Consider the following 57,671-nt stretch of genomic DNA (forward strand, 5'->3'; position numbering starts at 1 on the left):
CAATGCTTTCCTGTGTAGGATAGCCATAGCCCTTATAAAACGCTACGCCACCCGCAGCAGCTACCAACAGCAGCAAGATGAACAGGGTAATAAAAATCTTACGACCAATATGGCGATGTTTGCGACGAACCTTACGATTGCCCTTCTCAGCTTCAATAAGATCAGACTCACTCACCGAGAAGAAACCGGTGTCTTCAGGAGAAGGCATCATTTCGCCAGATTTACCCAAGGGATCCAAGGGATCATAGGAGCCAGTGCCTGCATAGCCAGCAGCCTCCAAAAATGCATCGGTCTCTGAAGGTTGGGTGCCAGTAAGCGCACTCAAGGCTTTTTGCGCTGCAGCATATGCTGCCTGTTGCTCGCCAGTCAGCTCGTAGCTACCATCTGCCAGTGCATGACCAAAGGCATCAAGGGCTTCCGACATGCGATTTGCAGCAACATATGCATCGCCCAGCTGGGCATAAATAGCATTTTGATTAGCAGCAGGAGTTGAAAAGTCCAATGCCGTACGATAAGCCTCCACTGCATCAATGGGACGACCAAGCTGCATAAAGCAGCCACCCAAACTGGTAAGAGCACTTGCTGGATTGGGATTTGTTTCATCAATTGCAGCATTACGATATGCAATACCAGCATCACGAACATTACCCATTGCAAGTTGGGCTGCACCTAGAGCTACCTGTGCCTTGTAAGGAGTTGTGTACTCAGAATCTTGCAAAGCAGCATTGAGAACATCCACAGCCTCCTGACTACGGCCTGCGGCTAATAACGCACGACCTTGGTTGCACAGCAAAGCACCACGCTTGCCGTACGCCTCATCACGCAAGGCATCAGAATAAGCTTGAGCAGCTTCGTCAAAACGACCAAGCTTCATTAAAGAATTACCCTTGAGATGATCGGCTGCGCCAAACAACTCGCCCGGATCCTTAACAGCTGCCATTGCAAATACAACAGACGACCAATCCCCACGCTGATAGGCAGTACGAGCGGCTTCGAATGCTTGCTGATCCATATTGCTCCTTCGATTATGCTACAAAAACAAGAACAAAGAGCTATGCCTTGTCGTGCTCAATACGAACAGATTCAATTACATCTCCCGCACGCAAAGATGCAATCACATCAAATCCGTCAATTGTCTGACCAAAAACAGTGTACCCACTATCCAAATTATGCTGTGGACCTAAACAGAAATAAAACTGAGAGCCCGCAGAGTCTGGCATCATGGAGCGAGCCATAGCCAAAGCACCATCTTCATGGCTGTTATGAGGGTTTGTATCATACTCGTGCTTAATACAATAACCAGGACCACCAGTACCAGGCATACCAAACTCACCAGACTTACCAGCTGCAACTTCTTCACTGGTAAGATCACGCGTGTTAGGACAACCTCCCTGGATAACAAAACCGGGAACATAGCGATGGAACTTAAGGTCATCATAAAACCCAGATTCTGCCAACTCGCACAAGTTACCAACATGAATGGGAGCGCCTGCTCCATCTAATTTAACGCGAATAGTACCCTTGCTGGTGGTAAACACAGCTATCTCGTCACCAACAACCTTGTACTCAGGCGTATGCAGTGGATCTCCAAACAAACTCATTTGGGCAACACTCCTTCACTATAGGTATCCGAATTAGTTTACCAGCACATAAAGCTGTTCACACTTTGTGCAGAACGTCTCGCACGGACAAAATAAGCTCATTACACAAGTCTGTGCAATACCAGAGTTAAAATGCAAGATAAACCTACGATTCCGGATTCCAACTTTCATAGTTCTGTTCAAAGAGCGATTTATAAGCCTCTTGGCTCGAACCATTTTGGGACGAACGAAGAATTGACATAATATTAGTTTTATCGGCAGACGGATTTTCCGACGATAAAACCTCCTGCCATGCCTTATTAACAATATCGAGGCGGTTACGCAGATAATTACCAAGGGTTCCCATGTTGTTAATCTGAGTCACATAGGTACCTGTAGTAGTATCAAGTGCCTGAATCTCCGAAATAAGATTGCTTGTTTGATATGAAAGAGATTTGGCCTCATCCGCTGCTTTTTTAATAGCATCCGTATCGGAGCTAAATGCTATCGAACTGAATGAATCCACATTCTTATTAGTTTTCTGAGCGAGCTCACCTAGTTTTTTATAATCTTCAACAAGTTTTTTGTACGTTTGCTCGTCAGCAGACTCTACGTGAGTGGTGGCAGCTGTAGTATCTGAATCTTGACCAGCAAGTTTTTCCTTTACACCAGGAAAACCAGCTTTTGACGTGTCTGCCTCTGTAGATTTTTGTGTGGTATAGCCATTGGGTGCCCAAGGATGAGTGAAATACAAAACAGCACAACCTACCAGTAATAACGATGCAACAGCGGCTGTTGCTACCGTACGTAAACTCGGAAGATTTTCAAATGCATACCCATTACTAGAATTTGCAGGAAGCGCGCTCGCAATGCGTGGGATGGCATTGGTTTGTTCTGATTCAGATGGTTGAGGCTCATCATCTTGGCTGGTTGAAGCATCCAAATGAGTCAGACTGTCAAGATCATCAAGGTCATCCAGCTCATCTAAAGAAGAGTTGCTATCAGAACTTGAATTAACAATCGCAGCCTTTGCTACAGTTTCTGCCTCAGACATGTTAGATGGTTCGAGTGAAGGCAGATCCCCCAATAAAGTGGAGCGAGTAAGTTGCTCTGGCGTGTTAGCACTTAGTGCATCTGCAGGGGTATTGTCGGATACAGAAACTGTTTGGGATGAGATACCTGATGCAGATTCACTGCTCTTCTTGTCCTCAAGCACGGAATCTGCAGTAGATTTGATAGACATTACAGACTGTTTGTTTGTAACAGGCATGCCGCAAGAAGGACACGAACTCATGTCATTGGGAATCAAAGCTCCACAGGTTTTGCAATAGGTACCATCCAACTTGGGCAGCCGCATAGTGAGTTCCAAAGTTGAATGGCAGGCCGGACAGACCGATAAATCGTCTGCAATATGTGTGCCGCAGTAGGGGCAAATCACGTGAGTCCTCCAGCAAACAAGCAGGTGGTGCCCTCAGTGGGGATCGAACCCACGACCTTTCGCTCCGGAGGCGAACGCTCTAATCCACTGAGCTATGAGGGCATGTAGGAGTTAAGTATAACCCGAGAAATGTTACACCAACGTTTACGATACCAAGCTCAGAACATTTGAGCATGAAATACGTAGTATTATCTGATAAATACATAGAATATTTTTACGATTTTTGCAGATAGAGAGCACAATGACAGATAGTTCTGGGGCACACACGGTAGGTATTTTAAGTCTAGGCTTAATTGGTGGTTCATTTGCAAAGGCCTTTGTTCGTGGTGGTTATACCGTATATGCCTACGATGTGGTTCGTTCGGTTATGTGTGAGGCACTGGCAGATGGTATTGCCGGTGAACTTAACGAGAAAACCATCGGAGCTTGCGAACTTATTGTACTAGCAGGCTATCCTGAAGTATGTGTTCGATGGCTTGAAGCACATGCACACAACATTGCATCCCACACCCTAGTTATAGACACAGCTGGTGTTAAACGCAGTTTATGTACTGCCTGTAACCGCATTGCAGCTGGTCACAGCTGGACCTTTATTGGATGCCATCCCATGGCTGGTACTCAATTTTCTGGTTATGGCAAAGCTCGTGCCAATATGTTTGTAAACGCTCCACTCGTAGTATGTTTGCCGCAAAACATTACGCCTAACCCTACAGATACAAGCAACAAGAGCATTTGTGCACGTCTACGTGAATTGCTCGAACCCTGTGGTTTTGCGTCCTTCACCAGTGCAACTCCAGATTTTCATGATGAGCAAATTGCCTATACCAGCCAACTTGCACATGTGGTTTCCAATGCTTATGTAAAAAGTCCTGCCGCTCAAGCTCACAAAGGCTTCTCGGCAGGGTCATACAAAGATCTCACACGTGTAGCGCGCTTAAACGCAACCATGTGGACTGAGCTTTTTTTGGACAACGCAGATAACTTATCTTCCGAGATAGAAACCCTTATTCAGAATCTACAAGCATACAAAGATGCGCTCGATACAGCCGATGCCAATGCCCTTCATGCCCTACTCGAAGAAGGCGATCGCCTGAAGAGAGAAGCTGAAGCACGATGAATACTACGATTACTGTTACTACCCCCTCAGTCAGCTATAACGTACATGTAGGTACTAAACTGCTGGAACAAGTGGGTAGTATTGCACATACGGTTAATGCCGGCACGCGCGCATTTATTATCACGGACAGCAATGTAGGACCTCTTTATGTGGATTGTGTTGCACACTCTCTGAATACTGCAGGCTACACGGTTTTCTCGGCAGTATTTGATGCTGGCGAGAAATCCAAGCATTTTGGTACATTATCTGAACTGTTAGAACGCATTGCCGCAGCAGAACTTTCCCGTAAAGACCTTATTGTTGCCTTGGGCGGTGGCGTATGTGGAGACATGGCTGGTTTATGCGCAGCCTTATATCTGCGTGGTATAGATGTGGTGCAAGTTCCCACCTCTTTGCTTGCCATGGTTGATTCCTCCGTTGGTGGAAAAACAGCCATTGACTTGCAGGCGGGTAAAAATCTTGTAGGCGCTTTTTTACAACCCAAGGCCGTCATAGCAGATGTAGACACTCTAACAACCATCTCTTCAGAGCTGTTCCGCGATAGCTGTGGTGAGGTTATTAAACATGCCGTTATTGCAGATAAGTCTTTGTTTGACCAGCTTATAGTCCATCCCCTCACATCTGCAAACTACAGTACGCAAGAGCTTGTGAATATCATCGCTCGAAATGTGCAAATAAAAAGCAAGGTAATTCAGGCTGATGAAAAAGAACAAGGTATGCGCCAAATTCTTAACCTTGGCCACACGCTTGGACATGCTATTGAGGCTGCAAGTAACTTTAGTCTTGGACACGGTAGCAGTGTAGCAGCTGGCTTGTGTTGCGTGGTTCGTGGTGCCAGCAAGTTTGGCTGGTGTGATCCCCAACTAGTAAAATCCATTGAATGCATTACACAAGCGCATGGCTTACCAAGTAACACAGATATTGACCATAACAGCTTGTTTAAATTTGCTACACACGACAAAAAACGCGCCTCTCAAAGCGTTAATCTTATAGTTCCTACCGCAATCGGAAATGTAGAAATTAAAACAATTTCCTTAGCTCAGCTACGCAAACTCATAGATGCTGGCTGTGGTAAATAGAAGGAGCATGATGGACATTCTTATTACGCCACATGAGCTCACCGGTTCCGTTGATGCCATTTCTTCCAAATCGGTTGCTCATCGTTTACTTATTTGTGCATCTCTCGCCAATAAACCCTGCAATATAGTGTGCAACACCACAAGCGCAGATATTATGGCAACTGTGGAATGTCTTCGTGAGCTTGGCGCTCGTATTACACGCACGCAAACAGGTTTCAGGGTTGTGCCTATTAAACAGCGCGGCCGTCATTTTTGGAGACCTCGCACCAAGTTAGATTGTCGTGAATCTGGCTCTACCCTACGTTTTTTACTACCCGTCATTTGTGCGCTCGGCAACAATGTAGCCATCTCTATGGGCGGAAAATTGCCTCAACGTCCACTTACACCTCTTTATGAACAACTCATTGCCGCCGGTGCTCAAATGAGTCCTCAAGGCACCGTCCCCTTTATGGTTTCTGGCTCAATGCGAGCAGGTATTTTTAGAATGCCTGGTAATATTTCTTCTCAATATGTAAGTGGCTTGCTTATGGTAGCGCCTCTTTTGGCAGAAACCTTGCAGGTAGTAGTAACTGAGCCTGTAGAATCTCGTCCTTACATCCAGCTCACTATTAATGCCATGCAGCAATTTGGTGTGCCCGTATCTACCGAACGCACAGTAGAGTTTGACCAAAAAGTTACGATATATACCGTAGATGGCTCTGCGCAGTATAGTTCTCCCGAGACAACCTTTGTAGAAGGCGACTGGTCAAACTCTGCTTTTTGGTTATGTGCAGCAGCTCTAGGTGGTACAGGAATCTGCGTCAATCAACTTAATCTTTCTAGCTGTCAAGGCGACCGCTCTATCATGGCTGCGCTTGCTCGTTTTGGTGCACGTATTTCTCGCAAAGGCAAATCTGCCGTTGCACTAGCAGATCATATTGATGGCTGTACCTTAGATGTAGCAGACTTTCCAGATTTAGTCCCTCCCCTTGCTGTTGTTGCAGCTTTGGGTCGTGGAACTACACACCTCACTGGTGCTGGACGCCTGCGTCTTAAAGAATCTGACCGCTTGCAAACAGTATGTAATGGTCTTTGTGCCCTTGGCGCAAACATCCGTATTCAAGATGACGGTCTTATCATTACAGGCGTGGATCAACTTACCGGTGGAGTGGTAGATGCTGCAAATGATCACCGCATAGCCATGATGGCTGCTATTGCTGCAATACGCTGCACCAACAACGTTATTATTCGTAAAGCACACTGTGTCAATAAATCTTATCCACACTTCTTTGAAGATTATGCCCAACTTGGAGGCCTTGTTGAGAAGCTTGAGGATGTAGAGGACTAATCATGGCATCACAGTTTGGTACAAGTGTACAGGTTAACATTTTTGGACAATCCCACTCAGATGCAATAGGCGTGTGCATAGAAGGACTGCCTGCGGGCTTTTATGTGGATCAACAAACACTGACCAGCTTCATGGCTCGTCGTGCTCCCGGCCAAAGTGCTTGGTCTACCCCTCGAAAAGAAGCAGACGCTGTGCACTTTGTGTCTGGTCTTAACCCACAAGGCTATACCTGTGGAGCTCCTCTTTGTGCAGTTATTAATAACACCAATACACACTCTGCAGATTATGACGAACTTACACGTATACCACGCCCCGGTCACGCGGATTTTCCCGCACAGCAAAAATGGCTTGGCTTTCAAGATGTGGCAGGTGGCGGACATTTTTCGGGTAGGCTTACAGCACCACTTTGTATTGCTGGCGGTATTGCCATACAAATGCTCGAATCAATGGACATAACAATTGCAGCTCATCTTTGTGAAATAGCTGGTATTGCGGACGATAACTTTGCTGCATATGTCAATAACTCAAGTTTTCAGCAAAAACTCCGCGACCAAATGAATGCCCTTCACGATGGTCGTAGCTTCCCCGTACTTAACCAAGACATTAGCGTACGTATGCAAGAGGCTATTACACAGGCACGTCATGACCATGATTCTGTTGGTGGCATTGTTGAATGCGTTGCGACTGGACTACCTGCGGGCATAGGTGGACCTTTATTTGATGGCATTGAATCTGCTATTGCACGTATTGTTTTTGGTATTGGTGGTGTAAAAGGTCTGGAATTTGGTCGTGGTTTTGAGGCTTCGCGCATGCGTGGTTCTAAACATAATGATGGCTATCGTATGCACCAGGACGCTATCATTCCAACAACTAATAGCGCTGGCGGGAATCTTGGTGGTCTTACCACAGGCGCTCCCCTTCTCTTTAGGATGGCTATTAAACCCACATCTTCCATTGGTCTTGAACAAGACTCTGTAGATATGCAAAAAAAGACCAACGCCACACTTGCTGTAAAAGGCCGACACGATCCCTGCATTGCTCCTCGTGCCGTTCCCGTTGCAGAAGCTATCATGGGTATTGCCCTTCTCGATCAACTTGTGTCATATCCATCACAGCACACATTTGACGCAGTTGTAAAGTCCGTTACCGCACAACAAATCTAAGGTATCGCATGAATGATCTTTCCAACATCCGCGCACGCATAGACGAAATTGACGACCACATTATTGATTTATTCATGCAGCGTATGCAGTGCGTTTCTGAAGTTTCTCAATACAAGGCTGCACACCATATGCCTGTGTTGGATCCTGGTCGTGAGCGTGCCAAGCTTGACTATGTTGCTTCTCAGGTACCCGATGCATTAAAAAGCTATAGTCAGGTACTTTTCTCGCTTCTTATGGAAACTGCTCGCGCTTCCGAGCATGCCCAGTTGGACAGTTCAAATGGTCACATACTTTTGGGCGATAAAATCTTGGCATCCCAGACAAACACACCCAACCTATTCCCACAAACAGCCCATGTTGCCTGTCAAGGTGTTGAAGGCGCGTATTCCCAAGTGGCTACAGACAAATTATTTAGACATCCCACCATTTCATTCTTCAATACATTTGAAGGTGTGTTTAACGCTGTGGAGCAGGGTTTTAGCCGTTATGGTGTTATACCTTTAGAAAACTCTACAGCGGGTTCGGTTACGCAAGTCTACGACCTTATGATGAAGTATGACTTTTATATTGCACGTACACTACGTCTCAAGGTTGACCACTGCGTTTTAACAAAGCCTGGCACCTGCATGGAAGATATTACTGACATTTACAGTCATCCTCAGGCTATTGCTCAGTCTTCAGGGTTTTTGGATGCCCATAAAAATATAACTGTCCACGTTGTAGAGAATACCGCTGTAGCCGCAAAGCTTGTTGCACAATCCAAAGGCACCACCAGCGCTGCTCTTTCGAGCCGTTGGTGTGCAGCGTTATATGGTTTGTCCATCCTTGCCCAAAACGTGCAGGACAAAGGAAACAACTACACGCGCTTTGCTTGCATTAGTAAGGGTCTTGAAGTGTATCCTGGCGCCGATCGCAGTTCTCTTATGCTTGTTGTTGGACATGAGCCGGGCACACTGTATAAAGTGCTTTCTCGCTTTTTTGCTCTTGACATCAATATCTGTAAGCTAGAAAGTCGTCCTATTCCAGATCGTGACTTTGAATTTATGTTCTACTTTGATATTGAATGTCCTGTTGCGGCCCCTCAATTTGCCACACTTATGAACACCCTCAGTGATGTATGCGAGGAATTCCGTTACTTAGGTAGCTATTCGGAGCTAGTGTAATGGGCTTGCAACAACCTAGACAACCAGCTTTACAGATGCCCCACACACCTTTTGGCCTTCTTGGACGCAACCTTACTCACAGCTGGTCTTCTCAAATCCACACACAGCTTGGTAGTGCTCCGTATGCTCTCTATGAGATTGAATCAAACCAACTAAAGGATTTTATTACATCTTGTGGTTGGCAAGGCCTTAACGTAACCATCCCTTATAAAAAGGATGTTGTTCAACTGGCCGATAAAAGATCAAATGCTGTCCAAGTGCTCGGTGCAGCAAACACGCTTACACGTCTTCCTGATGGTAGTATTTTTGCCGAGAATACCGATGTGTTGGGTTTTTCTTGGATGCTAAAACGCTTTTGCAAAACCCAGCTCAAAGCCGCCAACGCCACAGAAGTATGTGCTCATAGTAAAGTGCTGGTGTTGGGAAACGGTGGAGCGTCACGTGCTGTTTGTTATGTGCTTAACCAAATGCAAGCGCACACTGTTGTAGTTTCTCGTTCAGGGGCTACAAACTATAACAATATTCTGCCACAGCATCAAGATACTGTTCTTATAGTAAATACCACGCCCGTTGGCATGTATCCTCACGACAATGCTTCACCTTTGAGCTTTCAAACTATACAGACGCTTCCACAGCTCAAAGGCGTTCTTGACATTGTGTACAACCCTCAAAATACACAGCTTTGCCAATATGCACGCAAGCTTACTATTCCTGCACAGACAGGACTCAGCATGCTCGTAGCACAAGCATGGGCGTCTTCTAAATTATGGCAGCACAAAAATCTCTCCGAAGCTCTTATCGAGAGGATTGAAAAGGACCTCAAGAAGCAGATTTCCAATATTGCTTTTATCGGTATGCCTGGATCAGGAAAAACGTCTACTGGCAAAAGACTTGCACGCATGCTTCAGCGACCTTTTGTTGATCTTGATGATGTAGTAGCACTTGCTTGTGGTATGCCCGTAGCAACATACATTCAACGCTATGGTGAAGATGCATTTAGACAGCAAGAAACGCAAGCATTGGCTCAATACAGCCATGAGTCTGGTCTGATTATTTCTTGTGGTGGCGGCATAGTTACCCGCTCAGAAAACTACGATTTACTTCATCGTAACTCTGTTGTTGTCATGGTTGATCGGCCACTCAATGAGCTTTCTGATGAAGGCAGACCACTATCCCAAGCACAAGGAATTAAAGCGCTGGCAAAACAGCGTATGAATTTATATTATGGCTGGTCAAACCATGTATTACACACTACTGGCTCCTCTCAAACAGACGCAGAAGCTGTTATGGAGATGCTTAATCTCTAGTATGTGAAAGCCGCCATAAAATCCTCATCACATGTGCCGCTTACGGATAGCTGAATACAGTTCATAGATGAGCTAGACCTCAAAAAATATAAGCATGCAATACTTATTAGTTAACAGACCGCAACTAAAGAGTAAGGATGCAACGGGGCTCCCCCGAGAATAGCTATGAACTACGCAAATGTCGCATCGCATATTTTGGACAATGTTGGTGGAAAACAAAACGTACTCACCAGCACCATTTGCATGACACGTTTGCGCGTAAGTCTTACAAACGTTGCGCTTGTCAATGAAAGCGAAATCACAGCCTTAGACAGTGTCTTGGGCATTGTTCCCCGTGGTGAACACGGTATAGAAATTGTATTTGGCCCTGCGGTTGTCGAGAAGGTCTATCAAAATTTTTCACTACTTGTTGGCTCAAAAAACAATGAAGCAGTTCCACCCGAGCGACCTCACGGTGCAATGCGCGTTCACATTAGTCCTGCTCGTAGACAATCCTTCGCTGCACAGGCACAGGCTTTAATGGGCGAAACAAACATTCATACAAATACACATACTAGTTCTGGTCATGATGCTTCAGCAGCATCACATGCGTCTTCTTTTACCCTTGGTTCTCCAGACGATGATATTACTTCACTGGTTGCTGCTCTTGATTCTGTACCAAGCTCACATCGTAAGTCATCTTTTCCCTCGGCACGCAGGCATACTGCTCAGACAAGCCCCGTTGCAAACAAAAAGATTTTGGTACTTAATGGGCCTAACATCAACATGCTAGGCATTCGTGAGCCACAGCTCTATGGAGCTCAAACCTATGCTGATTTAATCAGCCTTTGCCAAGATGAAGCTGGAAAGCTAGGTTTTGAAGAATGTAGCTGCTATCAGTCTAATCATGAAGGTGACTTAGTGGACGAAATCCAGCATGCGTATGGCATTTATGATGGCATTATTTTTAATCCTGGTGCCTATACTCATACGTCCATTGCACTTCTTGATGCACTTAAAGCTGTACAAATCCCCTGTATAGAAGTGCACATTTCTGCTATAGATGAGCGCGAAGATTTTCGCCAGGTTTCCTATATCCGTCAGGCCTGTTTTGAAACAATTACTGGTCTTGGCCTTAAAGGCTATCGCAAGGCTATTCAGTCTATGGCGCAATACCTAGCCCGATAAGTACGCCCGTCCATGAGAAAGTTTTATAACTCAAGAACTGTTCTGTATAGCTATACCTTCCAATTGAACTCTATAGTGGTCCTTATACAGTTTAAGTACATTAAAAATATTACCTTACGTGTTAAGTCTGACGGCTCAGTGGTGGTATCTGCTCCTGCGTATACATCCTCCAAGTATGTAGAATCATATATTCAGTCAAAACATACTTGGATTATGGCTAAAAGAAATGCAATGTTAGCTAAAACAGGTATGTATCCAATAACAAACCAGCAGGTATACCTCTGGGGCGAGAAGCACAGCACAAAACTGCACAAACAGGAGCTAGAATCACTCTATAAACAGCAATTACTCACTGCTTTACCAAAAGTTATTACAACCACACAAGATATTTGTCAGGTACAAGCCAAAGAGTGGCGTGTACGCAATATGAGTAGTAGATGGGGATCATGTATTCCCAATAAAAAGCGCATTTGGCTGTCTACGCATCTTGCGGCATATCCACCAGAATGTCTTACCTATGTTGCCATACATGAACTTTGCCACCTGTATGAAGCAAACCATAGTGCACAGTTTTATGCACTTCTCGATAGGTTTTATCCTGATTGGAAACGCTGTAAACAGCTCCTTAAACAGCCGCTTTATCCAACGTTCTAGTCCATAGTATGAGTGCTATAAACCTCTTCATCCTCCCAAAGCACAACTTCACCAGTCGCAAGGGTTTGAGGTACATCAATTAAGCGCTGATTAGACGAACCCCTAAAGCGTAATGTGATGTCATACAACTCTTTTATAAACATACCATCTACTAGTACATCTAAACATGCCAAAATGCGATCTGTTACCTCTGTATGATGAAAACCGCCTTCACTAATTTCTTCTAAGGTATCACCGGTGTAGCACCAAATACTTTTATCAGGAAATTCACGACGAACACGCTCAAAAAAATCTACCAAATCACGCTGGTTTTCTGGTTCCATAGGCTCGCCACCTAACACCGTAAGACCTTCAATCCAGCTCGGACGTAGACTTTCTATAATATTGTCTGCAATCTCATCTGTGAACTCCTCACCAAAGTTGAAGTTCCATGTCATAGCATTAAAACACTCTTTACAGTGCCTACGACAACCAGATACAAATAAACAGGTACGCACACCGGTACCGTTTGAGATGTCTGAATATTTGATTGATGCGTAATGCATAATGAAATCCTTTGCCTATAACAAAAGGTAAGAATAAAAATGCGGGCCACATTCGCAGCCCGCATCGTCTTTACAACTCATAATCCTTAGAGGTGAAGGACGCGGTCCTTAATCTCTTCGGTACGACCTTGATTCCAGAACTGAGTCCCAATGTAACCGCAGGTACGACGAGCAACATTCAACTTATCCTGATCACGATTGCCACAGTGCGGGCATTCCCAAATAAGCTTACCGTCTGTATCTTCTACAATCTTAATCTCGCCATCATAGCCACAAACCTGACAATAATCACTCTTGGTATTGAGCTCAGCGTACATGATATTGTCGTAGATGAAACGCATGACACTTACAACAGCCTCAAGGTTATCCTGCATATTAGGAACTTCAACGTAGCTGATAGCTCCACCAGGAGATAGTCGTTGGAACTGACTTTCAAAAGCAAGCTTCTTGAAAGCATCAATATTCTCGGAAACATGCACGTGGTAGCTATTAGTAATGTAGCCATGATCTGTAATGTGAGGAATGACACCAAAGCGACGCTGTAGAGCCTTAGCAAACTTGTAAGTTGTTGACTCTAAAGGCGTACCATATAGCGAGTAATCTATATTCTCGGCATCCTTCCACTGCGCACACTTATCATTCATATGCTGCATAATAGCAAGGGCAAATGGTGTGGCCTGAGGATCCGTATGAGAATGACCAGTCATAAAACGCGTGGCCTCATACAATCCTGCATAACCCAAAGAGATGGTAGAATAGCCGCCATACAGCAGCTTGTCAATAGGTTCTCCCTTATCCAAGCGTGCAAGAGCACCATACTGCCACAAAATTGGTGCAGCATCAGAAAGTGTGCCCAAAAGACGCTCATGACGACAACGTAAGGCCCTATGACAAAGCTCAAGACGCTCGTCAAAAATCTCCCAGAACCGCTTTGTGTCTCCACCAGAGGACAAGGCTACATCAGGCAAGTTAATAGTTACAACGCCTTGGTTAAAACGGCCATAATATTTGGGCTTTCCAGGAACATAGTTCTTAGCACGAGCAATGTTATTAAAACCACCTTCAGAGCGGTCTGGCGTCAAAAATGAGCGACAACCCATGCAGGTAAAGGTATCACCTTCACCTTCCTTCTCACCTGTAGAGAGCTTATACTCCTTCATTTTCTTCTCGGAGATGTAATCGGGAACCAAGCGCTTTGCCGTACATTTAGCAGCAAGTTGTGTGAGATAGAAGTATGGTTGATGAGGTTCAATGTTATCTTCCTCAAGCACATAGATAAGCTTGGGGAATGCAGGGGTAATCCACACACCCTGCTCGTTACGAACGCCCTCATAACGCTGACGCAAGGTCTCTTCAATAATCAAAGCCAAATCTTTTTTGGTGCGCTCGTCCTCCACCTCATTGAGGTACATAAATACCGTTACAAATGGAGCCTGGCCATTGGTAGTCATGAGCGTAACAACTTGGTACTGAATGGTTTGTACACCACGACGAATCTCATCGCGAAGGCGCTTCTCCACAATTTCCTGTAGCTTATCCGCAGCAGGTTCTACACCAAGACTGTTGAGTTCATCAATGGCCTGAGAGCGAATCTTCTTACGAGAAACATCTACAAATGGAGCGAGGTGTGACAAGGAAATAGATTGACCGCCATATTGATTAGAGGCAACCTGAGCAATAATCTGCGTTGCAATGTTACAAGCAGTTGAAAAACTGTGGGGTTTCTCAATCATAGTGCCAGAAATGACCGTACCGTTTTGGAGCATATCTTCCAAATTGACCAGGTCACAGTTGTGCATATGCTGAGCATAATAATCTGCATCATGAAAATGAATGATGCCTTCATTATGAGCAGCTACAACATCTTCTGGCAGTAGCATACGCATGGTAAGATCCTTGGAAACCTCACCGGCCATATAGTCGCGCTGTACAGAGTTAACGGTTGGGTTTTTGTTAGAGTTTTCCTGCTTGACATCCTCGTTGTTACACTCAATTAACGACAAAATCTTGTCATCTGTAGTGTTCTTTTGACGCTTAAGACTCTGAACATAACGATAAATGATGTACTTACGAGCTACCTCAAAACGGTCCAAGGCCATAATCTCGTCCTCGACCATATCTTGAATTTCTTCCACCGTAACGGTGTGTCCTGCATCCTCACAGCGATCACGTACATTCTCGGCAGCATAAGTAATCTGACGCTGCGTCAGGCGCATATCGGAAGGAACCTCATTGTTGGCAGCGCTGATAGCATTAGAGATCTTATCGATGTCAAAGATGACCTCAGAGCCGTTACGCTTGATAATCTTCATGGCAGGAACTTTCTTCTTTGTGTAGATTAGGCTACCGATAGAAACAACCAATACTTTCTTTTTGTCGGCACCATCTATCCTACTCTATCTATGAGCTCCTACTAAGTACAATTTTGCTTAAAACCACAAAATATTGTTGTTAGAAATCTTTACAACCACAATATATGGTAGGTGTTCACCTGGACAATTATAAAGAGCTGCAGGTAAATAAATTGTGCTTCGATGCACACATTACACTTGAACACGCTCTGCATAAAAAGTATGCGCCAAAAGTTGTGTACGCTCTGATGTGACTCACATAATTCATCCACTGACCTGAAACTTACTAACATAAATTGCCTAAACTAAACTGTACTGACAACAATCTTGAGTACTCAGATGCTCTACACTAAACAAGATATACCAACTGTGAAAGGATTATTATGCCCAACGAGGGTAGCTATGAAGTCGCACTCAAACGTAGCAACACCATTCGCGACGATATAGAGTCTGGTAACGTTGCACCGTACACCATGCTTACAGGTGATCGTCCTACGGGTCGCCTGCATCTTGGACACTACTTTGGCACTATTGCACAGCGTGTTCGTTTACAAAATCTTGGTGTGCATACCAACATTATCATTGCAGATTACCAGGTCATTACAGACCGCGATACTACAGACCAAATCCAAGACAACGTCTACAACATGGTTATGGACTATCTTGCCTGTGGTATTGATCCTGCCAAAACTATGATTTTTACTCACTCCGCTATTCCAGCAGCCAACCAGCTTATGCTTCCCTTTTTGTCTTTGGTAACCGAAGCAGAAATGGAGCGTAATCCCACAGTAAAGGCAGAGCAAGCTGCCTCTGGGCATGCGCTTACAGGATTATTACTTACCTACCCCGTACATCAGGCGTGCGATATTTTGTTCTGCAAGGGTAATATTGTGCCGGTAGGTCGCGATCAGCTACCCCACATAGAGATTACCAGCAAAATTGCTCGTCGCTTTAACGAACGCTATGGCAAAGTTTTCCCCGAAGTATCTGGCTTGCTTACTTCTACCCCACTGTTACCTGGCCTTGATGGGCGTAAGATGTCTAAATCATATGGCAATGCCATCTCTTTATGCATGACAGAACAAGAAACTGCCAAGCTTATCAAGAAGTCCAAGACTGACTCTGAACGTAACATTACTTTTGATCCTGAAAATCGTCCTGGCGTAAGCGCACTTCTCACCACCGCAAGTATTTGCACAGGACGTGCTCCGCAAGAAATTGCTGAAGAAATTGGTATGGGCGGCTCAGGCCAACTTAAGGGCTATGTTACCGATGCTGTTAATAATTATTTTGCCCCCATACGTGAACGTCGCCGTACCTACGAGCAAGACCTCACATATATCAAAGATGTTTTGCATGAGGGTAACAAACAGGCAAATGCTATTGCCGAGAAAACTTTGGATGAAGTTCGTGAAGCAATGGGAATGATTTACTAAGTTTCTTACGCAAATCACTCTATATGAATGTAAAAACGGATGAGAAAATCTCATCCGTTTTTGTTTACTGTATATATTTGTCCGTGAACCCAAACATGCATATAAAAAGCCACCCCACTTACGCGAGGCGGCTTATCACTCAGTGCTTAATAATGACTTAGAGAGCCATCATTGCAATGGTAAGAATAACAATGGAAGCCAGAGCGATGGTTCCAACAACCTTGATAGCAAACTTAACCCAAGTTGCGTACTCAATACGAGACAGAGCCAAGCCACCCATGATTGCACCATTAGTAGGAGTAATCAGGTTTACAGCGCCGGAAGCTGCAGAGAAAATCATGATCATTACTGCAGGGTTGAAACCGAGTTCCTGAGCCAAAGGTCCCATAATAGGCATGGAAACGGTTGCCATACCAGAAGTTGAAGGGATGAGGAAGGACAGCAGGAAGTATAGCAGGTAGCTACCGATGGAGAATACAACACCGGAGGTACCAGCAAGAGCACCTGCAGCTGCATTGAGTACATAGGTAGAAAGACCAGTTGCACTCATAACTACAGATACGCCACGAGACAGAGCAATGATCATTACTACAGACATCATGTCGCCTGCACCAGCCATGAACTCGTTAACAATCTCGTGCTCAGAAAGACCACCAACAACACCAATAACAATGGCAAGGAGCAAGAACCAAGTAGTGGCCTCTGCGAAGTACCACTGACCAAGAGGGGTACCGGTCAAGAAGGAAGACCAACCAGCATTGTCGGTAACGGAGGTAGTGAGCTTACCCTTTACGTCACCAGAAAGCTCAAGAGCACCAAGCTTAGCGTCATCATACGCGGTGACAATATCCTCAGAAGTTACATCGGTAACCTCTTCGTGGGAAGCAGCGTCAGAAACAAATACGTTGACCTTGAGATCCTCCCAAGGAACAAAAGAGATGATCATGATTACAAAAGCAGCTGCAAAGATACCAAGAACGGCCTTCTGCTTACCAGTAAGCTTAACGTCCTTACTAGCCTCCTCAGAAGCACCACCATAGGTAGCCTCTGCATTTGCAACCTCAGTAGCAGAAAGCAGAGTACGAGAAGGATCAGCCTTAACACGCTTTGCATACTGAATGGTAAAGAATACAGCAATGATATAGGAAACAACGGCAAGAACAGCACCAAGACCTAAAACAATGGTCTGATTAACCTCAATATTTGCAGAGGTAAGAGCAGCAGCTGCTACGCCGGTTGCAAAAGGATTAACGGTAGAACCAAGGCAACCGACACCAGCACCAAGCAGTACCATCATGGCACCAGTCAAGGTATCAAAACCAGCAGCCATCATAGTTGCGGAAAGCAGCGCATAGAAGCCTACAGTCTCTTCGCACATACCGTAGGTAGAACCACCAATGGCAAACAGACCCATAAGAACGGGGATAAGCATAAGCTCATTGCCGCCCATCTTACGAACAAGTACTGCAATACCGTCATTAAGAGCATTGGTCTTGTTTACAATTCCAAGGAATCCACCAAGAACCATTACAAACAAGCAAACGTCAATAGCGTCTGCAAAACCCTTAGCAGGAGCCATCATAAAGTCGCCGAGCGTAGCGCCGGTGACTTCTGTGGTGCCGCCTGCTGCCACTGCAATAGTAATAAGACATACTGCAGCAAGGATGATGAAGATGATGGAGAAGGATGTAAGCATCTCCCTCTTCTTCTTAGGCTGTGCCTGGTCTGCCATGACCGTTCTCCTTTCGTGAGAAACATAAGCAACAACGAACAATAGGGCAACTCAAACGGTGCCTATCACTGACATACTGATTTTTGCAGATTCAGTGCAAAAATGGACAAGATATATCTGACCGTTATTCAATAGTCGGTGAACGTAGTTTTTGCGACAAGCTTGATTTTTTTAAAAAAATGTAGTTCAAAAATAAAAGCCATTTACTGGCGTATTGCCAGTACACTCCCCTTATTCCACAACTACAGGTATTTTTTTAAAAATCACTGATAACATACCTAAAAAGATATTTGATGAATAAATTTGCTATTATTAACATATTTATTGCATAAACACGAAAAACCACTAGTAGAAAACCGCTTGACATTACATAAAATAATGTATCTGGTTAAGGCCAGAAAAAACCTCCCCGAAAAATCGGGGAGGTGTATGTGCTTTACCAACAATGCACTACTTAAGGGTTGCGTACATTACAGCCTTAATGGTGTGCATGCGATTCTCTGCCTCAGCAAATACCTTAGATGCAGGAGATTCGAATACCTCGTCGGTAACCTCCATCTCGGTAATACCAAACTTCTCAGCAACAACAGCACCCTTCTTGGTGTTGGTGTCGTGGAAGGAAGGCAAGCAGTGCATGAAGATGGCGTCATCGGCAGCCATAGCCATAACCTCAGAGGTTACACGATAAGGCTCCATCAGAGGAATGCGCTGCTTGTAAAGCTCGTCAGGCTCACCCATGGATACCCAAATGTCAGTATAAATAACGTGAGCACCCTTTACGCCCTCAGCAACATCAGAAGTAAGCGTAATGGTAGAACCATTCTGAGCAGCAATCTCACGGCAGGTTGCTACAAGATCCTCTGTAGGCATGTTCTCCTGAGGACCACAAGCAACAAAGTTCATGCCAAGCTTAGCGCAAACAACCATCAAAGAGTTAGCAACGTTGTTGCGAGCATCACCCATGAATACGAGGGTCTTACCCTTGATGTCATTGTTGAAGTTCTCTTTAACGGTAAGGATGTCAGCAAGCATCTGCGTTGGGTGGAAATCGTCAGTCAGACCGTTCCATACAGGCACACCAGCCTTGTCAGCCAGCTCCTGAACTACGTCCTGATCAAAACCACGGTACTCAATACCGTCATACATACGGCCAAGTACACGAGCGGTATCCTCTACGGACTCCTTGTGGCCCATCTGAGAACCACTGGGCTCAAGATATGTTACGCCCATGCCAAGATCATAAGCGCCAACCTCAAATGCGCAGCGAGTGCGGGTAGAGGTCTTCTCAAAAATAAGGGCAACATTCTTGCCCTCAAGATAACGGTGAGGAACACCAGCCATCTTCATACGCTTGAACTCTGCAGAAAGGTCGAGCAAGTAGTTAATCTCCTCAGTGGAGAAGTCAAGCAGCTTAAGGAAGCTACGACCAGAAAGGCTTACACCCATGGATACGATCCTTTCAAATAGAAAAACAGTAACCGGGCTTCCCCGGGTGGTGCCGATTTAGACAGTACTAGTCCGGAGGTGAGCTTAACTCATCTCCGGACTAAGCTTTAGAACTCTATAAACTTAGAGATCCTCACGTACAAAAGGCATGCTCATGCAGCGTGGGCCACCACGACCGCGGGAAAGCTCTGCGGAAGGTACAACGAGAAGGTCAAGGCCCTCTTTGTACAGTACGTCGTTAGTAACGGAGTTGCGCTGATATACGCAAATCTTACCAGGAGCAACGCAAAGGGTGTTGGAGCCGTCGTTCCACTGCTCACGAGCAGCTGCAACAGGGTCGCCACCACCACAAGGAATGAGCTTAACAGCGTCAAGACCCATAGCCATTGCAAGGATGTGCTCGAGGGTATCGTTCATCTCTTCAATCTTGACTTCGCCCTGGGTAGCACCCTTGGTAAGCTTGAATACACGCAAGGTACCCATGATTGCAGGGTGAATGGTGAACTTGTCAACATCGATCTGAGTGAATACGGTATCGAGGTGCATGAATGCACGAGTTGCAGGAATGTCGAATGCATAGATGGTGTCAATCTCGCACTCGTCACCCTTCTCCCAGAACATGTTCTGAGCCATGATGTCGATAGCAGCAGCTTGGGTGCGCTGAGAAATACCAACAGCCAAGGTATGAGCGTTGATGTTAAGAACGTCGCCGCCCTCAGTGTGAGCTGCAGAGTCACGACGGAACCACAAAGGAGCATCGTTGTACTCAGGGTGATCACGGAAGATGTACTTACCAAAAAGGGTCTCGCGGTTACGAGTTACGGAGTACATACGGTTGAGGTTAACACCCTTACCTACAATTGCGAAAGGATCGCGAGTGAAGTAGGTGTTAGGCATTGGGTCAATAAGAAGGTCAGACTCGCCATCAGCGTCGTGACCGATAATCTCATCAAGAAGAGCGGTGGAGTTAGCAGGAAGATCAATCTCGTTCTTACGGATACCAGCAATGGTCTTCTCTACGAAGGTCTGGGTATCGGTAATAGAGTCCATGAACTCCTTAACAGCCTTGCGAGCAGTTGCGCCATGAAGACCAGACTCGTCGAGCCACTGATTGGTGAACTCCTCACGGGAGCCAGCAGCATCAAGCGCCTCAGCAGTCAACTTCTCGAGGTATACAACCTCAGCACCTGCCTCCTGAAGAAGCTCAGCAAATTTATCATGCTCAGCCTGAGCTACCTCAAGGAAAGGTACATCGTCAAACAAAAGACGACCAAGCTCATCGGGGGGAAGATTGAGAAGCTCCTCGCCAGGGCGGTGAAGGCAAACCTTCTTCAGAGAGCCAATCTCGCTGTGGACGTAGAGTCCGTTAGCCATTGTCCCTCCTCCTTTCATGTCGCATCCCTGCGACGTATCTGGACTTTGCATGCTTAATGCATGCACTACTACCAACACGGCATTGCGGCACACTTGTGCACCGCGCCCGTGGATTTACGGTTATCAATATACATCCGTTATCCAATAATGCAACGTAAAATTCTGAACGGTATATTTGTGACTGTTAACGGTCTTGAAATACTCAACTACTCATAAACTGACCATATATCCATCATAAACTAGGTGATTAACTGGACTTTTATTATTTTTACAGAACTTTACTTTGTTCTATTTGTAAATTTTTTCTTGTAATTTTATTTTTCTTGCATTTTTTAAATATTTCATAATATGCAAGATGTTGGGTATTTTATGTAATAAATTCCACTTGTCGGATATTAATATTTTAAATTTTTGACTCACCTATAACAATTTGCGCTCTAACGTGCGGAAGTACCAGCTTATAAAGCTAGGCTAGTACTCATTTGTCATGTGTCAGAATATACTTTTATATTTGCGTATTAGAATAATTTGTACACGAATTATTTATTTGTTGTATAACCAAACTGCAATTTTAAATTGATGAATTTGCAATAAAATAATTTTGAAAAACATAATTTTTATTGAACATTCAAACAGATTGATTTGTTATGGCAGAAAATCTCACACTCAAAATTGAGCGTATGACATATGGCACAGATGCGATTGCGCATGATACCAACGGTAAAACTATCTTCGTAAGTGGTGCGGTTGTTGGGGATACAGTCGAAGCGCGCATAACTGCCAGCAATAAAACCTTTAGTAAAGCGCAGGCTACAAAGATTCTAAAAACTGGCCCCTATCATCGCGATGCTGCTTGCTCTACTACTGAGCTTGCAAGTGGATGTCCGTGGGCTCAAATATCATATGAGCAGCAACTCATAGCCAAACGTACCAACGTTGTAGATTCGCTCGTTCGCATTGGTCATTTTGACCCTTTTTATGTAGAGGACCTTGTAGATGTATGCAACTCCCCTTCTTATGAATGGGAATATCGCAACAAACTAGAACTCGGTTTTGAACGCACAGCTGGCCGCGCGCGTCTTGGCGTGCGCGCTTTTAATACCAATGAACTTATAAAACTCGAGCAAACTATGTTATTACCAAAGCCATTATCCAAACTTCCTAAATCAATTTCTGGTGCTCTCTCGTATTTATCCAACTCCCATAACTTGTCTTTTATGCGCATAGGTATTCGCGCCTCCAAACGTACCAAGGATGTAGAAGTCGCTCTTTGGACTGAACCAGGACCATTCCCCCGTGCTCAAGCTGCTCGTGTCCTTAACGATGCAGCCAAACTTACGAGCGTGGTTCGGGTAATGAGTAAAGGACCCACAAAAGCTCGTAAGATTGCTGGAGTAGAACGTTTGAGCGGCAAAGGTTATTGGACCGAGAAAATCGGTAATGAAACTATGTATATTTCGGCACCTTCTTTTTTTCAAGTAAACACTAAAGGCGCTGAACGTTTAGTTGAACTAGTGCTTGAGGGACTTAAGCCACAAGCTCATGACGTTGCTATGGACTTATATAGCGGTGCAGGAACATTTACGCTGCCTCTAGCTCGTGTGTGTTCTTTTGTGTATGCAGTAGAAAGCTATGGACCTGCTGTTAAAGATTTACATCGCAATATAGAGAAAGCCAAGCTGGACAACATTGATGCTGCTGGCGGTGATGCCGCACGTAAATTTCCAGAAGATGAGGCGGATATTATCGTAGTAGATCCACCCCGTGCGGGATTAGCTCCAGAGGTTGTAGATCTTCTCGGTAAACAACCTGCTCGTGCTATTGCATATGTCTCATGCGATCCAGCAACCTTAGCACGTGATTTAGCTCGATTTGCTGCAGACGGCAATTTTAAACCAGTGCGAATTACTCCTGTTGATTTATTCCCTCAAACCTTCCATGTAGAAACCGTCACTATATTGTCGAGGGTGAAAAATAAAGCTTAACGCTATGAATGAGCTTAAAGAAAATGCATAATAAAGATTTTCTACTCGATTAAAGTTACCTAAGAGTTAGATAAGAGATATAGATGGTATAGGAAAACATTTAGGTAAGGTTAAAGTTCATGCTTAACGTTGTGCTTGTAGAACCCGAAATTCCTGCAAATACTGGCAACATTGGTCGAACGTGCGTAGTAACAGGAACACGTCTACACCTTATTAAGCCACTAGGATTCTCGTTAGATGATAAAAGTCTCAAGCGTGCTGGCATGGCATATTGGCAAAGTCTTGATGTGCGAGTTTATGATAATTGGGATGAATTTATAACCCAAAATATTCCCTCCTCAGACACTGAAGTTGACTGTATGCGCAATAATGCAAATGTCACCGTACCGCAACTGCACTTCTTAACTAAAAAAGCTCGTAAAACTTACGTTGAAGGTTCGTATTGTGACGGAGATTTTATTATCTTTGGCAAAGAAAGCTCTGGACTACCTGAGCATTTGCTCGCTCAACATGCTTTGGAGTGTGAGCGTATTCCCATGCTTACCGATGATGAAGCTTTGGTAAATGGTGCTGATTGGAGCGATAAAAATACAGCTCTGACTTGGGAAGGAACGCCGCGCACACATGAAGCACTTCTTGCTCAAGATATCTGCGGTAACTTTATTAATCCCGAAGAGTATCACGTCAGTGCACTTAATCTATCTAACGCAGCAGCGATAGTTCTTTACGAGGCGTTACGACAAATTAATTTTGTTACTATACAAAATTAAAGCTTGCATAACTGCAATAGGACGCGTACAGTTCTTAGCAATTAAAACATTTTTTGAGAAAATCAAAGGAGGCGCACGATGACCTGCTCCGCAGTACAGTTTGTTTCCAACAACTGGTGGTGGTACATGCTTATAGCGAATGGTCGATCGTGAGTCTTCTGCATGCACTATACGTAGCATTTGAGAAACTCCCGGGAGACCGGGAGTTTTTTATTAACTCGAGGTGAACCAAGCAGAACATTAGTATCCAACAAGCATCCAGCGCAGTTAGAAAGAAGAACGCATATGCCTAGACCAGATCAACAACCGCGCGTGTTAGCGGTCGAGAAAACCGATGAGCTTGAGATCCGTTCGCTTATCTTACTTGCCATTCTTCTTGCTGCAGGGTTTATCTTAAATTTTACTGTTGGTAAGGCTATCTCGAGCATTTCGGGCGGTATGATTAGTCCCGAATTTATCATTTCAGCATTTTGTATCACTATTTTGATTGTGAAACCACGCGTACGCCAAGCCTTTATTATTGGTCTCATTTCTGCTGCAGTCATTCAAATTACCACGACGTCACCATTTATTGACTTTGCTGCTGAAGGTATTGCCGCTGTGCTTATGGCGCTCATGGTTCGTATTGGAAATAAACTTCCCTACAAAAGAGCACTTCCTTTTATTAGTACGGTAATTACTACTACGATTTCTGGTCTCATTTTTATGGTTATTAAGATTGCTATGATTGGCGCCGCTTCTCAACTTGTTGCTGCCATGACACCTGTAATTATTCTGACAGCCGTTTTTAATGCAGTACTTGTACAAAGTCTGCACAAGCCTATTGTTGACGCCCTAAAGATTGGATAGATATGACTACACAATCAGTTATTCGTCTTGAGGACGTAAGTTTTTCTTATACATCTCATACAAATGACGCGATGACACAGAAATTTGCACTTGACGTAATAAATTTAGATATTCATCAAGGTGAATTTGTAGGTATTATTGGCCCTTCTGGTGCAGGCAAGTCTACTCTTGCAGCGGTGCTTTCTGGAGCAATCCCCCATCATACACAGGGGATGTTCTATGGAACTGCTTTTATCAATGGTCAAGACAGTTGCACCATAAACCTCACGGACATTTCCAAGCATGTAGGAAGCGTACTGCAAGATATAGACTCTCAAATGGTTGCCTCTGTCGTAGAAGATGAGATTCTATTTGGTCTGGAAAACTTTGGTGTTCCCCATACTCTCATCGAAAAGCGCCTAGAAGATGCACTCACTACAACAAATATGAATGACTTTCGTTACCGAGACATTGCAACGCTATCCGGCGGCCAAAAACAAAAGCTTGCCTTAGCAGCCATTTTGGCACTGCAGCCTCAAATCTTAGTTCTTGATGAACCAACCGCTGCACTCGATCCCCGCTCTTCTCAAACCATCTTTGACCTGCTCAAAAACTTATCGCAAAACCATGGTATTACCGTTGTAGTGATAGAGCAAAAAGTGGCACTACTTTCTCAATACTGCTCACGCATGCTTGTGATGGAACACGGCCGTATTGCACTTGATGGCACTCCACGCAAAGTATTACAACACAGCAGCGAGCTACGAACTATTGGAGTAGACACCCCTCGTGTGACCAGAATTTCAAACAGTTTGTATGCTGCAGGCCTTTTAGATAAACCGCAACCCAGTATTACACCCTCGGAGGCGTGCAATCAGATTTGCACACTACTCACATCAGCATCTCCAACACAGCAATTAATAGCCCCTGTCGAGAAAACTTATACAAACCCAGCTTCCTACAGCTCAAACAACGTTGTTGCACGCGTTTGCAACTTGGGATTCTCGTATGCAAACGGCGCCTCTATTCACAACCTTAGCTTTGATTTGCGTGAAGGAGAAACGCTAGCTGTTATTGGTCAAAATGGCGCTGGTAAAACTACCCTTACTAAATTGATGAACGGACTTCTGCATCCTAAAACAGGAAGTGTATGTATTGCAGGAATGGATACGCGCACCACACCAACCAGCACGCTTGCTGCGTCGGTAGCTACTCTGTTTCAAAACCCAGATCATCAGTTATTTAAAAACACAGTACTTGACGAGGTAAGCTTCACTCTTGAAATTCATGGCTGTGATCAGACAAGTGCTCGGACCCGTGCACAAAAAATATTAGACAAATTTAAACTCCCCGCACAGGCATCGCATTTCCAGCTTTCACGCGGACAACGTCAAATGGTTGCTTTAGCTAGCGTTGTGGTGTTGGAACCTAAGCTTGTCATTTTAGATGAACCAACAAGTGGCTTGGATTATCGTGAATGCATGACTGTTATGCAGGCAATCAAGGAGCTTACTCATAACAAAACTGCAGTGCTCATGGTCTGTCATGACATGGAAGTGGTACTGGACTTTGCTGATCGTGTACTTGTAATGGCAGACGGATATCTACTAGCTGATACCTCACTGGACAAAGCATGCACCGACCAACAACTCATGAAAAAAGCGTTTGTACAGCCACCTCAAACTATTGCGCTTGCCACACAGCTTGTAGAAACAGGCTATCCGCAATATAGAGGACTAACCCAAGTAGAACAGTTTGTAGCAACTACAAGTGAAATGATACGCCATGAATAATTTGATTGACTATACGCCTGGAACCAGCTTTTTACACCAGCTTAACCCTGTTACCAAGCTTGTGCTAGCCACCTGCATCATTGCTGCAACGCTTGTTGCCCATTCTTTTGCCATGCTCATTGCACTATTAGGCTTGAGCTTTATTCTTGCGGCATGCGCAAAAGTTGCTCGTAAACTAGGTACGTTACTCTATATGCTTATCCCACTTGCCCTTATCATGCTTGCGTTTCAAACTTTTTTTATCCAAGATGGAACTCGTCTTATAGCTTGGGTAACTAATACTGGTCTTACCACAGGCGTATTGGTGGCGTTGCGGCTCATTGGAATTGCACTTCCGCTGGTGCTTATGCTTATGGTCACACGTCCTAATGATCTTGCTAATGCCAGCGTTGAACTGCTGCATATTCCGTACCGTTACGCATTTACCTTTACCACGGCACTGCGCTTTATTCCCATTTTTTCTAAAGAAATGACCGCTATTATGGAAGCGCAAACTGCGCGAGGTGTGCAGTTTGACACCAAAAATCCGCTCAAAAAGATGCAGCTTAAGATGCCCGTTATTATTCCATTACTGGTAAGCTCTGTGAGAAAAACAGATGATACTGCCCTAGCTGCCGAACAGCGAGGATTTTATCTACGTACCGTACAAAACTCCTACAGGCACTACCCTCTTACCACTCTTGACTATGTGGTACTAATAGGCTGCATACTTCTTATCGCTAGCGCAATCTTACTGTAAACGTTTGTATGTTATTGCAGTCTCCAGTGCAACGGTTAAGCCAAAAGTCATGGTGTCCACTGACATGCTTGGAGTAGGCACCGGTAGTGAAGCTACCTGCTGTGTAGCGTAGGGAACATGAATAAAAGTTCCTTGCGTATCAGGGTGCTTAGTAGCCAATAAGTGCAGAAGACGATACATCACTTCATTACAAACGTATGTACCTGCTGTATAAGAAACCGTTGCAGGAACTGAAGCCTGTTGCATGGCAACAACCATGGCTTGCACAGGCAATGTTGCAAAATAAGCAGCAGGGCCATCTGCAACCAACGTTTTCTCTTTAGGCTGTATTCCGGCGTTATCGGGAATGCGTGCTTGTGCATAATTGATGGCTACAAATTCCGGAGTAATGGCAGCTCGACCTGCAGCCTGTCCAACACAAACCACAATATCGGGTTGTAAGCGAGCAACAGCAGCTTCCACCTGCTGAAACGCGATGTCAAACACAACAGGAATTTGTAGCTTTGATACCAATGCACCAGAAATATGCGATGGAAGCTGTTCCACAGCCATCCATGCTGGATTGATGTTCTCGCCACCAAATGGCTCGAAACCAGTGACTAAAATATGCTGCGATGCATCATTGCAATACTGTTTCATTTGTTCATCCAATTTTATGACTTAAAGTCAAGACTTTATTGAATATATATTCCCACACGGCCACTTACCGTAAATATAGGCTTCCTGCCTTTTTGCCAGCTAGAAACATACACGTAACAAATAATATGGAGAAGGTAATATGCCTGCAGTATGTAGGCTGATAGATTCGTACGTAAAGGAGAAGCATGATAGCGACAAAGAAAGGGTATTCGCTTCTCAAAACCGCTGGCAAAGCCGTAACGCTTGGCGCAGCTGTTTTGATGGCGCTCCCCATCGATGCACTGGCTTGCACTCAGGTGTACGTTGGACCTAAAGTCACAGATAGTGGCAATGTCTATGTTGGCCGTACCGAGGACTACAATCCTCGTCACGGCAAGGTTTTTGGCATTCAAGAGCCTCGAACTAATCCAACGTTCACCTCTGATGAATCCAACTTTAGTTGGACTTACACCGGCACCACACACCGTCACACCTATGTGCGTGACCTTGCTGGTGACTGGGGCGGTCGCCACGATGCCTATTCTGAGGCAGGCACCAATGATGTAGGCGTAAGTGTTTCTGCAACCCTTACCACCGATTACAATGGTGCTATGAAGGCAGCCGATCCTTGCGGCAGCGAAGATCAAAATAATCCAAGTGGTATTGGCGAATATACCGTTACCGATGTTTTGCTGGGCTGCTCTAGCAATGCACGCGAAGGTGTAAAACTGCTTGGCTCCATCATAGATGCACATGGCAACTATGACTGCAACCAGATTATTATCACGGATAACTCCGAGACCTGGGTATTTATGCAGCTTTCTGGTCACCAGTGGTGTGCAGTTAACCTGACGGTAGCTGCTCCTGATCAGGTTTCTGTTAATCCCAACATGGGCAACCTTAAGTTTAAAGTAGACCTCAACGATGAAAATGTCTGCATTCACTCCGCTAATCTTGAAAAGACTGCAAAGGATGCTGGTACCGCCACTTACTTTGATGCTGAGAAGAAACAGCTTGATGTTGCTACATCTTATGGCAATCCAAACTCTGGCACGGGACAGTACACACGTTATGCCCAAGGTCATGCTCATTTTGGCGATATGTTGTCCAAGGATAACTATGTTATGGGCACCCAGGGTGTGACCAAGGTTCATGACACCCAACTACTCTTTACCCCTGGCAAGACTGGCGTTACCCTCATGGACTCCATGAAAGCTTTGTGCGCTCGTGGTCAGGGCACTGGTTTTGATGCAAACACCAACAATGGCTTTTACTCCATTGGTAACAACCGCAACGTCGAAGGTCACATGTTCCAGATTCGTCAGGGCATGTCTGCCGATATTGCTACCATCCAGTGGGAAAACCTGTCTCGCGTAGAGTTTGGTCTGTTTGTACCTAGCTACTCTGCACTTCTCAGCGAGATTGACACCAATATCTATCCTACGCTTGACAAGTTTACGGATGAGCACACGGGTGGCTCTGAGCGCAATGACTCTGTAGCAGCAGCAATGGATGCTTCTAACGAGAACGGCTCTTTAGATTACGTCATTATGGATATCAATACCTTGGCGTACAACAACCGCGCTGACTTAGCTAAGCCCGTTCGTATGTATCTTGATGCACTTCAGAAGCAGCTCATTGCCCAGCAGAACGTTGTTGATGCCGTAATGCAAGCAACCCCTGCAGCTGAGCGTACTGCATTTGCAAATGCTGCCCATAAACAGGCAAGCGCGCAGGCTTATGCTAAGACCTATGGTTTGCTCACCGAAATGCGCACCTGGCTTAAGGGTGACAAGTCTTCTGCCTTTGTTCCGAGCGATTGGGATGCAAATACCAATGACACCAAGGTGCCTATATACTACGCAACCGTAGCAGTTGCCCCTGCTATTACCAGCATCTCTGACTCCACAACCGTTAAGGTTGATGAGACTGTAGAGCTCAAGGTAGAAGCCAACATTCCTGACAGCGTTAAGGGTAGCGATCAGTTTATGAGCATTGAGTGGTTTAACAAGACCACAGGTGCAAAGGTAGCTGACGCGGACACCGTCAAGGTTGACACCTCCAAGACTGGCGCCACCGAGTACTACGCCATAGTAACTAACACTGTTTCTGGCAAGAAAACTACTTCCGATACAGTAACTGTTACCGTTGAGGCCCAGTACAAGATGGAGAAGGCTCCTACCCAGGTAACACAAGGTAAAGACGCTAACTTTGTATCCGAGGCAGATTTTAATAAGTTTGTTGAGGTTCGTGTAGATGATACGGTTGTTGATCCTTCTAACTACACTGCAAAGTCCGGCTCTACTGATGTAACCCTTAAGGGTTCTTACACCAAGACCTTGGCTGCTGGCGAGCACACCTTGGATATTATTTCCAATGATGGTAAAGCACGTTCCAAGTTCACAGTGGTAAAGGCAAGCTCACAAACCACCAATGCAGCTAAGCCTAGCAAGAAGAATGCTGGTCATCTTCCCAAGACGAGCGATAATACCAATGTAGCTGTAGCATCTGCTATGGGTATTGCTGGTATTGCTCTGAGCTTAGTAGCCGTAGACCGTAAGCGTAAGAATAACTAATCTTGCAGTTACACTTTAAAAACGGTAGCGAAAGATGCCCTCACACCATGCGAGGGCATCTTTTTTGCAACTTTCTTTCAAAGACTAAAACTCAATATCGTCTAAGTCTTCCCATTCTTCAAGACAGCGATCAAGCTCGGCTTCAACACGAACCTGATCCATACCGCGACCAATAAAGCATAGCTTAGTCTGACGATCACCAGTTGTATCGTCCCACTCATTCATTATCTCTGGATTTTGAGCAATTAATTGTTTTTGTTGCTCAGCAGGAGCACTTGCCACAAACAAGCCATTCTCGCTCAATGTTACTTGGCGACCTGCCTGCTCAAATACAAAGCACATATCAGGATCTTGAGAAGCCCAAAGCATACCTTTACAGCGAATTATGCCCAAATCATCCCATTTACGTAGCACCTCATTAAAGGCATCCACATTAAAGGGCTGGCGGCGGCGATATACAAAGGTGGAGATACCATACTCCAACACTTCTGGATCTTCGTGCTCCTCTGGGTGTTCCATAGCATGCATCCAAGCAGCAGAATTGTATGCCTCATTAAAGTTAAAACGACCCGTATTAAGCAGGTCACTCAAAGGCACCTTGCTATTTTGAGCTTCAATAATAACAGCGTCTTTTTGCAGGCTTTGTACCAAGCTCTTAAGTTCAGCTCGTTGAGATGCAGAAACTAGATCTGTCTTGTTAAGTACCAAAGTGGAGCAAAACTCAATCTGCTGAATGAGCAAAGCTTCAAGATCATCTTCATCGATATTCTCGGAAAGTAAAGATTTACCACCATTAAACTCGTCATACATGCGGGCGCAGTCCACCACAGCCACAATATTATCAAGATCCATGGGCGCATAATCGCCGCCCCATTTAGTGCGGTCGCAAAAAGCGCTGATAGTATATGCAATAGGAATGGGCTCACAAATGCCAGAAGCTTCAATCACGATGTAGTCAAACTTACCGCTGTTAGCAATATCGGATAGCTGACGCTCCAAATCATCAGATAGAGTACAGCACAAACAACCATTGGTCATAGGAATAAGTTCGTCGGTCTGAGATAGACCTCCATCTGCAATCAAATTAGCGTCTACGTTAACCTCACCAATATCATTAACGATAACCGCCGCACGAATACCCTCTGTGTTAGCCAAAATGTGGTTGAGCATTGTGGTTTTACCAGCGCCTAAATAACCGGTAAGCAAAATAATCTTTACCGGAGTTTTTTTCTCTACCATAACTTCCCTTCTATATGATTAACACTCGCGCCTTAGCTGCACGGCTATAATAGCCTTTAGTAAAGTATGTTTTGTCAAACTATTATACTCACGCAGCGTATATTTCCAGCACTATGTACGAACATGGTATCGTTAAGAAAAAAACATACGCAGCCATGCCTTTGAAGGGATTTCTTGTGATCTTGGCCTCTGCTTCTCCCCGCCGCTTACAGCTTTTACAGGAGTTGAATATCAATCCAACTGTGCTGCCCACCAATATTGATGAGACTCCTCTTCCAGACGAGAAACCCACTGCTCTTGTGGCTCGTTTAGCAAAGCAAAAAGCACTTGCCTGCTTAGAAACTGCACATCATGAACTCAACTCTACCGCTCTTGCCAATCAAATAGTGCTAGCCGCAGATACTACCGTATGGTTTAACAATATTAGCCTAGGCAAACCATCTTGTCCGGATGATGCTGCCCATATGCTCAGACAGCTGTCTGGCAAAACGCATTACGTCTCTACTGGTGTATACCTTCTGAAACTTGATACTTCGGGATCTATTGCGGCACAGAAAGGCTTTATCGAAACCAGTAAAGTAACATTTTATACTCTGAGTACACAAGAAATTGAATGCTATGTTGCTACGGGTGAACCATTGGACAAGGCTGGTGCCTATGGCATCCAAGGCTATGGCCGCGTACTGGTACAAAAAATCGATGGTGATTTTTTTACCATTGTAGGACTTCCTGTTGCACGACTTATGCGAGAAATTCACACTCTTGAGCAACATGTACACTAAACGGAGGATTCATGAATCTTACTTCTATCACTCAAATTCCAGGTATTTATGCCGCCAATTACACCAATGAAAAAGCCGCTACAGGTTGCACGGTTATCATTTGCCCCGAGGGAGCTACTGGTGGTGTAGACGTCCGCGGTGGCGCCCCTGCCACTCGTGAAACAGACCTGCTCCGCCCAGAGGAAACGGTGGATGTCCTACACAGCATTGTTCTTTCTGGCGGCAGCGCCTATGGTCTGGAGTGCATGTCTGGCGTAGCAAACGAACTAGAAAAGCGTGGCATCGGACTGAATGTAGGCGTTGGTATTGTTCCCATTGTAAGTGGAGCCTGCATTTTTGACCTTGCGTGCGGCAATCCTTCTATTCGTCCAACCCTTACAAACGGTGTAGCGGCGGTAGCAGAAGCATTGGATAACAACTCTTGCCTTCAGCGCGGAAATGTTGGCGCTGGTACCGGCGCAACTGTTGGCAAGCTTGCTGGACCTTCTCGTGCTATGAAGGGAGGTCTTGGCGAGAATATCCAGGTAAGTGGCAATCTTATCTGCGGAGCTGTAGCTGCAGTAAATGCTTGCGGCGATATTGTAGACCCTGTGACTAATATGCCAGTAGCAGGCGTTTTAGATGAACGTAATCCCTCATGTATCGCAAGTACCACAGACTTGCTGGTTACTATGGCAGCACAGATGCCTTTGTCGCGCACCAACACCACCATTTCTTGTGTAGTAACCAACGCAAAACTTACCAAGGCTCAAGCCACTAAAGTAGCTCAGATGTCTGCAGATGCCTATGCTCATGCTATTAGACCAACACATACTACCAATGATGGTGACACTATCTTTGTCATGGCAACGGGACAAGTAGAGGTCTCGGTAGATGTATGCGGGGCGCTTGCAACCAAGGCACTAGAACAAGCAATTGTAGATGCAGTAACACAAGCTAAAACTGCTTACGGTTTTACAGCGGCTTGTGATTTAAAAGAACGGGCACGTACATAGTATTTTTAAAAAGAGAAGGTGTGGTGCACAAAATGAATACATTCAAAGGAGTAGCAGACACCCTATTTATTCCTCTTACTGCAAGAATATATATGTCTCAACGATTTCCAGAGTATTTTTACGACTCCAAAGCTTTGGAGTTATCATCTCTGCTACCAGATGATAGTATCAAAAAGAATTCTTCAGAGTACTCCATGATTGCATCGGTAGCGCGTTATTACAATTTGGATGAGATGACAAAAAACTTTATTACCGCCCATCCAACATGCAATATTGTTAATCTTGGTTGTGGATTAGAAACAGCGTATGATCGCATTGGTAACAAAACAGCACTATTCTATGAAATAGATTTACCAGAGGTCATAGAAACAAGAAGAACAATCCTTGGGGAGCAGAGAAACGAAAAACTTATTGCTGGCAATCTGTTTGATTTACAATGGGCAAAGCATGTAGAAGACCAAACTCTACCTACCCTACTCATTGTCTCTGGTGTGTTTCAGTATTTTCATGAGACAGAGGTGCTCGCCTTTATTAAAAAGGTGCGTGAGGTATTTACAGAAGCAGAACTCATCTTTGATGCAACCAATAAAGCGGGGATTCGATACGCACAAAAATATGTAAAGAAAACTGGCAATACCTCTGCCATGATGTATTTCTTTGTGGAGAACAATGAAGAATTTGCCAAAAAAGCAGGTGTCACATTACTTGAACACCGACCCTTTTTTACGGCAGCAAGAAAACTCATTGGGAAAAGAACGGGTCTTTATACTCGAATAGCCATGAAGATATGTGATGATTTAGGTAGAGCAAAACTCCTGCATCTAAAGTTATCCTAAAATTTTAGACATGTACGCATGAGCAAAGACAACAAAGCGTCTTTGCTCATTAGTTAAATTTGTAAAGCTTTTGAGCTACGCGATAAATATAAATGGTGGTCTTAATGCCAGCCTTAGTAGGGAGATTGGTAGCAAAACCAACAACACCGCGGCGCGCTCGCCTATACATACGATCATCGTAGGCTTTAAGCTCATCCCATAAGGCTTGGCAATTTTCCATAGCATCTGGCTTATCTGACATGCGTGAATATACCGAACAAACAGCCATCATGAGCGTAAAGTGATTGCACATATAGCTACGTAACTTGGCGATTTCAATATCATCATACAGGTGATAGGCATGCATCATAATGCGCGTAACAGCAAGCTGCTGATTGATACGAGAAATAGCTACGCTCTCGTTAATGGACTGATCATCACGACCAATAAAATAACGATATAAATCAACGTCCAGATAATACAAAGTTTTGCAACGTGGAAGAGGAACGTAGGCATAAATGTTGTCTACATAGAAGGTGTGTGCTGGCATAGGAAGGCCACCATCCAGCAGCACATCTGTGCGATAACACAACGAATGCATGAGCAAATTTTGCGTCATCATGAAGTGACCAATATTTTTCCAGCCAATAACACGATTGCGCGGCAAAGCATACTTAAAGTCCACAATATTTTGCTTGCCGTCTACCACATGCTCAAACACGTAGTTAGTGATAACCAGGTCTACTCGCTCATCCATATCTATAAAACGACGAAGTTGAGTAAGAAGCGCCTGTAGAGCCGAAGCCTCTACCCAGTCATCAGAATCGATAATCTTAAAGTACTTGCCTTGCGCATGATTAAGCGCAGCAAGAACAGCCATACCGTGACCACCATTAGGCTGATGGACAGCCGTAATAATGTTGGGATAGCGTGCTGCCCATGTATCCGCCACCTCGGATGTACGATCTTTGGTAGAACCATCATCAACAATACAAATATGAATGTCCTCTGCGAAATTGGAACCTTCCAAAATCGACAGAATACATCTATCCATATAGTCTTCCGAGTTGTAACACGGAATGCCAAAGGTAATAACTTTGTTTTGACTTGCAGACATCAAACTACCTTATGCGCGCTGGGCAATAATCTCGTCACACAGATTAAGAGCAGATGCACATACGCCATCCATGTCGTAATAGCGATACTCTGCCAAACGACCTGCGGGATGGAAGTTTACCAAACCGCGAACGCGATCACGATACTGCTCATACAGCGCGCGAGTATCATCCTGCAAAATTGCATAATATGGTGTCTCACCACTGCCGGGCTCAAACTCCTTGGAGTACTCACGCATAATGGTGGTCTTGCCAGGAACAACCTGACCAGTCATATTTTTAAACTCAGTAATGCGTGTAAAATCTTCAGAAGTAGTGTAGTTAACCGTACCAACAGGCTGGAACTGGTCTGTATCCAAAGTCTCAAACTGCATGTCCAAAGTGCGGTAAGGAAGACCGCCCAAATCTAGATCAAACAGCTCATCGAGAGGACCGGTATAAATAACCTCGCCTCCGTAAGGACGCTCACGAACTACCACGTTTGTCTCGGTAACGCTAAGAATATCACGCACATCAACGTTAAGAAACACATCGATAAGGTCATGGTCCAACATGTGTTCAAACATCTTGGTGTAACCCTGAGCAGGCATACCTTGATGTGGAGCCTGAGGGAAATAACGATCATCGTCACCTACAAAAATAGGTACACGACCCGTAATAGACTTATCAATCTGATCGGGTGTCTTGCCCCACTGCTTCATGGTGTAGTAGAGAAAAACGTTCTCGTAAACGTAATCTGCAACCTCAGCCAGCTCTTCATCATTTTTATCACGCAGTTCCATGATAGGAACCTTTTTATTCTCACCAAACGTAGCAACGAGCTTTTGATACAAACGCTCGCCCTTCTCGTCACCAAAAGCAAGTTTAAGTGAAGTGTGGTTAAAAGGAACAGGCATGAGCGTACCATTAATGTTTGCTAAAACCTTATGCTCGTAATCCGTCCACTCGGTAAAGCGAGAAAGGAACTGATGGACGCGATCGTTAAACGTATGATAGATGTGAGGACCATACTTATGAACTAAAACGCCAGCAGCATCTTCGTAGTCATACGCATTGCCTGCAATGTGATCTCGACGCTCGATAACAGCTACTTTGTATCCACATGCCTCGGCCAACCTACGAGCGCAGGTAGCTCCAGCATAACCAGCGCCTACGACCAAAACATCGTATGTATCAGCATTAAAGTTAGCAGGTAATCCATACTCACAATTCATGTTTATCCTTCCCTAGGCCACCTGGCCCGCAGGCTCAAAAAAAGCGAGTGTAGGTCAATCCCACATCTCGGTCGTATGGTCGATTTTATCACGTGTGTCTATAATGGGGATACATCGCGCAAAACGTCCGTTGGTTGTGCATAATCGCACCATCGCTCGTTTGCACGATTACAGAGGAGATTTTGGGAGGATTTTGCATGAGTGATTTTTTAAATCGCATGAAAGACGCAGCTAGAGCAAACAAAAAAACTATCGTTTTGCCCGAGGGTGAAGACCCACGCACCTTGGCAGCTGCTCGCATGATTGTGGATGAGGGTATAGCCAACCTTGTAATCCTTGGCAACCCTGACGAAATAAACATCGATGGCGTTACCGTAATTAATCCTGTTACCTCTGAGAAGCACGAAGCATATGCACAAAAATTTGCTGAGCTGCGCGCAAAAAAAGGTGTAACCATTGAGCAGGCACGTGCCCAGATTAATGATGCAACCTATTTTGGCACTATGATGGTCAAGATGGGTGACGCTGACGGTTTAGTTTCTGGTGCTTGTCACTCAACAGCAGACACTCTGCGTCCCGCTTTGCAAATCCTTAAAACTGCTCCTGGCACTAAGCTTGTCTCGGCATTCTTTATTATGTGCACTAACAAAAATACCTTTGGTGAAAATGGCACGATATTGTTTGCAGACTGTGGTCTTAACATTGCTCCTACTGCCAACGAACTAGCCGAAATTGCAGCAGCTTCTGCAAGCTCTTGGAAGACATTCATGTCCGATGAACCTCGCGTAGCTCTGCTTTCGTACTCCACCATGGGTTCCGCTGGTGGCGAGACTGCAAAGAAGGTCCAAGAGGCTACTTCTATTGTTAAACAGGCTTATCCCGAACTTGCTGCTGATGGAGATTTGCAGCTTGATGCCGCTTTAGTACCAAGTGTAGCTCAGCTCAAAGCACCTGAGTCTAAGGTTGCTGGTAAGGCAAACATTTTAGTCTTCCCCACCCTAGAAGCTGGCAATATTGGCTACAAGTTGGTTCAACGCTTTGCGGATGCCGAAGCGTACGGCCCCATCCTGCAGGGTATTGCAAAGCCCGTTAATGATTTATCCCGTGGTTGCTCCGCAGAAGACATTGTGGGTGTTGTAGCTATTACCGCCGCTCAAGCCCATATGGCAAAATAGTTTTTACAGCAGCTCTGTGCTTCCATAACGCAATACATACAGCTGCTTATTACTTATATGGCGAGCAAGAAAACCCCGAACGTTTGCTATTAATCAAGCGTTCGGGGATTCTTATGTGTGTACTGCCGAGTCTTGGTACACACAGATGAAGTTGCATATACTACAGGCTTGCTGCCATAGTCCAACTGTGATGATTAGTATGTAAAAACTCCTCACTCGTATGAGATAAAGGTTCGCCCAAAAACTCGCTATAAATCTGCTTGATGGCAGGATTGTCATGAGAGTTGCGCCGCATCATACTCGCATCGGTACGGTACAGCTTCTTACTACGTGCTGGCACCAAAGAATATCCTTCGTGAATGGGTTGGCCACCGCCATTAACACAGCCTCCAGGACATGCCATAACCTCTACAAAATCAAAGTGTTTCTCGCCAGCCAAAATAGCATCACAAAGCTGTTGAACGTGAGCAAGTCCAGAAACTGCAGCTACCCGGACAGTTGTTTCTCCCAAAACATAGGACGCCTCGCGCCAAGGATGAGAACCTCGAACTTCTATAAAAATATCGTCCGGCGCATTAACGCCATTAACACAGTGATAGGCCGTGCGCAATGCCGCCTCCATAACGCCGCCTGTGGCACCAAAAATTACTCCCGCACCCGTACCCTCTCCCAGAGGGTTATCAAACTCAGACGGCAAGAGGTCATGCACGGCAATGTGGTTTGCACGAATCATGCGCACCAATTCACGTGTGGTCAACACCACATCTACATCACGCAGCTCATCCGCATTGCACATATCCGGAATCTTTGCCTCGGACTTCTTCGCAATGCACGGCATAACTGACACACTAAACACACTTGAAGGCTCTACACCAATCTGCTGCGCAAAGTAAGATTTAACTACGGCACCCATCATTTGTTGTGGAGACTTGCATGTAGAAATATAGTCCACAAGCTGGGGGTAATGAGCCTTGGCATATCGCATCCAACCGGGACAGCATGAAGTAAACAAGGGCAGACCACCGTTTTGAGACTGAGGCAGATGCTCTAGCAACTCAGCCGATTCCTCCATAATGGTCAAATCTGCCGAGAAGTCCGTATTAATTACATAATCAAAACCAAGCTTTCGTAAGGCTGCCACAAGCTGTGATAAGTTTGCATCGGCTGGCTCTATACCAAATTCTTCACCCCAAGCAGTACGAATAGATGGCGCAATTTGGACAACACAGCAGGTATCTGGATCTGATAGTGCATCCCACACACGCTCGGTATCATCGCGTTCACGTAAAGCGCCAGTGGGACAATTCACCACGCACTGACCGCACAAAGTACAATCGGCCTCGCTAAAGTCCTTACCTCCTACCACATCCACTACTGCATGATGTGTACGGCTGGTCATACTCCACACATGGGAGTTTTGAACCTTATCGCATACCTGAATACAGCGATAACAACCAATACACTTGCTGTTATCTCGAATAAGCGGATAGTCTTTATTCCAAGGTGTAAAAGGCACATGAGTATTGGGAAAATCCTGATAGTAAATACCTAGGTCATTAGACACGTTTTGCAATGAACAATTACGGGAACGCACGCAGCTGGTACAAGAAGAGTTGTGCGTAGACAGCAACAATTCTACGTTCATACGACGGGCTTCTCGCACCTTCTTACTGTTGGTATGCACCACCATGCCATCTAAGACGTAGTTATTGCACGAAGCCACTAACTGATCAATGCCTTCGATCTCCACAATGCACACACGACAAGCACCAATCTCGTTGAGATCCTTGAGATAACACAGGGTGGGAATATAAATACCAGCCATGCGGGCGGCATCCAAGATGGAAGTTTGCTCGGGTACCGTTACCTGAATGTTATCGATAGTAAGCGTTACCACTGCATGTTCCTTCCACCCCTAAAAGCACCAAAGCCAAAATGATCACAACGCAAGCAGCGTGATGCTTCTTGCATGGCCTCTTGCTCGGTTAGACCAATTTCCACCAAATCCCAATCATGCTTTCGTACATTTGCTTCGCGTGATGTCTCCTCACAACGAGCACACAGGGTTTTACCCTTAAATTTAACAGGAGGCATCTCTACATTATGTTTATCGATAATATGAGAAAATCCGAGGTAATGATCTATATTTGCTGCAGCCACTTTACCCGCATTAATAGCACGGATAACTGTTGCGGGACCAGACTCACAATCACCACCCGCATAGACTCCAGGAAAACCGGTAATGGAGCCATCTTCTTGTGCCACAATACGATCCCATTTGGTAGGAATACCTTGATTAGCAAAATCAGTAGAGTCAATCTCTTGACCAATAGCAACCACTACACGCTCACACTCAATAATGCGCTCAGGCAAATGTGCAGCACGTGGCGCTGGACGGCCGCGACGTGGTGCACCAATAATTTGTGGCTGAACCGCCAAGCCTTCTACATATCCCTTTGGAGCTACAATACGAAGCGGTGCGTGCAAGTCTAAAATCTCACATCCTTCCGCAGCGGCTCCTTCAATTTCTTCATCCTGGGCTGTCATGTCTTGTGTACGGCGGCGATACACGATGGTGACCTTTTGAGCGCCACAGCGAATAGCAGAACGAGCCACGTCCATGGCCACATTACCACCACCAATAACACACACCCGCTCCTGACTAAAATCAGGGATGGTACCGTCTCCCACCAAGCGAAGCATCTCAACAGCAGACAAGACACCTACTGCATCTTCTCCTTCAAGTCCCAATTTTTTATCAGTATGTGCACCAATAGCCATATAAACGGCATCAAAATCACGTTTAAGCGCCACAATATCATCCACACGGGTATTTAAATGCGTGGTAATACCACAATCCAAAATCCACTGAATTTCTGAGTCGAGACGCTCGCGAGGCAGACGATAATTTGGAATGCCGTAACGCAACATGCCACCCAGGTTTTCTCGTTGCTCAAAAATTTCCACACGGTGACCCATAACAGCCAAATAATATGCTGCGGATAATCCTGCGGGACCACCACCAACCACTGCAATACGCTTACCGGTAGGCTTTGCCATGTGTGGGCGGTACTCGTGTGTAGGATTATCTACCGCAAAGCGCTTAAGTGCACGAATATTCATGGGGTCATCCACCATGCCACGCCGACACTCAAACTCACACGGATGTTCACACACATATCCACATACCAGCGGAAGCGGATTATCCTTACGAATTAAACGAATTGCTTCGGTAGTTTGGCCAGCTTCAATAAGGGAAATGTAGCCAGGTATATCTACGCCCGCAGGACAACTTGACACACACGGCACCATCAGCGATTGAGAAAAACCACAGGCACGATGCTTCATGTGGTACTCAAAGTCCTCCCTAAAACTCGTAATAGCCTTAAGTGCCATGTCACCAGCTTCGTAACCAATAGCGCAATCTGCAGACTCGTAAATGGTTCGTGCTGTCCTCTCGATAAGATCAAGCATATAGGGTTCAGCAGTGCCATCAAGCACTGCTTCCATAAGCTCTTGCAGCTGAACTAAGCCCACTCTACAAGGTGTGCACTTGCCACAACTTTGCGTTGCGCACATTTGCACAAAGGCTTTAGTAAATTCAACTGGACAAGGTGATTGAGAACTAGCCGAAAGCCTTCTTTCAATTGCATCGTGTAGGCTTTCCATTACGGTTTGAGCTTCATTTTGCACCATAACGTGCAGACGAGCCATAAATCGTATCCTCCCCTTTTATCAAAGTTCTCGTGCTTGTTCGTAGTCGTATCGTGGCGTGCGTACAAAACACGTGTCTACTATCCACTACAAATTGCGATATATCAGTGGGGAGAAAAATTTTTTGACTGCTCGGTACAAATTGATAAGCGAACGTATAAAATAGTGCAGCTATTTGCATCAATTAAGGAGAAAGGGTGACTTACTTATATGGATATCACTTCTTTGGTATTTCAGTTTAACGCTAGCAAGCCACTTCCTCAGGGGCTGAGTGTTGCAGTAGCACAGCCTACTGATGTAGATCAAATCATGGACACCATTAATGCTGCTCGCGCTATTATGCGAGCTAACAACAACTATAAGCAGTGGATGACTGAGTATCCTTCTCGTGAGCTCATTACCCAAGATATTGCTGCTGGTCGTGGTGTTGTATGTATAGATGAAAATCATAACGTGATTGGCTATATGGTTTTATTCTTTACACCCGAGCCAACCTACGCCTCTTTGGATGGCAGCTGGCTCAATGATACGGATCCTTATGTGACCGTTCACCGAATTGCAGTACGTAAATCTGGTCTAGGCGTTGGCTGCATGTTGATGCAACTTGCTATGAGTTGTGGTCTAAGTGTACGCGTAGATACCCATGAGGTTAATACGCCCATGCGCAATCTTTTGGTAAAGCTTGGCTATACGCAGTGTGGCATCATCATTATTGAAGATGGTACTCCTCGCATAGCATACCAATGGTTACCCAGCACTAAAGATAACACGAAGTAACACAATCAGATGATTTAAATAAAACTCCCAGCAGCTCAGATGAACTGCTGGGAGTTTTTTCATATATAAAATTCTGTTAGATTATTTGCCCAAGAGTGTCTCTACGTCCATAGCAATCATAAGCTCTTCGTTGGTGGGGATTACCAGTACCTTAATAGCAGAATCCTCGGTAGAAATAACACGAGGCTCACCAGAGCGAATCTTGTTAGCCTGATCATCCAGCTTAACACCCAACCACGCAAGCTCTTGAGCAACACCAAGACGCATGATGTCGGAGTTCTCACCAATGCCAGCAGTGAATACCATAGTGTCAAAGCCATGCATGGACTGAGCCATCTCGGCAATAAGCTGAGAGGTGCGATAGTAGAACATGTCAAGCGCAAGTTGGCAGTTCTTATTACCCTGAGCCGCACCCTGTTCAATATCACGGGAGTCAGAAGAAACAGCAGAAAGAGCAGCTAAACCAGACTGCTTGTTCATCATGGTATCTACCTCGTCTACGGTGTAACCACCAACACGCTGCAGATAAAATACGGTTGCAGGATCCACCGTACCTGTACGGGTGCCCATGATAAGACCATCAAGAGGAGTTAGACCCATGGTGGTATCCATGACCTGACCATCCTCAATGGCTGCCAAAGAAGCACCAGATCCAAGATGACAACTCACCAGCTTATGAACCTTATCGCCCAAAACCTCGTGGGCGGTACGCCAAATAAAGCGATGAGAAGTGCCATGAGCGCCATACTTACGAATATGCAGCTTGTCTACTACATTGCGAGGAAGCGCATAACGCCAAGCCTTCTCAGGCATGTTGTAGTGAAATGAAGTATCCGCAACAATAACATTGCCAATTGAGGGGAACATCTCACGACAAATTTCAATTACATCTGCTTCTGCATAATTGTGCAGAGGAGCTAAAGGAGCTACCTCACGAACCCAAGCTAAGGTCTCATCCGTTACCACCTTGGACTCAGGAAAATACCAACCACCCTGAACAACACGATGACCAATACCCTCGATCTTATTGGTATCAAAACCAGCCTGATCAAGAATCTCAAATACGTGCTGAATAGCCGTTTTATGGTCAGGCAGTGCCACTTCAAGCTTAGACTTAACACCATGCTCTTCGTGACCAATAAACGAATCGTTAATACCAATACGCTCACAGTTACCCTTTGCATACACCTCATGTGTAGTGGTGTCCAACAACTGGTACTTGAGTGATGAGCTACCTGCATTGATAACCAGGACGTTCATGTATTCTCCTATACAATTAATGAATAGCCGTCTTACTATGTAACAGTACAACTCTTAAATAATACGACCAACCGTGCAAAATGCTACACGATTGACCGAGGTCAATTAAAAAACCGTTAAGCGAGGCTATCTGATAAACGCTTACCGCCCAAAACATGCCAGTGAAGGTGATTGACCGTTTGACCGGCATCTGCACCTACATTAGTTAGCACACGAAAACCACTGTTTTGTATGCCCGTAAGTTCTACCACCTGCTCCACACAATCTACCATAGCCATAAATGTTTGAGCATCTACTCCATCCAACATGTTGTCATGGTGATTTTTGGGAACCACCAACACATGCACGGGAGCCAGAGGAGAAGCATCGTTAAAAGCTGCCGCAAACTCGTTTTGATACACCATTGTGGTTGGAATCTCACCATTAGCAAGTTTGCAAAAAATACAATCGCTCATTGCACTACCTTCCTCATATGTAGCTTTATATGTTATACGTCAGTTTTGTTCACTACTCATCGATAAAAGCTGTGGAGGGTGCTGCCGTAGTATCGGGTACAACTGCTGCAGAGGCATCCAACAAAACTTGTACGCGCTGCTCCGCCTGAGCAAGGCGCTCGCGCAAATCATTAAGTAGCTCTACACCTCTGTTGTATTTCTCAAGCGCAATCTCAAGCTCAAGATCACCACTTTCCAGCGAACGTACAATTTGCTCAAGCTCAATGTTTTCCTCTTTAAAACTAAGATCCTTAAGAGGGGTTGGCACTGGTTGATCCATACTTGGTGCTCCTATTCTGTGGAAGATTTGCCCTGAGTCTTGGTAACGGTTACATCCAACTGGCCTGCATTCAGCATAACCGTTAGATTGTCATTAGGAGAAACTTGACTTGCATCACTTACTACAGACCCTGATGTCGTGCGAACAATAGCGTAGCCGCGAGAAAGTACATTAAGCGGAGAAAGTGCCTGCAAAAAAGCAGCTTGCCGATCAAGCGCGAGAACATATGGACGTGTCATGCGAGCACCCACACTCGTAAGGCGTGTACTCAAATGAGAAACATCTCGCAAACGCTGTTCCACAACACGAGGTAATGCATCCATTAAGCGCTGCTCTGTTTGCAGAAGCGCATTCACACGATCATCCACAATGGAGCTCGGATCAGTAAGGCAACGGTGCTTTGCTAGGGCATCGAGGTGTGTTTTCTCTACCGATAGACGACTTTGCATGGCAAGTGTTGTGCGATGAACACAAGCATCTACTGTTGTTTTTGCAGATATAACCATATTTGCCATAACGTTTGCAAGGCGGTCTTGCCTATTATTTATTGCCACCACAATCTCTGAAATTGCAGGAGCCACACTTTCTGCAGCAGCGGTTGGTGTAGAGGTGCGCCGATCTGACACCATGTCACAAATAGTGACGTCTGGCTCATGTCCAATACCTGTAATAACGGGAATAGGACAGGCTGCAACAGCACGCGCTAAAGCCTCGTCATTAAAGCACATAAGGTCCTCATACGAACCTCCACCGCGAACCAATAAGATACAATCTGGCTGCGCTTGCGCAGCTATCTGTAACGCCTGTATGATTGTTGGCGCTGCTGTAGCACCTTGTACTGAACAACCAGCACACAAAAGTTCAACTAAGGGATTACGGCGCTGCAACGTACGACGCACGTCTTCTATAACACTGCCCGAAAGTGAAGTTACTACCGCTACGCGTGTACAAAAGGCGGGAATCTTACGCTTACGCACAGAGTCCATAAGACCCTCTGCCTCTAGCTTTTTAGCCAAGGCGGCAACCTGCTGACGTAGTAAACCCTCGCCTGCTACCTCAAGTGTTTTTGCTTTAAAACTCAACTTACCAGAAGCTTCATACACATCAAAAGAACCTGTCATTTGGATTTTAAGGCCATCTTCCAAATGAACATCCGAATTTCTATAGATGTCACGCCATACAATAACTTCCATAGTGGAAACGGCATCCTTGATTTGGAAATAGCAATGACCCGAACGGCTATTGGGTCCCCTAAAACCAGATACCTCACCCACAACGCTCAACAGAGGAATAGATCCCACAGCTTTGTTGGCTAAGTGTATGGCCTGAGAAACAGTAAGTGTGTTTTTGTTTTCCATTTCTACCACACACTAATCCCTTGAAGATCTTGAGAGCAGATACACTAGCTGCAAAATAGAAACAAGCGCAGCAGCAACGTAGGTAAGAGCAGCAGCAGTCAATACCTGTTTTGCGCCCTTCTCGGCCATCTCATCTAAACCAGAAGCGCCAGAAGAGATGTATTTGACGGCACGACGAGAAGCATCAATCTCTACGGGAAGCGTTACCAAGTGGAACACTACCGATGCGGCAAACAATATAATTGCTAGCTGCATAAGGCCTACAAGGTTAAACATAATGCCCGCAAAAAACAGATACATCCATGCGCCAGAAGCAAATTGCACAACTGGGACTAAAGCACTGCGGATCTTCATAGGTATGAAGCCTTTTGCAAATTGCACTGCATGACCCGCCTCATGGCATGCCACTGCAATAGAAGCAACCGAACCACCCATACGATTAGCATCCGAAAGATTAAGTACATTAGTGCGTGGATCAAAATTATCTGTAAGTTCCCCAGCGATGGACTGAATACCTACATTTGATGCGCCACCTGCTTGTAGCATATTGCGCGCAACCTCTGCACCTGTAAGTGCAGTATTAGCATCTACCTGCGACCAGCGGGCATAGGTCCTCTTAATATAAGCTTGAGTACCTAAACCCAAAATAGTGGATACAACTATCAACAGCACGTATGAAATATCGCCACCCATGAGGTAATATGGCATCGCAAAATCCTTTCAAACCAAATGGTATATCCGTAAGTTTGTACGAATATATTGTTTGTACCCACATTAGAGCATAGTGCTCAGACAGTATTTACAGCAGCTCAATCCGACCATCTTTGACCGTTAATCCTGTTTGTCCATCTAGCAATGCTTGCAGCTGCTTACCCACCAAATCATAGCGCCAGCCCTGAGAAAGACTTGACTTCTGAGGATGAGTAGCAAACTCATACAAATCATCACGTGTCGAGATAAGCTGCGTAGCTACACCACTTTTCTCGGCAACCACACGAACCATGGCATACATCAAATCGAGCACACTTTCCATATTGGAAGACGGGCGTGGCTTACGTTGGATAGCAGGCATATCATGTGGCAAGCACTGCACACCAATGGAAACTGCCTTACAGATCTCTTCGCAGTCAAGTGAACTGAGTTGCTCGGTACCACGAATACGTTGTAGCTTATGCATAGTGCTAGGAGCTGATTTGCAAATCTCCACAACTGTCTCGTCAGACAACACCCATTTACGTGGAATGTCTCGTGCATCGGCCATAGAATCACGCCAAGCACATACCTCACGCGCCACAGAAAGCTGTTTGCGCGTAAGTGAATTGGAGCGCTTAAGACGCTTATATGCCTCACGCGGAGCCATGCGCCAATGTTGAGGATTACACAAAGATTCAATCTCTGGCATAACCCAACCCAAACGATTTTGGGCAATAAGCATTTTGGTCATTTCTTGGTAAATGCGAGGTAAATAACGTACGTCATCCTCTGCATACTCCATCTGCTCACCATCTAAAGGCCGACGAGACCAATCTGTGAGCGACGCTGCTTTTGGTAGGTGAACATTCGTATATGCTTCCACCAACGCACCATAGCCCATTTGCATGCGGTGACCTAAAAATGCTGCAGCAATCTGCGTATCAAAAATGGGATGCACCACCACACCAAGTGCATAATCAATAACTTCCAAATCTTGCCCGCAGGCATGAAAAATTTTAACCACAGATTCGTCCGCCAAAAGCTCTGCCACAGGCGTTAAATCCTCAATAAGCAAAGGATCAATGGCTGCAGTTTCCTGAGAAGTCCCAATTTGAATCAAACATAGGCGCGGATGAAAGGTTTTCTCGCGAATAAATTCCGTATCAACCGCTACAACCTTCTCGGCACGAGCACGAGCAATAAATTCCTCCATCTGAGAGAATTCAGAGATATACATTAATTCCTTTCGGCAATAAAAATACTTCGCTAGTATCATAGCTAAGGTATGTCGCATAGATATGTAGGCGTAGGAGGTTTTTAATGCGTGCTCTTATCATTCACAATCAGATGTCTGGTTTTGGCTCGGATGCAATTTACGAGTTTGAACGTGCACTGGTTGAACAGGGTGATGAGGCTGTTTTGCGCATCCCTACATCCGATTTTATCCCTGAAAATGTCTTATCAGATGCAAACGATTTTGACCTTATAGTGTTATCTGGTGGCGATGGCACCATGGCATCACTTTTATATTACTTGCGCAATAGCAAGATTCCTACCTGTGTATTTCCTTCTGGCACCTCTAATTTGTTGTTCCTCAATTTGGGTAATGCGCCCGACCCAGCCTCTATTGCACGGGCATGTCGCATTGGGAGAACCATTACCACAGACCTTGGTGAAATGTCATGGACTGACGAAGAAGGCCACAAGCATACTAAAGGATTTTGTCTCATGTCTGGCTTGGGCTATGACGGTGAGTTTATGAGCATGGCAGCGGAAAACAAGTCTACCTTAGGTGAAGCTGCCTACTTTGCTGCCGCAGTTCAAACGCTCAATCCACAGGTTTCTCATTTCATCATTACCGTTGATGATAAAACGTTTGAACGAGATGGCATTTCCTGCATTGTAGCCAACAATGCCATGATTCAGGGTGATATTAACATTGTGCCAGAAAACACTATGACCGATGGTCTACTTGATCTCATTGTGCTTGAGGTAAATCAAACTGTCGAGCTCTTACCTTCTGTTGTGGCATCCATTTTAGACAAGACGGGCAAGGTACTTGAGCGACCCATGATAGAAAGCTTTAAGGGCAAGTGTATTCAAGTCCAAGCAAGTAACCCTATGGCGCTACAAATCGATGGCGATCCCATGGCACATAACATTACTAGCTATAGTGTCCGTGTGCTTGAAAAAGCCAATCGCCTCATTGTAGATGAGGTAAGTTTTTATGCAGATCAGGCTGCACAACCCGACAAAAATCTTCCTGGTTCACGTATAGTTCCTAATCCATTTATCTAAAAGTGGAAAATCAGCAAAAAAGCGTAGGCAATAACACCAACAACTGCACACCATACCAGTGAACGAGTCTTACGAGCCACTATAACTACCAAAGCAGAAGCAATCAGTGGCGCTATGCCACTCCATAGACCCTTCTCGAACATATGAGGAGATAGCAAATCATTAGCAACGAGTGCTGCAAACGCAGCAGTAGGAATAAGCCCTAGTATCTCATTTATGCTTTCTGGCACCGCTTTGCCCTTAAGAATAAGCATAGGCATAACTCGAAACAAAAACATAGTGACGGCACAACAACCATACACTATGAAAAAATCATTTACGCTCATTCTCCCAGCATCCTATCGTACAAAACACCAGAACAAACACCTAAAAGCGCGCCTAGTAAAATTGCAGGACCGGTCAAACCAAGGCACTTGCACGCAAAAACACCAGCCATAGACACTGCCACGACAACTACTGCACGCTTATCTATGCGTTGCGTAAACAACAGACAGACAAAAATTGCAGTCATGGCAAACGACGCAATATTCATAGGGATGGAAATAACGTTGCCCACCAAACAGCCCATCATATTTGACGCAATCCATGAACAGTGACAAAACACATTTACCAGCGTTGCTTTTTGTGGATTCCATGAGGGGTTATCAGTAAAATGCTCCAGATTTATACCAAAGCTCTCGTCCGTTACAGTAGACGCAAACAGCAGAGTTGTGAGCTTGCCTGCATGCTTTGTATGAGGAGCAAGGGCGGCAGAATACAGCATCTGACGTGTATTAACAAAAGAGATACTCATAATAATGGACGCTATAGGTGAACCTGCCATAAGCATATTGGCAGCCATAAACTGCCCTGCACCAGAATAGAACAATAATGATGCAACTAAAATCACCCAAGGACCCAGTCCTGCGGCGCTTTCCAAAATGCCACAGGGAATACCAATAGACACATAGCCAATCATGACAGGAGCAGCGCACACTAATGCCTCGCGCATATCTTTGCTGGAAATGCTCACAACCCGCCCCTCATCCCAGGACTTTAGTAGCAAATATAGATACTACCGTCATATGCATACCTATGTAAGGCACTATCTTATTTCCACGAGTTTATCTATTTAGTTGAAGTAGACGATTCTCCTAAAGAAGCCAAACCTGCGGCTGCCAAGGAATTTACCGTATTGGCAATTTCTTCTGCTGATTGTGTTTGCGTATCTGATCCTAACCACCGCTGCAAAATAGCAACTACGCCACCAGAAACAAATCCTGCAACCGAAACAATCCCTTTTTTAGCTTTGTTAGCATCCACAATACGTGCTTCCAAAAACTCACGAATACGCTCCATAAGCTGGTCATGTACACGCGAATTGAGTAAACAGCCAAGCTCCGAAGTTTTATCGGTAGCCAAGACACGAATCTGCATAAGCACATCCACAATATAATCTACCGAGAAATTTATAGCGTCTCCACCAAATGCATCCTTGATAGATGCAACCGCACAATCCTGTAGTTCATCCACAACAGCAAATACGTTGTTGTAATGCGCTAAAAAGGTCTTTTTAGAAATAAGAGCACGATCAGCAACATCTTTAATAGTAATTTGAGACAAATCGCGTTCAGCCATAAGGGATACAACCGCATCTTTAATTGCACGACGTGTCTTAATAACACGCATATCCAACTGATTTTTGACCGACGCCATATTGTTTTGCCTCCATCAAAACGTTCTTGCACAATTGTGCGCAACTTTTGTTTGTATATCTCACTATAGCAAGTTTTATTACATTTAAGTCACATTTTTTGACTTATTTCCATTTTAGGAAATAATATTATGTAAAGAAATAAATTTATGTCATATACAACAGTACGTATGCAGGCAATGCAGCGAGGATATCATATGAAATTTGCAAACATCACAAATGACTTTGCCCAGCTTGCGGCACCTGTATTGTCTCATCATCGCGTTCGCAGCATGGACCAATTTATTCAACATGGAGCCACAACCACCCTTGATCACTGTATGGCTGTTGCTTACTACTCATTGCTCTTTGTACGCACCTTAGGTATCACTTGTAACGAGAATGACCTGGTAACAGCAGCGCTGTTACACGACTACTACCTTTACGATTGGCATGTCAAAGATGCCTGTCCCGAAGGTCTTCACGGCTTTTCTCATCCTCGTTTGGCATTGCGCAATGCCATGGCAGATTTTGATTTGTCTGAGCGCGCGCAAAACGCCATTAGACGCCACATGTTTCCACTCACGCCTATTCCTCCCAAATACCGTGAGGGTCTTATTATTTGTCTTATTGATAAGGCTTGTTCAACCTACGAAATTTTTGTCAAAGATCCTTGGACTTGGCCGCTTTTGAGGGAACTGGAGGCATAACTATGATGAATCTAGTTTCTGTTGCTGTCATAAGCTTCTTTATCTATGCCTTTTGCGGCTGGATTTGGGAAACGGTTTATTGTTCGTTTATCGAGAAGCGCTTTGAGCGCCGCGGCTTTTTATTTGGTCCCATCTGCCCTATCTATGGCGCTGGAGCTATGGGCAGTGTGCTGATCTTGGGATGGATTGAAAACCCTGTACTACTTTTTGTGGCAGGAGCACTCTTGGCTACCTGTATTGAGTTTGCCACTGCACGAGCTCTTCTCATTGGCTTTGGTAAGCGTTGGTGGAATTACTCGCACATGCCTCTTAACTACAAAGGTTATATTTGCGCGCCAGCAACGCTTCTGTTTGGCGGTTTCTCCGTAGCTTGCGTACACCTCTTACAACCAGCACTTATACAATCGTTACATGTATTTGAACCGCATACCTTAAGTCTTGTAGCAGCCACCCTACTTGTCTTGTCCTCCGTCGATTTTCTCTGCAGCGTAGAGCGCGAGCTCGGACTAGCTTTGTATTTTGGCTACGCCAAAAACCGCATTATGTACGAACTGCATAACTATATTTATTCGCGCTAGAACTCGTCTAATTTGGTTTTCCGGGGGTAGGATTATGACAACCATACCTTTCGTGGAAATTGGATTACATGATTGAGTTAAAAGATATTCGCAAGGCCTACACCACAGGTTCTTTTGTACAAACCGCACTCGATGGCATTTCTGCCACTTTTAGAGATAACGAGTTTGTAGCCATTCTTGGTCAATCCGGCTCGGGCAAAACCACTATGCTCAATATTTTGGGTGGTCTTGACCATGCAAACAGTGGAGAGATTGTTATTAACGGTGTCTCCACCAAACAATATAAAGCTAAGGATTGGGATACCTACCGCAATCACCATGTAGGCTTTGTTTTCCAAAGTTATAATCTGATTCCCCACCAGACCATCTTGTCAAACGTAGAACTTGCTCTTACGCTTTCTGGCGAGAAGGGTTCGCAAAAAAAGGAGCGTGCTCTTAACGCACTGGATCGTGTGGGACTTAAAGAGCATGCCCACAAAAAGCCTAACCAGCTATCTGGCGGTCAAATGCAACGCGTTGCCATTGCTCGTGCTCTGGTAAATGATCCAGACATTGTTTTGGCGGATGAGCCCACAGGTGCGTTGGATGGAAAAACCGGCATTCAGATTATGGACCTACTGCGCGAGGTTGCACATGATCGTCTGGTTATTATGGTTACTCATAATCCTGAGCTTGCTCAGGATTATGCAACACGCATCATTCGTTTGCAGGATGGTAAAATTGTTGATGACTCCATGCCTCCCACTGTTGCCGAAATAAATAGTGTCGGCACACTACAGAGTATATCTCCAGTCCAGAAGCTTCAAAAAACAGGTAAAGCATCAATGTCTTTTTTGACGGCACTGGGTTTATCGGCAAACAACCTTATGACTAAAAAGGGCCGTACTATTTTGACAGCATTTGCTGGCTCGATTGGCATTATTGGTATTGCAGCTATCCTGGCACTATCCAATGGAGTAAATGATTACATTGCCAAAACAGAAGAAAATGCCATGTCCTCTTATCCGCTGACGATTAATGAGAACGCAGCGGATTTTACCAAACTGCTTACCACAATGGCGCGAGCTAATTCCGAAGATAAGCAACAAAATGTTCAAGATAACCACATTGGCATTACTTCAGATGTTTCTTCCATGTTTGATACTGTTAAGAAGAATGACTTACCTGGATTTAAAAAATATATCGAGTCCTCTGATAGCAACATTAAAAATAATTCCAATGCCATCCAATACAAGTACGGCATTGCTCCCAAGTTTTACTTGTCTGCACCCGACGCAAGTACCTTGCCTTTAGGTAAAGTACTTGAATCTAATTCTGAAGGCAGCTCTATGATGGGTCTATCTGCCAGCTTTGGTAGTTCAAGTACTGACTCATTCCAAGAGCTGATTGATAACCAAGAAATGCTTGCTTCCCAATATGATGTTGTTGCTGGTGACTGGCCAAAAAAATATGATGAAGCCGTTTTGGTTTTAGATAATGATGGTCAGTTATCTGACTATACCCTCTACAACATTGGTGTTCTTGATCCTGACATCTTTCGTGATCTTTTAAGCAATTTATCTAAAGACCAAAAATCTACGATAAGCGCTGCTAAAAACATTACATTTACGTATGACGATGCACTTAAACTCACGTATAAGGTGGTTGAGCAAACCAATTTATATCAATTTAATGCTTCTACTAATACCTGGTCTGACATGTCTCGCGATAAGACCTACATGCGCAAAGCTATTGATAATGGAATTACCATTAAAGTTGTAGGTGTTATCCGACCTGCAGAAGGAGAATCTGTTGGCTCTTTATCTCAAGGTATTGCATACACCACAGCTTTAACGCACAAACTTATGGATGACAATGCACAAACAGATATTGTTAAACAGCAGATTGACCATCCCGAGATTGACGTTTTTACCGGTAAAACTTTTGAGGAACTTAAAAATAATGCCAACAAGGGCTTTGATTTGAGCAAGTTATTCTCTGTTGATCAAAAGATGCTTGCTTCCGCATTCTCATTTGATACCTCTAAGCTCTCGAGCTTAAGCTCCACGCTTGATTTTTCCACTTTTGATACCACTACGATGAACTTTGATCCCTCTGCTTTAAACCTAGATACTAATGCGCTTACTCAATCTATTACACCTGACATGCTCTTGAGTTTGTTACAAGGTGCTCCGCAGCCTGATTTTGAGAAGCTCGGTCAAGCGCTAGACACTCTCGATCCTCTACAGCAACAGCAAATTACCGATATGCTTCGACAGATTGCTAATGGCTTTTTGCCTTGGTGGTATACCCAACACCCTGGTGAATCTTTAACGCCACAAACAGATCTTTCTGCAGATCTTGCTGCCTACCTGCAATCCGCAGCAGTACAAGCTCAGTTAAGTCAGGTTTCTTCTCTTGTGGGTGATGCTCTTAAAACGAGCGTCCAACCTTTTGCAGAAGAATACTTTAACAAGCAATTCATTCCTTACTTGCAGCAGCAGATGGGTGACCTTGCACAAAGAGCTGCTCAAAGCATGATGGAGCAAATGAGCTCTGCCTTGCAATCTCAAATGACGGTGGCTATGGGCGGCTTGGCTGAAGCTTTACAAAGCAACATGGCTAACAGTGCTCAAACGTTACAAAGCGCCTTTACTTTTAATCCTTCTGCTTTTGCCAATGCAATTCACTTTAATATGACACAAGAAGAGCTTATGGCTGTGTTTAACAGCCTTTCTTCCGCAAATCGCTATTCATATGATTCAAATCTCACTAAGCTTGGTTATCGCGCGCTCGATAAACCCACTACTATCGAAATCTTCCCTAAAGATTTTGAAGCAAAATCCAAGATTCTGTCTGAAATTGATTCGTATAATGAAAAACGCAACGCAGAAGGCAAATCAGATAGCAGCATTACCTACAGTGATCTTACCGGTACGCTCATGTCCTCGGTTACCAATATAGTTAACATGATTTCCTTAGTATTGATTGCCTTTGTCAGTATTTCTCTTGTAGTAAGTTCCATTATGATTGGCATCATTACTTACATTTCTGTACTAGAGCGTCGTAAAGAAATTGGTATCTTACGTGCTATGGGCGCATCAAAGCGCAATGTTGCCAATGTCTTTAACGCAGAAACCTTTATTGAAGGACTTATTTCTGGCGTATTTGCCATCTTGGTTGTTGTGGGACTCTCCATCCCTATCAACGCTCTTGTTGAGCACCTTAACGGCGTTCGTAACATCATGCAGCTTGCGCCAGCTTCTGCACTTATTCTTATCTTAATTTCTATTGTTTTAACCGTTATAGCTGGTATTATTCCATCTAGATCTGCCGCGGCAGCAGATCCCGTAGAAGCACTTCGGAGTGAATAAGAAATAGAGGTTATAGCTTGTATTCATTTTCTTCCCGCATTCGTTACAGCGAAACTGATGAGCAAGGTAACTTGTCATTGGTTTCTCTTATCAATTATCTGCAGGATTGTGCACTCTTCCAAACGGATGAGTTGGGAGTTGGTTTAGACCATCTAACCCAAAAGCAACTGGCATGGCTTATTGCTGGCTGGCAAATTCAAATTACTCAAATGCCCCAATACGGTCAGGATATTGTGGTGAGCACCTGGCCCACACAGATACAGGGCGTTTTTGCTCATCGCAACTTTACCATTTGTTCACCCGATGGCTTTGAGTACATTCGCGCAGATTCACTATGGTTTATGTTTGACTTTGCCAAACAATCCCCTATCGTACCTCCTGAAGAGGAATGGGGGCCCTACATTGCACAAGCAGAAACACCGCTGGATATGCCAAAGATGTCGCGTAAACTACGCATTGATACGCACTTGGAAGGGGTAGCTCAGCCATCATTTGTGGTAAGCGCCCAACATTTGGACACCAACCACCATGTAAACAATGCACAATACGTTGAATTTGCTCGTGCTGCAGCTGGAGATTCTATTAAAGCTAAGCGCATATTAGTACAGTATGTCTCTGCTGCCATGCTAGGAGATACCATTGTTCCGGTAGTCTACACCAGCAAAGAAGACACAACGGTAAGTCTTAATGCTCCTAATGAGAAACCCTACGCTATAGTAAAGTTTCTTAACGCAATTAACTAAGCCAACCGAGTTTTTCATCCCAAATAGGCTGCACCTCTATGAGGTCTTCTGACCTCATAGGATCATCCGATACTCGATGAACACCGTCTCCGACAAGCGCTTCAAACTCAGCTATTTGTTCTTGTTCACGCAATGCATCTGCAAAGCCCTTAAGCGGCTCAAAAGGCTGAAATATTTTTGCACGATCTGCTAAAGACATGGGTACATGTTGCGGCATGTCCTCTGCAAATGACTGGCATGTCCTATCCTTCTTCTCCACTACGATGACCTCCAATCTGCAAGTTGCGCTCACGGGCAGTAGCTTGTGGCAATAAATCAATGCCACGGAGCAGAGCATTTTTACCAAACTTCTTCTTTACATCATTAACAGTTTGGCTCATAGCATGTTCTTCAGATAATTGTTGTGTATCAGCCAATAAATCAAACTGTGTGCCCGATGCCTGCTCATCAATGACATTACTGGCAGCAAGACCTATTCGATGTATCCTGCGATTTGTTAGGCATTTGTCTGCGAATAGACGGGTTACCATCTTACGAATGTGACTCGAAGAAGACGTAGGTACCACAAAGCTGTAACTGCCAGTAGATGAAGGTCCCAACCGCTGGTGCAAAGCAATAGACTTTTTAATAAGTTCGCGCTCATCTTTACTGGCAGCATATCCAATATACAAAGAAATCCCCGACGCTTGCTTATGCTGCTCTACCAGCTGTAAAGCAAGCTGATCTGCCATCTCTTTACATACGATAAGTGCATCTTGTGGAGTGTAGTCATGGCTGAAAACCTGAGCTGTCGAAAAAGACTGTGTACGCGGCTTATAGTTCTTAATATGTGCCATAGTTGTAGGCTCTATACCCCAAGCATGATCAATAAGAATTTCTGCATCAATACCAAATTCTTGGTATAACGGCTCTGTTGGAGCTGCAGCTAATTGCCCCATGGTATGGATTCCCATAGCAGCGAGCCTGCGAGAAATACCAGGTCCAATCCGCCAAAAGTCTGTAAGTGGCATATGATGCCATAAGGTTTCTCGATAGCTTTGCTCGGTAAGTTCACCAAAAAAATCAGGACGATGTTTGGCAGAGATATCTAAAGCAATTTTTGCTAGATATAAATTAGGGCCCATACCACAGGTAGCAGTAATACCTAAGGTATGTGCAACGTCTGCACGTATAGCCTCTCCCAACTCACGTGCTGTCATGCCATACATAGAAAGATAGCCTGTGATGTCAAAAAACGCCTCATCAATTGAGTAGACAAAAATGTCTTCCTTGGCAATCCATTTGAGATATACACCATAAACTTCAGCCGAACGTTTAATGTATAAAGACATACGCGGCGGTGCCATGATGTAGTGAATATGTTTTGGAATCTCAAACACACGACAACGACCGGGGACGCCTAGAGCTTTCATAGCAGGTGAAACAGCCAGACAAATAGTCTTTGCTGTACGTGTTGGGTCCGCCACCACCAAGTTAGTAGTAAATGGATCCAAACCGCGCTCAAGACACTCTACCGAGGCATAAAATGATTTGAGATCAATACACAGATATGTTTTTTGAGGTTGTTCCATAGGAGTATGACGAGTTGATGATAAACCCTAGAGCAGGCCTAATATCTGAGCAAAAAATACAGCTTCACGCTTATTAGTCTGAACTTCCACGGTTTGCCTCCCCATCCAAACAACTGTTCTATATTGTATACTACTCCTACGGTCAGACAGTGCACATGACAGAGGAATAAAAACTTAAAAATCTAAGCTGAGTTGAGTAAAATGGGTCAATTTAACAAGCAAGTTTATGAAGTAGTTAAGCAAATACCAGCAGGTAGAGTGGCTAGTTATGGACAAATAGCTCGTTTGGTTGGCAAACCACGTAATGCTCGTTTTGTTGGCTTTGCCCTACATGTTAATCCGCAACCTGGTATTATCCCCTGCCATCGCGTGGTATTCAAAGATGGTTCTTTGGCTTCTGGCTTTGCTTTTGGAGGACCAGATGCCCAGCGCAACCTTTTAGAAGCGGAGGGAATTCAATTTTTAGATGATGGCCGCGTAGATATGGAACGTTGTGGCTGGGAAGTTCTCTAACGCCGCAGCCTTTCCAACTAGCAAAAAGGTGTAAAACAAGCCCAATCAATGCTCTTCTCGATAGTTGCTACTAAGTTCTCCAACAGAGTTGCATCTTCTATCGAGAAACGCGATAAACTTGCAGAATCAATATC

General features: G+C 44.8%; 52 protein-coding genes and 1 tRNA gene (2 of these 53 cut by a window edge). 26 read left to right on the top strand and 27 right to left on the bottom strand.

Annotation, left to right across the window (positions count from 1 at the left end; all coding sequences use genetic code 11):
• The 4 genes from G469_RS0106175 to G469_RS0106190 form a co-directional block, all read right to left on the bottom strand.
• Window positions 1–1,012: the 5' portion of a tetratricopeptide repeat protein gene (locus tag G469_RS0106175; protein WP_028264310.1), read on the bottom strand. It extends 434 nt beyond the left edge of the window; only the first 1,012 of its 1,446 coding nucleotides appear in the window; its start codon is at window positions 1,010–1,012; its stop codon lies off the left edge, out of view.
• Between the two features lie 40 nt (window positions 1,013–1,052).
• Window positions 1,053–1,601: a peptidylprolyl isomerase gene (locus G469_RS0106180; protein WP_028264311.1), complete on the bottom strand. Its 549-nt coding sequence runs from the start codon at window positions 1,599–1,601 to the stop codon at window positions 1,053–1,055.
• 145 nt (window positions 1,602–1,746) lie between these two features.
• A complete protein-coding gene (locus G469_RS0106185) occupies window positions 1,747–3,018 on the bottom strand; it encodes a zinc ribbon domain-containing protein (RefSeq protein ID WP_169726182.1) in 1,272 nt (423 codons plus the stop codon).
• 25 nt (window positions 3,019–3,043) lie between these two features.
• Window positions 3,044–3,120, bottom strand: a tRNA-Arg gene (locus G469_RS0106190).
• Window positions 3,121–3,259: 139 nt separating this feature from the next.
• On the opposite strand from G469_RS0106190, the gene G469_RS0106195 reads away from it, so the two are divergent.
• The 8 genes from G469_RS0106195 to G469_RS0106230 all read left to right on the top strand — a co-directional run bounded on the left by G469_RS0106195 (window position 3,260) and on the right by G469_RS0106230 (window position 11,995).
• The gene (locus G469_RS0106195) at window positions 3,260–4,135 is read left to right on the top strand and encodes a prephenate dehydrogenase (protein WP_028264313.1); all 876 of its coding nucleotides are present in this window, start codon (window positions 3,260–3,262) and stop codon (window positions 4,133–4,135) included.
• The gene (aroB, locus tag G469_RS0106200) at window positions 4,132–5,214 is read left to right on the top strand and encodes a 3-dehydroquinate synthase (RefSeq protein ID WP_028264314.1); all 1,083 of its coding nucleotides are present in this window, start codon (window positions 4,132–4,134) and stop codon (window positions 5,212–5,214) included. Before G469_RS0106195 ends, aroB begins: the two co-directional genes overlap by 4 nt.
• Window positions 5,215–5,224: 10 nt before the next feature.
• The gene (aroA, locus tag G469_RS0106205; RefSeq protein WP_028264315.1) at window positions 5,225–6,541 is read left to right on the top strand and encodes a 3-phosphoshikimate 1-carboxyvinyltransferase; all 1,317 of its coding nucleotides are present in this window, start codon (window positions 5,225–5,227) and stop codon (window positions 6,539–6,541) included.
• A gap of 2 nt (window positions 6,542–6,543) precedes the next feature.
• Window positions 6,544–7,704, top strand: a complete 1,161-nt coding sequence (aroC, locus tag G469_RS08585) for a chorismate synthase (protein ID WP_051353803.1) — start codon at window positions 6,544–6,546, stop codon at window positions 7,702–7,704.
• Between the two features lie 8 nt (window positions 7,705–7,712).
• Window positions 7,713–8,867, top strand: coding sequence for a bifunctional chorismate mutase/prephenate dehydratase (locus tag G469_RS0106215; protein WP_028264316.1), 1,155 nt, complete (start codon window positions 7,713–7,715; stop codon window positions 8,865–8,867).
• The gene (locus G469_RS0106220; RefSeq protein WP_051353804.1) at window positions 8,867–10,174 is read left to right on the top strand and encodes a shikimate kinase; all 1,308 of its coding nucleotides are present in this window, start codon (window positions 8,867–8,869) and stop codon (window positions 10,172–10,174) included. The genes G469_RS0106215 and G469_RS0106220 overlap by 1 nt, the downstream gene beginning before the upstream one ends.
• 165 nt (window positions 10,175–10,339) lie before the next feature.
• The gene (gene aroQ / locus G469_RS09065; protein ID WP_084522324.1) at window positions 10,340–11,341 is read left to right on the top strand and encodes a type II 3-dehydroquinate dehydratase; all 1,002 of its coding nucleotides are present in this window, start codon (window positions 10,340–10,342) and stop codon (window positions 11,339–11,341) included.
• 12 nt (window positions 11,342–11,353) lie between these two features.
• A complete protein-coding gene (locus tag G469_RS0106230) occupies window positions 11,354–11,995 on the top strand; it encodes a M48 family metallopeptidase (protein ID WP_084522325.1) in 642 nt (213 codons plus the stop codon).
• Here the strand turns inward: G469_RS0106230 and nrdG are convergent.
• Entirely contained in the window at window positions 11,992–12,540 is a 549-nt protein-coding gene (nrdG, locus tag G469_RS0106235) for an anaerobic ribonucleoside-triphosphate reductase activating protein (protein WP_028264320.1), read from the bottom strand. The genes G469_RS0106230 and nrdG overlap by 4 nt on opposite strands.
• A gap of 86 nt (window positions 12,541–12,626) precedes the next feature.
• Window positions 12,627–14,852, bottom strand: a complete 2,226-nt coding sequence (nrdD, locus tag G469_RS0106240; protein WP_028264321.1) for an anaerobic ribonucleoside-triphosphate reductase — start codon at window positions 14,850–14,852, stop codon at window positions 12,627–12,629.
• Window positions 14,853–15,274: 422 nt separating this feature from the next.
• Here nrdD and trpS point away from each other — a divergent pair, with 422 nt between their 5' ends.
• Window positions 15,275–16,327, top strand: coding sequence for a tryptophan--tRNA ligase (gene trpS, locus G469_RS0106245; RefSeq protein ID WP_028264322.1), 1,053 nt, complete (start codon window positions 15,275–15,277; stop codon window positions 16,325–16,327).
• 157 nt (window positions 16,328–16,484) lie between these two features.
• Here trpS and G469_RS0106250 read toward each other — a convergent pair whose 3' ends face one another.
• The 3 genes from G469_RS0106250 to G469_RS0106260 all read right to left on the bottom strand — a co-directional run bounded on the left by G469_RS0106250 (window position 16,485) and on the right by G469_RS0106260 (window position 20,879).
• Window positions 16,485–18,059, bottom strand: a complete 1,575-nt coding sequence (locus G469_RS0106250) for a YfcC family protein (RefSeq protein WP_028264323.1) — start codon at window positions 18,057–18,059, stop codon at window positions 16,485–16,487.
• 450 nt (window positions 18,060–18,509) lie between these two features.
• Window positions 18,510–19,505, bottom strand: a complete 996-nt coding sequence (gene argF / locus G469_RS0106255) for an ornithine carbamoyltransferase (protein WP_028264324.1) — start codon at window positions 19,503–19,505, stop codon at window positions 18,510–18,512.
• 123 nt (window positions 19,506–19,628) lie between these two features.
• On the bottom strand, window positions 19,629–20,879 hold the full coding sequence (locus G469_RS0106260) for an arginine deiminase (RefSeq protein ID WP_028264325.1): 1,251 nt from the start codon (window positions 20,877–20,879) through the stop codon (window positions 19,629–19,631).
• Between the two features lie 647 nt (window positions 20,880–21,526).
• On the opposite strand from G469_RS0106260, the gene rlmD reads away from it, so the two are divergent.
• From rlmD to G469_RS0106285, 5 genes are all read left to right on the top strand, one after another.
• The gene (gene rlmD, locus G469_RS0106265; protein ID WP_028264326.1) at window positions 21,527–22,864 is read left to right on the top strand and encodes a 23S rRNA (uracil(1939)-C(5))-methyltransferase RlmD; all 1,338 of its coding nucleotides are present in this window, start codon (window positions 21,527–21,529) and stop codon (window positions 22,862–22,864) included.
• Window positions 22,865–22,983: 119 nt separating this feature from the next.
• On the top strand, window positions 22,984–23,634 hold the full coding sequence (locus G469_RS0106270; RefSeq protein WP_028264327.1) for a tRNA (cytidine(34)-2'-O)-methyltransferase: 651 nt from the start codon (window positions 22,984–22,986) through the stop codon (window positions 23,632–23,634).
• A gap of 285 nt (window positions 23,635–23,919) precedes the next feature.
• Window positions 23,920–24,483 carry a hypothetical protein gene (locus G469_RS0106275; RefSeq protein WP_028264328.1) on the top strand — a complete coding sequence of 188 codons (564 nt, stop codon included), beginning with the start codon at window positions 23,920–23,922 and terminating at the stop codon, window positions 24,481–24,483.
• A 2-nt stretch (window positions 24,484–24,485) separates the two neighbouring features.
• Complete coding sequence (locus G469_RS0106280) at window positions 24,486–26,255, top strand: ABC transporter ATP-binding protein (RefSeq protein ID WP_028264329.1); 1,770 nt, start codon at window positions 24,486–24,488, stop codon at window positions 26,253–26,255.
• Window positions 26,248–26,994: an energy-coupling factor transporter transmembrane component T family protein gene (locus G469_RS0106285; RefSeq protein WP_028264330.1), complete on the top strand. Its 747-nt coding sequence runs from the start codon at window positions 26,248–26,250 to the stop codon at window positions 26,992–26,994. Before G469_RS0106280 ends, G469_RS0106285 begins: the two co-directional genes overlap by 8 nt.
• Here G469_RS0106285 and pcp read toward each other — a convergent pair.
• Window positions 26,986–27,633 carry a pyroglutamyl-peptidase I gene (gene pcp, locus G469_RS0106290; RefSeq protein ID WP_028264331.1) on the bottom strand — a complete coding sequence of 216 codons (648 nt, stop codon included), beginning with the start codon at window positions 27,631–27,633 and terminating at the stop codon, window positions 26,986–26,988. The two genes, G469_RS0106285 and pcp, sit on opposite strands and share 9 nt — an antisense overlap.
• Before the next feature lie 185 nt (window positions 27,634–27,818).
• Here pcp and G469_RS0106295 point away from each other — a divergent pair, with 185 nt between their 5' ends.
• Window positions 27,819–30,188 carry a C69 family dipeptidase gene (locus tag G469_RS0106295; RefSeq protein WP_028264332.1) on the top strand — a complete coding sequence of 790 codons (2,370 nt, stop codon included), beginning with the start codon at window positions 27,819–27,821 and terminating at the stop codon, window positions 30,186–30,188.
• Window positions 30,189–30,272: 84 nt separating this feature from the next.
• On the opposite strand, the gene G469_RS0106300 is transcribed toward G469_RS0106295, so the two are convergent.
• Window positions 30,273–31,427, bottom strand: coding sequence for a CobW family GTP-binding protein (locus G469_RS0106300; RefSeq protein WP_028264333.1), 1,155 nt, complete (start codon window positions 31,425–31,427; stop codon window positions 30,273–30,275).
• A 176-nt stretch (window positions 31,428–31,603) separates the two neighbouring features.
• On the opposite strand from G469_RS0106300, the gene G469_RS0106305 reads away from it, so the two are divergent.
• The 3 genes from G469_RS0106305 to G469_RS0106315 are packed head-to-tail and all read left to right on the top strand — an operon-like array spanning window position 31,604 to window position 34,040.
• Window positions 31,604–32,209 (top strand): Maf family protein, encoded by a 606-nt coding sequence (locus G469_RS0106305; RefSeq protein WP_028264334.1) that lies wholly within the window; start codon window positions 31,604–31,606, stop codon window positions 32,207–32,209.
• 11 nt (window positions 32,210–32,220) lie between these two features.
• On the top strand, window positions 32,221–33,204 hold the full coding sequence (locus G469_RS0106310; RefSeq protein WP_051353805.1) for a P1 family peptidase: 984 nt from the start codon (window positions 32,221–32,223) through the stop codon (window positions 33,202–33,204).
• A 32-nt stretch (window positions 33,205–33,236) separates the two neighbouring features.
• Window positions 33,237–34,040 (top strand): class I SAM-dependent methyltransferase, encoded by an 804-nt coding sequence (locus tag G469_RS0106315; RefSeq protein WP_028264336.1) that lies wholly within the window; start codon window positions 33,237–33,239, stop codon window positions 34,038–34,040.
• Window positions 34,041–34,089: 49 nt separating this feature from the next.
• On the opposite strand, the gene G469_RS0106320 is transcribed toward G469_RS0106315, so the two are convergent.
• A complete protein-coding gene (locus tag G469_RS0106320) occupies window positions 34,090–35,136 on the bottom strand; it encodes a glycosyltransferase family 2 protein (RefSeq protein ID WP_028264337.1) in 1,047 nt (348 codons plus the stop codon).
• Between the two features lie 9 nt (window positions 35,137–35,145).
• A complete protein-coding gene (gene glf, locus G469_RS0106325) occupies window positions 35,146–36,348 on the bottom strand; it encodes a UDP-galactopyranose mutase (RefSeq protein ID WP_028264338.1) in 1,203 nt (400 codons plus the stop codon).
• Between the two features lie 197 nt (window positions 36,349–36,545).
• Between glf and pta the strand changes: the two genes are divergently transcribed.
• The gene (pta, locus tag G469_RS0106330; RefSeq protein ID WP_028264339.1) at window positions 36,546–37,523 is read left to right on the top strand and encodes a phosphate acetyltransferase; all 978 of its coding nucleotides are present in this window, start codon (window positions 36,546–36,548) and stop codon (window positions 37,521–37,523) included.
• 160 nt (window positions 37,524–37,683) lie between these two features.
• Here the strand turns inward: pta and G469_RS0106335 are convergent, their stop codons facing one another.
• Both G469_RS0106335 and G469_RS0106340 read right to left on the bottom strand, forming a co-directional pair.
• Window positions 37,684–39,420 carry a 2Fe-2S iron-sulfur cluster binding domain-containing protein gene (locus G469_RS0106335; RefSeq protein ID WP_028264340.1) on the bottom strand — a complete coding sequence of 579 codons (1,737 nt, stop codon included), beginning with the start codon at window positions 39,418–39,420 and terminating at the stop codon, window positions 37,684–37,686.
• Window positions 39,414–41,237 (bottom strand): NAD(P)-binding protein, encoded by a 1,824-nt coding sequence (locus tag G469_RS0106340; RefSeq protein WP_028264341.1) that lies wholly within the window; start codon window positions 41,235–41,237, stop codon window positions 39,414–39,416. Before G469_RS0106340 ends, G469_RS0106335 begins: the two co-directional genes overlap by 7 nt.
• A 210-nt stretch (window positions 41,238–41,447) precedes the next feature.
• Here G469_RS0106340 and G469_RS0106345 point away from each other — a divergent pair, with 210 nt between their 5' ends.
• Entirely contained in the window at window positions 41,448–42,014 is a 567-nt protein-coding gene (locus G469_RS0106345; RefSeq protein WP_051353806.1) for a GNAT family N-acetyltransferase, read from the top strand.
• 81 nt (window positions 42,015–42,095) lie between these two features.
• On the opposite strand, the gene G469_RS0106350 is transcribed toward G469_RS0106345, so the two are convergent.
• The 6 genes from G469_RS0106350 to rnd all read right to left on the bottom strand — a co-directional run bounded on the left by G469_RS0106350 (window position 42,096) and on the right by rnd (window position 47,336).
• Window positions 42,096–43,274: an acetate/propionate family kinase gene (locus G469_RS0106350; RefSeq protein ID WP_028264343.1), complete on the bottom strand. Its 1,179-nt coding sequence runs from the start codon at window positions 43,272–43,274 to the stop codon at window positions 42,096–42,098.
• 116 nt (window positions 43,275–43,390) lie between these two features.
• Complete coding sequence (locus G469_RS0106355) at window positions 43,391–43,729, bottom strand: HIT domain-containing protein (RefSeq protein WP_028264344.1); 339 nt, start codon at window positions 43,727–43,729, stop codon at window positions 43,391–43,393.
• A 52-nt stretch (window positions 43,730–43,781) separates the two neighbouring features.
• A complete protein-coding gene (gene xseB, locus G469_RS0106360) occupies window positions 43,782–44,048 on the bottom strand; it encodes an exodeoxyribonuclease VII small subunit (RefSeq protein WP_028264345.1) in 267 nt (88 codons plus the stop codon).
• An 11-nt stretch (window positions 44,049–44,059) separates the two neighbouring features.
• The gene (gene xseA / locus G469_RS0106365; protein WP_035425611.1) at window positions 44,060–45,406 is read right to left on the bottom strand and encodes an exodeoxyribonuclease VII large subunit; all 1,347 of its coding nucleotides are present in this window, start codon (window positions 45,404–45,406) and stop codon (window positions 44,060–44,062) included.
• A gap of 12 nt (window positions 45,407–45,418) precedes the next feature.
• Window positions 45,419–46,114: a zinc metallopeptidase gene (locus G469_RS0106370; protein WP_028264347.1), complete on the bottom strand. Its 696-nt coding sequence runs from the start codon at window positions 46,112–46,114 to the stop codon at window positions 45,419–45,421.
• Window positions 46,115–46,205: 91 nt separating this feature from the next.
• Window positions 46,206–47,336, bottom strand: coding sequence for a ribonuclease D (gene rnd / locus G469_RS0106375; RefSeq protein WP_028264348.1), 1,131 nt, complete (start codon window positions 47,334–47,336; stop codon window positions 46,206–46,208).
• Window positions 47,337–47,419: 83 nt separating this feature from the next.
• Between rnd and G469_RS0106380 the strand changes: the two genes are divergently transcribed.
• Entirely contained in the window at window positions 47,420–48,397 is a 978-nt protein-coding gene (locus G469_RS0106380) for a diacylglycerol/lipid kinase family protein (protein WP_028264349.1), read from the top strand.
• Here the strand turns inward: G469_RS0106380 and G469_RS0106385 are convergent.
• From G469_RS0106385 to G469_RS0106395, 3 genes are all read right to left on the bottom strand, one after another.
• Window positions 48,394–48,723, bottom strand: a complete 330-nt coding sequence (locus G469_RS0106385) for an AzlD domain-containing protein (protein ID WP_028264350.1) — start codon at window positions 48,721–48,723, stop codon at window positions 48,394–48,396. The two genes, G469_RS0106380 and G469_RS0106385, sit on opposite strands and share 4 nt — an antisense overlap.
• Window positions 48,720–49,409 carry an AzlC family ABC transporter permease gene (locus G469_RS0106390; RefSeq protein ID WP_245579128.1) on the bottom strand — a complete coding sequence of 230 codons (690 nt, stop codon included), beginning with the start codon at window positions 49,407–49,409 and terminating at the stop codon, window positions 48,720–48,722. Before G469_RS0106390 ends, G469_RS0106385 begins: the two co-directional genes overlap by 4 nt.
• A gap of 95 nt (window positions 49,410–49,504) precedes the next feature.
• Window positions 49,505–50,092, bottom strand: a complete 588-nt coding sequence (locus G469_RS0106395; RefSeq protein ID WP_028264352.1) for a TetR/AcrR family transcriptional regulator — start codon at window positions 50,090–50,092, stop codon at window positions 49,505–49,507.
• Window positions 50,093–50,287: 195 nt separating this feature from the next.
• On the opposite strand from G469_RS0106395, the gene G469_RS08590 reads away from it, so the two are divergent.
• The 4 genes from G469_RS08590 to G469_RS0106415 all read left to right on the top strand — a co-directional run bounded on the left by G469_RS08590 (window position 50,288) and on the right by G469_RS0106415 (window position 55,453).
• Complete coding sequence (locus G469_RS08590) at window positions 50,288–50,779, top strand: HD domain-containing protein (RefSeq protein WP_035425415.1); 492 nt, start codon at window positions 50,288–50,290, stop codon at window positions 50,777–50,779.
• Between the two features lie 2 nt (window positions 50,780–50,781).
• Complete coding sequence (locus tag G469_RS08595; RefSeq protein WP_051353807.1) at window positions 50,782–51,357, top strand: putative ABC transporter permease; 576 nt, start codon at window positions 50,782–50,784, stop codon at window positions 51,355–51,357.
• A 68-nt stretch (window positions 51,358–51,425) separates the two neighbouring features.
• Window positions 51,426–54,710: an ABC transporter ATP-binding protein/permease gene (locus tag G469_RS0106410; protein ID WP_028264353.1), complete on the top strand. Its 3,285-nt coding sequence runs from the start codon at window positions 51,426–51,428 to the stop codon at window positions 54,708–54,710.
• A 17-nt stretch (window positions 54,711–54,727) separates the two neighbouring features.
• Window positions 54,728–55,453, top strand: coding sequence for an acyl-[acyl-carrier-protein] thioesterase (locus G469_RS0106415; protein WP_028264354.1), 726 nt, complete (start codon window positions 54,728–54,730; stop codon window positions 55,451–55,453).
• Here the strand turns inward: G469_RS0106415 and G469_RS08600 are convergent.
• On the bottom strand, window positions 55,446–55,712 hold the full coding sequence (locus G469_RS08600) for a hypothetical protein (RefSeq protein WP_156908411.1): 267 nt from the start codon (window positions 55,710–55,712) through the stop codon (window positions 55,446–55,448). The genes G469_RS0106415 and G469_RS08600 overlap by 8 nt on opposite strands.
• Window positions 55,696–57,024: a Y-family DNA polymerase gene (locus G469_RS0106425; RefSeq protein WP_028264355.1), complete on the bottom strand. Its 1,329-nt coding sequence runs from the start codon at window positions 57,022–57,024 to the stop codon at window positions 55,696–55,698. Before G469_RS0106425 ends, G469_RS08600 begins: the two co-directional genes overlap by 17 nt.
• A 201-nt stretch (window positions 57,025–57,225) precedes the next feature.
• On the opposite strand from G469_RS0106425, the gene G469_RS0106430 reads away from it, so the two are divergent.
• Window positions 57,226–57,537 (top strand): MGMT family protein, encoded by a 312-nt coding sequence (locus tag G469_RS0106430; protein ID WP_028264356.1) that lies wholly within the window; start codon window positions 57,226–57,228, stop codon window positions 57,535–57,537.
• A gap of 17 nt (window positions 57,538–57,554) precedes the next feature.
• On the opposite strand, the gene G469_RS0106435 is transcribed toward G469_RS0106430, so the two are convergent.
• Window positions 57,555–57,671, bottom strand: the 3' end of a protein-coding gene (locus tag G469_RS0106435; RefSeq protein WP_028264357.1) for a GAF domain-containing protein. It continues 387 nt past the right edge of the window; 117 of the gene's 504 nt are visible here — the last part of the coding sequence; its start codon lies beyond the right edge, outside the window; it ends in the stop codon at window positions 57,555–57,557.

It is taken from the genome of Atopobium fossor DSM 15642 (assembly GCF_000483125.1).
In the GTDB taxonomy this organism is placed as follows: Bacteria; Actinomycetota; Coriobacteriia; order Coriobacteriales; family Atopobiaceae; genus Atopobium; species Atopobium fossor.

Bases quoted from the DNA above. Each gene is read 5' to 3' on its own strand.
- G469_RS0106180 (WP_028264311.1), bottom strand. From the start codon at position 1,601: ATGAGTTTGTTTGGAGATCCACTGCATACGCCTGAGTACAAGGTTGTT.
- G469_RS0106195 (WP_028264313.1), top strand. From the start codon at position 3,260: ATGACAGATAGTTCTGGGGCACACACGGTAGGTATTTTAAGTCTAGGC.
- aroB (WP_028264314.1), top strand. From the start codon at position 4,132: ATGAATACTACGATTACTGTTACTACCCCCTCAGTCAGCTATAACGTA.
- aroA (WP_028264315.1), top strand. From the start codon at position 5,225: ATGGACATTCTTATTACGCCACATGAGCTCACCGGTTCCGTTGATGCC.
- aroC (WP_051353803.1), top strand. From the start codon at position 6,544: ATGGCATCACAGTTTGGTACAAGTGTACAGGTTAACATTTTTGGACAA.
- G469_RS0106215 (WP_028264316.1), top strand. From the start codon at position 7,713: ATGAATGATCTTTCCAACATCCGCGCACGCATAGACGAAATTGACGAC.
- G469_RS0106220 (WP_051353804.1), top strand. From the start codon at position 8,867: ATGGGCTTGCAACAACCTAGACAACCAGCTTTACAGATGCCCCACACA.
- aroQ (WP_084522324.1), top strand. From the start codon at position 10,340: ATGAACTACGCAAATGTCGCATCGCATATTTTGGACAATGTTGGTGGA.
- G469_RS0106230 (WP_084522325.1), top strand. From the start codon at position 11,354: ATGAGAAAGTTTTATAACTCAAGAACTGTTCTGTATAGCTATACCTTC.
- nrdG (WP_028264320.1), bottom strand. From the start codon at position 12,540: ATGCATTACGCATCAATCAAATATTCAGACATCTCAAACGGTACCGGT.
- nrdD (WP_028264321.1), bottom strand. From the start codon at position 14,852: ATGAAGATTATCAAGCGTAACGGCTCTGAGGTCATCTTTGACATCGAT.
- trpS (WP_028264322.1), top strand. From the start codon at position 15,275: ATGCCCAACGAGGGTAGCTATGAAGTCGCACTCAAACGTAGCAACACC.
- G469_RS0106250 (WP_028264323.1), bottom strand. From the start codon at position 18,059: ATGGCAGACCAGGCACAGCCTAAGAAGAAGAGGGAGATGCTTACATCC.
- argF (WP_028264324.1), bottom strand. From the start codon at position 19,505: ATGGGTGTAAGCCTTTCTGGTCGTAGCTTCCTTAAGCTGCTTGACTTC.
- G469_RS0106260 (WP_028264325.1), bottom strand. From the start codon at position 20,879: ATGGCTAACGGACTCTACGTCCACAGCGAGATTGGCTCTCTGAAGAAG.
- rlmD (WP_028264326.1), top strand. From the start codon at position 21,527: ATGGCAGAAAATCTCACACTCAAAATTGAGCGTATGACATATGGCACA.
- G469_RS0106270 (WP_028264327.1), top strand. From the start codon at position 22,984: ATGCTTAACGTTGTGCTTGTAGAACCCGAAATTCCTGCAAATACTGGC.
- G469_RS0106275 (WP_028264328.1), top strand. From the start codon at position 23,920: ATGCCTAGACCAGATCAACAACCGCGCGTGTTAGCGGTCGAGAAAACC.
- G469_RS0106280 (WP_028264329.1), top strand. From the start codon at position 24,486: ATGACTACACAATCAGTTATTCGTCTTGAGGACGTAAGTTTTTCTTAT.
- G469_RS0106285 (WP_028264330.1), top strand. From the start codon at position 26,248: ATGAATAATTTGATTGACTATACGCCTGGAACCAGCTTTTTACACCAG.
- pcp (WP_028264331.1), bottom strand. From the start codon at position 27,633: ATGAAACAGTATTGCAATGATGCATCGCAGCATATTTTAGTCACTGGT.
- G469_RS0106295 (WP_028264332.1), top strand. From the start codon at position 27,819: ATGATAGCGACAAAGAAAGGGTATTCGCTTCTCAAAACCGCTGGCAAA.
- G469_RS0106300 (WP_028264333.1), bottom strand. From the start codon at position 31,427: ATGGTAGAGAAAAAAACTCCGGTAAAGATTATTTTGCTTACCGGTTAT.
- G469_RS0106310 (WP_051353805.1), top strand. From the start codon at position 32,221: ATGAATCTTACTTCTATCACTCAAATTCCAGGTATTTATGCCGCCAAT.
- G469_RS0106315 (WP_028264336.1), top strand. From the start codon at position 33,237: ATGAATACATTCAAAGGAGTAGCAGACACCCTATTTATTCCTCTTACT.
- G469_RS0106320 (WP_028264337.1), bottom strand. From the start codon at position 35,136: ATGTCTGCAAGTCAAAACAAAGTTATTACCTTTGGCATTCCGTGTTAC.
- glf (WP_028264338.1), bottom strand. From the start codon at position 36,348: ATGAATTGTGAGTATGGATTACCTGCTAACTTTAATGCTGATACATAC.
- pta (WP_028264339.1), top strand. From the start codon at position 36,546: ATGAGTGATTTTTTAAATCGCATGAAAGACGCAGCTAGAGCAAACAAA.
- G469_RS0106340 (WP_028264341.1), bottom strand. From the start codon at position 41,237: ATGGCTCGTCTGCACGTTATGGTGCAAAATGAAGCTCAAACCGTAATG.
- G469_RS0106345 (WP_051353806.1), top strand. From the start codon at position 41,448: ATGGATATCACTTCTTTGGTATTTCAGTTTAACGCTAGCAAGCCACTT.
- G469_RS0106350 (WP_028264343.1), bottom strand. From the start codon at position 43,274: ATGAACGTCCTGGTTATCAATGCAGGTAGCTCATCACTCAAGTACCAG.
- G469_RS0106355 (WP_028264344.1), bottom strand. From the start codon at position 43,729: ATGAGCGATTGTATTTTTTGCAAACTTGCTAATGGTGAGATTCCAACC.
- xseB (WP_028264345.1), bottom strand. From the start codon at position 44,048: ATGGATCAACCAGTGCCAACCCCTCTTAAGGATCTTAGTTTTAAAGAG.
- xseA (WP_035425611.1), bottom strand. From the start codon at position 45,406: ATGGAAAACAAAAACACACTTACTGTTTCTCAGGCCATACACTTAGCC.
- G469_RS0106370 (WP_028264347.1), bottom strand. From the start codon at position 46,114: ATGCCATATTACCTCATGGGTGGCGATATTTCATACGTGCTGTTGATA.
- rnd (WP_028264348.1), bottom strand. From the start codon at position 47,336: ATGTATATCTCTGAATTCTCTCAGATGGAGGAATTTATTGCTCGTGCT.
- G469_RS0106380 (WP_028264349.1), top strand. From the start codon at position 47,420: ATGCGTGCTCTTATCATTCACAATCAGATGTCTGGTTTTGGCTCGGAT.
- G469_RS0106385 (WP_028264350.1), bottom strand. From the start codon at position 48,723: ATGAGCGTAAATGATTTTTTCATAGTGTATGGTTGTTGTGCCGTCACT.
- G469_RS0106395 (WP_028264352.1), bottom strand. From the start codon at position 50,092: ATGGCGTCGGTCAAAAATCAGTTGGATATGCGTGTTATTAAGACACGT.
- G469_RS08590 (WP_035425415.1), top strand. From the start codon at position 50,288: ATGAAATTTGCAAACATCACAAATGACTTTGCCCAGCTTGCGGCACCT.
- G469_RS08595 (WP_051353807.1), top strand. From the start codon at position 50,782: ATGATGAATCTAGTTTCTGTTGCTGTCATAAGCTTCTTTATCTATGCC.
- G469_RS0106410 (WP_028264353.1), top strand. From the start codon at position 51,426: ATGATTGAGTTAAAAGATATTCGCAAGGCCTACACCACAGGTTCTTTT.
- G469_RS0106425 (WP_028264355.1), bottom strand. From the start codon at position 57,024: ATGGAACAACCTCAAAAAACATATCTGTGTATTGATCTCAAATCATTT.
- G469_RS0106430 (WP_028264356.1), top strand. From the start codon at position 57,226: ATGGGTCAATTTAACAAGCAAGTTTATGAAGTAGTTAAGCAAATACCA.